This is a genomic window from Streptomyces sp. NA02950 (assembly GCF_013364155.1).
Taxonomy (GTDB): domain Bacteria; phylum Actinomycetota; class Actinomycetes; order Streptomycetales; family Streptomycetaceae; genus Streptomyces.
Genome location: NZ_CP054916.1, coordinates 7,732,401 through 7,787,825, shown reverse-complemented (window position 1 = coordinate 7,787,825; position 55,425 = coordinate 7,732,401). Strand labels below are relative to the sequence as shown.

The window sequence follows — 55,425 nt, the reverse complement described above, 5'->3', positions numbered from 1 at the left end:
TCCAGCCAGTCGAAAGAGGTCTCTGTCGAACGCGAAACGGGCCGGACGGTGTGCCCTCCGACGCGAAGCTTGCTGACCACGCGGCGCCCGGTTTTGCCAGTCCCCCCGAGGACGGTCACGGTTTGCGTCATGCCTCGGATCCAACCGGACACCGGGCCCGCGATGGCATGGCTGAGCGTCCACCGGGCATGTCCGTTCGTCCACGATACGCACGTGCGTTCGTCTACGGTGAGCCCGTGGATGTGCTCGCGGACTTACTTCGGCATTCCAGGGCGCGTGGTGCCGCCGTCGCACGGTCGATCGTTCAACCACCGTGGTCTGTCTGTTACTCGGACGCGGCGCCGGTGTCAATACAGGCCGTCGTACGAGGCAGCGCCTGGCTGCTCATGGACGGCAAGCCGCCGAGGCGGCTGCACGCCGGCGATGTCGCCATCGTCCGGGGTCCGCAGCCGCACACCCTCGCCGACCACCCCGCCACCCCGGCGCACATCGTCGTCCACGGTCCGAACCGGTGCGCGCCGGCCGGCGAACCCCTCGACAGGGCGGGCGACCGCCGGCGGACCCCGGCGGGATGCACCTCCAGCGAGCGGCCCCACGGGGAGCGCGGCCATGGGCACGGCGAGGCGGACGACCGGGCGGATCGCGACGGGGTCACGGCCCTCATCCGGGGCGCCTACCGATTCGCCGGCGATGTTTCCCCATGGCTGCTGGAGTCGCTGCCTCCGGTCCTGGTGCTGTCCGGCGCGACCGGTGTCGAAGGGATCCTCGAACTCGTCGGCACCGAGGTCGACCGCCCCGAACCGGTCCAGTCCGTGGTCCTGGACCGGCTGCTCGACCTCCTGTTCATGGTCTCGCTGCGCACGTGGTGGGAGCGGCAGGACAGCGAACCGCCGCGTTGGCGCCGGGCCATGGCGGACCCCGCCATAGGGCACGCGCTGCGACTGCTGCACCAGCACCCGGCCCGCCCGTGGACCGTCGGCAAACTGGCCGACACCGTCGGACTCTCCCGCTCCGGATTCGCCCGCCGCTTCCACACCCTGGTCGGCCGGCCCCCGATCAGCTATCTGTCCCAGTGGCGCATCACCCTCGCCGCCGGTCTGCTGACCGAGCCGGGTCAGACCCTGGACAGCATCGCCCGCACCGTCGGCTACGCGGACGCGTTCTCGCTCAGCAGCACCTTCAAGCGGGTGCGGGGGGTCAGCCCCAACGAGTACCGGGAGGGGTTGGGCGGCGGGCTGTTGTGAAGCCACGCATCCCGCATGTCCCTGGTCCACTCGCGAGAACCGGCCCTCTCACCGGAGTGCCAGGCGCTCCCCTCGCCTTCGCGGACGCCCGTCTCCCACGCCCCTGCGGCGATCTCGACGCGGTGGCGTGCGGCCGGATTCCGCTGGATGTTCGCCGCGTCCGCCGGGTCCCCGCCCATGGGCCCGCCCTGGCCCTGGCCGTGGCCGTCGTCGGTCACCGACACCTCCAGGCGGTCCGGCACCTCGGGGTGCGGCGCGACCCGCACCTCGATGTGCGTCGCCCCCTCCGCGTGCCAGCGCGCATCGGTCAACGACTCCTGCGCGGCGCTGTAGACGGTGGTGGCGAGCTCCGGCGGCACCGAGCGGCCGGTCGGGCGCCCACGGGTGACCGGCTTCGGGCCGTCGGCCGGATGACCCGGGCCCTGGTGCTGGAGGCGGGGCAGACCATAACTGCGGGTAAGTGATTAGTCTCACTCAGTATGGGACACCGCTCGCAGCCCATGCCGGTCTCCCGACTGCCATCATCCCTACCGATGCGGATTTCAGTTGACTCCAAGCGGACCGAAAGAGCAGCGAGGAAAGGGGCGTTGGCGTGAAATCAGCGTGGTCGCGGTGGGTTGCGCCAAGGCGGGCGGGCACCGGCGCGGGTTCCGTTCCCGGCGGGCCGGGAGTGGCCCGTCGCTCATTGGCGGCGAGGCGTTTCGCGGCGGTCGGCGCGGCCGTCGTACTCCTCGGCCAGTTGCTCAGCGGGCTCCCCGCAGCGGCGCAGACCAGCGCCTTGCCGGGATCGGCGTTCCCCCTGGTCCTTGATGTGGACTTGACGCCGAATCCGGTGTGCAGCGGAGCCGTGCGCGGCCGGGTGCAGGTCTACGACCCCGCCGCGGCGAAGGCCGGAGCCACCGTGGAGTGGCGTGTACGTGCCGGTGGGGAGCAGCTGGCCGGTGGGCGCCTCGTCATGGCCGCCAAGGTCGGCACGGCGGAGTTCACCATCCCCTTCGACCGGGTGCCCACAACCGAGACCGCCTTGCGGGTCGACGCCCGTATCGCCGCCACGGCCGGGGGCCATGCGCCCGGCCGCTATGGCAAGGTCTGGCGGGACACGGTACGCCGGGGGTGCGACCCGGTGCGGGTGGCGTCCGTCGGTGACTCCGTCGTCTGGGGGCAGGGCCTGGACCACGACCAAAAGTTTCCCTATCTGACAGGTCAGTTGCTCGGCCGCGAGACCGGCCGGGGCCATCAGAACATGGACTACTCGATCTCCGGAGCGGTGCTCGACGCACCCGAGCTGCCCCCGGGCAACGATGACGCGGCCTGTCTGGACACGACGGAGAAGCAGGATCCGGACGGCGACGGGGAGATGGAGTTCGGCGAGGTCACTCAGCAAATGCCGGATGTGTTCTGCCAACTGGAGAAGGCGGGCGCCCAGGCGCGGGCGGGCGGCTACGGTCTCGATCTGGTCGTGATCAACGGGTGCATCAACGACCTCGATCCCTTCTTGGGCATCGGCGTCGGCATCACCCCCGGCTCGGAGAACCTGCCCGAGGCAGTGAAGCGCGAGTGCTCCGGCATCGGCGCGGCGGCGGAGAACCCGGCCAAGGACGTGCCCTACTTCAGCGGCGCAAAGGTCGGATACGGCGGACGAGGGATGCGGGCGGCCATCGAGAAAGCCCACTCCCTGCCGGGACGGCCGAAGGTGATCGTGGCCGACTTCTACTACGCGCTGAGCCGCAGCACTTCGCCTATCCCGGTGAAGACCTGTTCGCGCCCTGGAGTGACCGGGGCACGGCTGACCGCCTGCAAGAGCGCCCTCGGCAACGTGGCCGAGCGCTACGAGCAGTACACACAACTGGCCAATGCCGCCTACCGTCAGGCGGCGGACGCCGCCAACGAGGCATCCGCGGACGGTCCGTACGCGACCGCGGCCGACGGACTGTTCACCGTGGACAATGCCGTTCTCACCCGTGACTCCAAGGTCTGGGGCACTCCGGTGACCGACCCGGCGTTCCCGCTGCGCACCCGGGCCTGCCCCGAGCTGAGCGCGACTCCGGCGCAGTGTCTGACCGCGGCGGTCGCTCACCCCGACATCGAGGGCGCCCGACAGTACGCCGATGCCTTTCTCCTCAACCCGAGTATTCGCGAGTGGTTCCGCCTCCCCCCGCGGGGACCTGGGGCACAGCTGAACGTCCCGGAGAACGCGCATGTCGGCAGCGAGGTGCGCATGTCGGTGACGGTGGACGGAAAGCCGCCCGCCGCCGGGTACCGCTACCACTGGTACTTCGGCGACGGTACGCAGCAGGAGACCAGCGAGGCCGCCGTCACCCATGCCTACGACCGTAAGGGGCCCTGGCTGCCACGTGTCGTGATGACCGGTCAGGATGGCGGGTCGGTCCTGGCCGAGGCCGCCCGAGCCGTCACCACGGACTGAAGGCTCCGTCCAAGGGGGCGGCTCGCAGACGCCGGGCCGCCCCTCGGGACGGCCGGCCGACCGTTTCTCGCGGCGGACCGGCGGCAGCCCGCGCACTCCGCGAGGGGCGGCCCCGGCTCTGGTTGAGTGCGACGCTTGCAGCAGTCCGGGCAACCGGCCCGGACGAGCCGTCGATATCGCCTCCACCACCAGGACGCCGGCGGAGTCGCTCACCCGCTCACTCCGCGTTCGCGCATGCCCGGGCTCACGTCATGGGCATGCATTCGGGCAGGGTGAGGGCCGAATGGGCCGGTCGTCCCTCCGCGGAGGGCATGGCGCTGAGATGGCGCAGCATGTCGTTGCGCTGCTCCAGGGCCCGAGCGGTGATCGGGAAGAGTGTGGCATCGCCCTCGCCGACCTGCTCCTGGTTCACGGTCACGAACTCACGGGTGTTGTGTTCGTAGGCAGCGAAGCCCGCGGCGTGGTCCCGGTCGGCCAGGGAACCGGCGAGCATGTACGCGCCGACGAGCGCGAGGCTGGAGCCCTGTCCGGTGAGGAACGAGGGCGCGTAGGCGGCGTCGCCCACCAGCGCGACCCTGCCCCTGGACCAGCGGGGCATGCGGATCTGGCCGACCCCGTCGAAGAACAGGTCATCCGCGTCGCGCATGGCGGCGAGCATGCCCGGGACCTGCCATCCCGCGTCGGCGAAGGCCGCGGCGACCAGGTCCCGTTGGGCTGTCGGGTTCCGGAACGCTTCGAACGGCGGTTCCGGGTGGGCGAAGTTCAGGAAGGCGTGCACGTCGTCGTTGTCCCCCACGGCGTAGAGTGCCGCGGCCCTGCCCGGGGCGTTCCACATCATGGTCTCGTGGGAGAGCCCGAAGGTGTTGCGCATGGTGAACCCGGCGAAGCAGTAGCCGAGGTACCGGTGGAACTGCTCTTCGGGGCCGAACAGGAACTCGCGGGTACGTGAGTGCAGACCGTCCGCACCGAACACCATGTCGAACGTACGCCTGCCGCCCCCGCGGAAGGTGACGTCGACCCCGTGACCGGACGACTGGTCGAGGGCATCGATGGAGTCGTTGAACAAGAACTCCACGTCGTCACGGACCGCCGTGTAGAGAGCGCCGGTCAGGTCCCCGCGCCGCACCTCCAGGTCCCGTCCCGCGACACCGCCGGTGAGGGTGTACGGGTTGACCGAGGCCACCTCGCCGCCGTCCCCGTCGAGGAAGGTCAGCCGACGCAGGTCGATGTGCGCGTCCCGCAGTCGCGGCAGGATTCCCATCCTCCGGACGACCTCGAGCGCGGTGCCGCGGACGTCGATGGGGTAGCCACCGTCACGAAGTGCGCCCGCCTTCTCGACCACCGTGACCGCGCATCCGTAGCGGTTCAGCCAGAACGCGAGGGCGGGCCCCGCGATGCCGGCCCCGGATATCAGGACCTTGCGTCTCAACAGACCGTCGCGGATCATTCCTTGACTCCTTTGCTCATGGTGCGGGCGACGAGCAGGGACAGCGCCGTGACGGCGCCGGCTATGACGAGGCCGGTGACGAAGGCCGATTCGGCCGGGACATCCGACCCGGAAGGGGTCGCGGCCGTGAGGAGCGCACCACCGATCTGCGCCCCCACGGCGTAGCCGAGCACGCGAGTCACCAGGACCAGGCTGGTGGCGATGCCGGTGTCACCTCGATCGACGGAAGTGGCGGTGCTGGTCACCATCGCCGTGACGCACAGGCCGTTGGCGAGCGAGATCATCACCTTGCCGATGACGAGGTGCCAGATCTCGGTGTGCACCGCCGCCACGGCGATCAGGGCGGTGGCCATGAGGAAGATTCCGGCGGTGACCACGGCGCGCGAGCCGTAACGCCGCGCCCCGATCCCGCTGATCGGTCCGGCCAGCGACGCGGCCACCGCGCCGGGCAGCAGGAAGAAGCCGATCTCGGTGGCGCTGGCCCCGAATCCGTACTCGTCGGCGGGCACCGCGAACAGCTGCGGGACGAGATAGACCGCCACCGAGGTACCGACGCAGATCACGAACGTCAGCACACACGGCTTCCACATCGCGGGCCGTGTCAGCATGCGCAGATCGACCATCGGCGAGGCCGCACGACGCTCAACGGCGATCCATCCGGTCACGAAGGCGGCCAGCACCACGATGAGGGCCCCGAGCACGAGTGGCTGCGAGCCGATGTCGGGCGCCAGCGCGAGCACGAGCACGAGCGTGACCAGCGTCCCGCTCAAGAGAACCAGGCCGGGCCAGTCGACCCCGGCGTCGTCCGGCCGACGTGGCGGATCATGCGGCATCAGCCTGTTCACAAGCATGGTGGACCCGCTGACCGCGAACGTCGGCAGTGCGAACATCCAGTGCCGGGACAGCCCTTCCGCCACGGGCCCGGCCGACAGCGTTCCCGCCATCCCGCCCCCGACGAACAACCCGCTGACCACCCCGATGGCCACCTTCGACTCTCCCGCGGAGAGGTGTTCGCGCACCAGGATGAACGACAGGGGCAGCGCACCCACCATCGCCCCCTGCAGTACCTGGCCGAGCAGCAGCACGGGCAGGTTCGGCGCCAGGGCGGACACCAGGCCACCGGCCGAGACCATCACCATCAGCCGGATCAGAATCCGTTTCCCGCCGTAGCGGTCGCCCAACTTTCCCGCGACCGGTGTGACGAGCGCGCCGGTGATGAGGAGCACGATGCTGAGTAACGCTCCTTCGGCGGGACTCATATCCAGCTCGCGTTGCAGGAGCGGGAGCGTCGGCGTCACCACCGACTCCAAGGCACCGGTGGCGACTGCCAGTATGCCGAGGGCCCCGACAGCGGCCTTACCGATGCGGAGCGGGGGCACCAGGGTTGCGGTCATGGAGGTCCCTAAGAATGTTGGCGGTCCGGGAGGACCGGGTGTGGCTGATGGTGGGTTGCCGTTCGTGGCTCGAAAGGAATGGCCGCCCGGTCCTCCGGGACGCTCCGACCACTGATTGAGAACTGCGGTCATCGCTGGTTAGGGACCTGTTGGCGGAGTGTTCCTCGGACCACGAAAGGTGCTGGTCACGGTGGAACGGAGCAACGAGTTTGAGCACGTCTCACACGCGGATATGGGTCGGCATCGACGCCGGCAAGGGGCATCACTGGGCGGTGGCGGTCGACGCCGACGGCGAGACACTTTTCTCGACGAAGGTGATCAACGACGAGTCGCAGATTCTCGCCCTCATCGACACCGCCCGTGAGCGGGCCGATGAAGTGCGGTGGGCGGTGGATATCTCCGGCAGGGCCTCCACCCTGCTGCTGGCCCTGCTGATTGCCCACGGCCAGCAGGTGGTCTACGTGCCCGGCCGGACGGTCAACCGTATGTCCGGCGCCTACCGTGGGGAGGGCAAGACCGACGCCAAGGACGCCCGTGTCATCGCCGACCAGGCCCGCATGCGCCCGAAGGACTTCGCCCCGCTGAACACACCCCCGGAGCTGGTCACCACCCTCCAGGTGCTCACCAACTACCGGGCCGACCTGATCGCCGACCGGGTGAGACTGATCAACCGGCTCCGCGACCTGCTGGTCGGGATCTGTCCCGCGCTGGAACGGGCCTTCGACTACTCCGCGGCCAAGGGGCCCATCGTCATGCTGACCGAGTACCAGACCCCGGCAGCCCTCCGCCGGATCGGCGTCAAGCGGCTGACGACCTGGCTGGAACGCCGCAAGGTCCGAAGCGCCGACACCGTGGCCACCAAGGCGGTGGAGGCCGCCCAGTCCCAGATGACCGTGCTGCCCGGCGAGAAACGGGCTGCCAAGCTGGTCTGCGACCTCGCCCACCAGCTGCTGACGCTGGACGAGCGGATCAAGGACAACGACCGGGAGATCCGCGAAACCTTCCGCGACGACGACCGCGCCGAGGTCATCGAGTCCATGCCCGGCATGGGGCCCATCCTCGGCGCCGAGTTCGTCGCCATCGTCGGGGACCTGTCGGGCTACCGCGATGCCGGCCGACTTGCCTCCCACGCCGGCCTGGCCCCGGTCGCGCGGGACTCCGGCCGCCGCAGCGGCAACTATCACCGGCCCAAGCGCTACAACCGGCGCCTGCGACACATCTTCTACCTGGCCGCGCAGACCGCGATGATGCGGCCCGGTCCGTCCAGGGACTACTACCTCAAGAAACGATCCGAGGGCCTGCTGCATACCCAGGCCCTGCTCGCACTCGCCCGCCGCCGGGTCGACGTGCTGTGGGCGATGCTGCGTGACAAAAGGCCGTTCACCCCCGCCCCACCGGTCACGCAGGCGGCTTGACACGATCATTGAGATTCCTTTCCGTCATTGCCGGGCACGTAAGAGGTCGGCCGTACGCGTAGCGCTGCCGCTGTGCCGGGCCCGGCGCAAGCACGGCGGCCCGTCACGCGGGGCGCGGTGTGCGTGGTGCTTCGTGGACAGGTCCGAGGTCCTCCGGCGGGGTGAACTCGGGGGAAGCGGTACCCGAGGTGGCGCATGCACGGCTCCCCGGGCGGAGCGGGTGTACGAGTGCGGCACCCGCCGAGCCCCATTATTACACTACACCGTGCAGTGTAGAACAGTTAGGATGTGCCCATGCCGACCACGAAGACACTGCGCGAGGGATCCACGCGGAAGCGGGCCGCCATCCTCTCGGCGGCCCGGGAACTGTTCCTCGCAGACGGCTTCGACCGGTCCAGCGTCGACGCGGTCGCCGCCCGGGCCGAGGTATCCAAGCGGACGGTCTACGACTACTTCGGCGACAAGCAGACGCTGCTGCAAGCAGTCGTCGACGCCATCGGCCAGTCACTGATCACCACGATCCGGCACACCCTCGACGACACCCTCACCGACCTCACCGAGGTCGCCGAGCTCGAGGACGCCCTGGTCACCTTCTCGATGCGCATCGCGACCGACATGCTCGGCTCGGCGGAGTACGCCACGCTGCAACGACTGGTCCGGGCGGAATCCGGCCACCTGCCGCACCGGGGCTACAACTCCATGGCCGACACCCCCGACGAGGCACTTGCCGAGCGGTTCGCCGCCCTCGCCGCGGCCGGGCTGCTCGACGTCCCCGACCCCCGACTCGCGGCCGACCAGTTCATCGCGCTGACCTTCGGCGTCGCGCTGGACAGGCTCGGTTCCGCGAATGCCGCGGAGGACACCCGCGTCCGGCCACTCGTCGTCGAGGGAGTGCGGACCTTTCTCCGGGCATACCGGACCATGTAGGGCTGGGCAGCACGAAAGAACAGGGCGCCGACCGGCACCTCGGCACCTCTGCGTGTTCGTTCGTCGGCAGATGGCGCCACCCCCGTCTGGTGCGCCCGGCAGAGCGGTCCTTCGCCTTCCACATGATCCACATCCTGGTCATGCGCATCGACACCGCCGCTGCCCTCGCAGCGACGACCGCCGCCTTCCTCGTCTCCCTCGGCCTGGCATGGACGCTCTACGTGATCGTGGAACAGCGGTGCAGGCACTGGATCCTCCGGGACATCCAACGCCCGAGACGACTGCGCCTCCCCCTTCCCGCGGAGCACTGACAGTGCTCTCTTCCTCCGTGTTCGCGAGGAGGTTGAGGGAGACCCAACCGTGGTCGGCCGGGACCCCGAGCGCGACCAGGACGACGGTTGCAAGGCACGGGGGCAGGCGCGCAACACCGTGCGCTGCGATCCTGCCTGGCCCGGGAGAACCCGTCCGGGGGTACCGCAATCCGTACCCGGACGGGCGCGCGGCTCTATGTCTTCACCGCCATCGAGCAGCCACCCGGCGAGTCCGGACCCTCGGCGCCGCGGCACATCCCACCGCACCCTGGGTCGTGCGGCTCGGGCGCAACCTCGTCGTACACGGTCGCACGGGAGATCCCGAGCAGCCGTCGCGCCGCGCGGCCGCCGTGCACCTCGGCGGTCGTGAGATGCACGTGGTCGCCGTCGAGGACCTCCGCGACGACACGCCGCTGGAACGTCATACGCCAACCGCGCCCTCGCGGTCGCTCCAGCACAGCCCCCGTACGCCTTTGGGCTTTTGAGTTCTTGTTGCCAGGGGTGCTCTGCGTGTTCTCGTAGCGGTGCGGTCTGCGGTGCGCGACCATACGGACGCCGACACAGGCACAATCTTCGGCGGCATGCGCGAGAAAGGATTCGGCGGCCACCACCCCCACGTGGCCTGCCGCGGGACTGGCAATTGCGCCGGCGGGCGCCATGACGGCCTGCGAGCGCGGGCTTGCAGTGCTCGACACCAGAAAAGAAAACAACGTCAAGAGTAGGCAAACAGCACAAGGAAACACCGAGACAGGAAGAAGGACGGACGTGTCCGCCAGCGAAAGCGAGAACCCGGCAATCCCCTCCCCGGTACCCACGCCGACTCGCCCAAAAACGAACCGGGACTGGTGGCCGAATCAACTGGACCTTCAGGTTCTCCACCAGCACTCGCCCCTGTCCAATCCGATGGGCGAGGACTTCAACTACGCGGAAGAGTTCACGACCCTCGACCTCGAGGCGCTGAAGCAGGACGTCTTCGAGTTGATGACGACGTCGCAGGACTGGTGGCCTGCTGACTACGGCCACTACGGGCCGCTCTTCATCCGGATGAGTTGGCATGCCGCGGGAACGTACCGTGTCGCTGATGGCCGCGGCGGTGGCGGTTCCGGCGCTCAGCGCTTTGCCCCCCTCAACAGCTGGCCGGACAACGCAAGCCTCGACAAGGCGCGCCGCTTGCTCTGGCCGGTCAAGCAGAAGTACGGCCGGAAAATCTCATGGGCCGACCTTCTGGTCTTCGCCGGCAACTGTGCCATGGAGTCGATGGGATTCAAGACGTTCGGGTTCGGCTTCGGGCGAGAGGACATCTGGGAACCCGAGGAAATCTTCTGGGGGCCCGAGGACACATGGCTCGGAGACGAGCGCTACAGCGGCGACAGACAACTCGCCGGTCCCTTCGGTGCCGTGCAGATGGGACTGATCTACGTCAATCCGGAGGGGCCCAACGGCAACCCGGATCCGATGGCTGCCGCCAGAGACATTCGCGAGACGTTCGGGCGTATGGCGATGAATGACGAGGAGACGGTTGCGCTCATCGTCGGCGGCCACACGTTCGGCAAGTGTCACGGTGCGGTCGATCCCCAATACATCGGCCCGGAACCCGAGGCCAGCCCCATCGAGCAGCAGGGCCTCGGCTGGAGGAACACCCACGGCAGCGGAAAAGGCTCGGACGCGCTCACCAGTGGGCTTGAGGGCGCATGGACCTCCGAGCCAACGAAGTGGGACAACGGGTACCTGGACAACCTGTTCAGGTACGACTGGGAGCTGACGACGAGCCCCGCCGGAGCGAAGCAGTGGACTCCCACGGATCCCTCGGCCAAGGACACCGTGCCTGATGCTCACGATCCGTCGAAGAGGCATGCTCCCATGATGCTGACGACGGACCTGTCGCTGAAGATGGATCCCATCTACGGGCCGATCACGAAGAGCTTCCACGAGAACCCGGACAAGCTCGCGGTAGCGTTCGCCAAGGCGTGGTACAAGCTGCTGCACCGCGACATGGGACCCCTCTCGCGTTACCTCGGCCCGTGGATTCCCGAGCCTCAGCTGTGGCAGGACCCCGTCCCCGAGGTCGATCACGAACTCGTCACGGACGAGGACATCGCCGCCCTGAAGGGCAGGATCCTCGCCTCGGCCCTGTCCGTCTCCCAGCTGGTCACCACGGCTTGGGCGTCGGCGGCGAGCTTCCGCGGCACCGACAAGCGTGGCGGGGCCAACGGGGCACGGATTCGCCTCGCGCCGCTAAGGAACTGGGAGGTCAACGATCTGCCCGAGGTAGCTGAGGTACTGCAGACCCTCGAGCAGATCCAGCAGGACTTCAACCGCTCACAGGTCGACGGAACGAAGGTTTCCCTCGCTGACCTGATCGTCCTGGGCGGGTGCGCGGCCGTCGAGCAAGCCGCGAAGAACGCCGGGCACGACATCACAGTCCCGTTCGCACCGGGGCGCACGGACGCCTCGCAGGAGCAAACAGACGTGGAGTCGTTCGCCGTGCTCGAACCCAGGGCCGATGCGTTCCGCAACTACCTCCGGGCGGGCGAGAAGCTGTCGCCGGAGACTCTCCTCCTGGACCGCGCCAACCTGTTGACGGTCACCGCTCCCGAGATGACGGTTCTGATCGGCGGCATGCGGGCCCTGAACACCGGCTTCGGGGGATCCCCACACGGTGTCCTCACTCATCGGCCGGAGACATTGACCAACGACTTCTTCGTCAACCTGCTCGACATGGGCACGGAGTGGCAGGCGTCGACTTCGGACGAGAACGTGTTCGAAGGTCGGGATGGCGCCACGGGCGAGGTCAAGTGGACCGCCACCGCCGTAGACCTCATCTTCGGCTCGCACTCCCAGCTCCGAGCCATCTCGGAGGTCTACGCGTCCGAGGACGCGGGAGAGAAGTTCGCACGTGACTTCGTGGCAGCGTGGGACAAGGTGATGAACCTCGATCGGTTCGACCTCCGCTGAGCCCGAGACCCCGGTCGGCCGCTCATCGGCCGACCGGGACATCCTCCGGATCGGCAGCGCAGCGATGAGGGTTCGTGGTCTCGCTGAGTCCGCCACGTTACCTGTCGGCGCCTCCGCGGCCCAGATCCGGATCCGGGTGTGCGGGCCGGATCCGGGTGTGCGGCTCGCCCAGGATCCGTACCGCTCGGGCACATCCCGCCAGGCCACCCCGGCCCGGGACTTCCACACGGTCCGGTTCAACACCGTCAGGTCGTCCAGCCGAGTCCGCCCCATCGACGTCCGGGGGCAGCAGCGGCCGCACGAAGTCCCCTCGGCGTCAGTCAGTTCCCGGCGGCGTATCACCCGACCATGATCCACCAACCGAGATCACATTGACGACAGACCCCAGGGCGGTTGAGACAAGGCCGCACGGGCTGCGTATCGCCTCACAACGACACAGCGAAGCCGGGTCCGCGACACGACATTCCACGGACGTGGGTTGAGGAGGACTGCAGGTGGGATTCAACGACACCGAACCTCAGCGAGCTCACAGTCCGGGTTCCGGTCTCGCGCAAGAGATATGGGACTCATTCCAAGCCGTGCTGGACGCCTTGGACGCCGCACGCGCCGACCTCTACGCAGTCGACGAGCAGCAGCACCGGCCTGGGTCCCCACCGCCGTCCTGGCAACACCCCGGCCAACCGGCCACGGACGCAGGCCTGGCCGGAGCGAGCCCACTTGAGTCCTCGCCTCCGGCTCCGCCCCCTCCCCGCCTGGAGCAGCCGGCAGGGCCTGGGCCCGAGTGCCTTGATCCGGATCCTCCGCACGACGTCGAGCCGCACAGCGTGGAGCCGCTGTGGATGCGCGACAGGCATCTGGAGCCGGTTCCGCCCCCGTCAGTGGGAACCGCACCGCTCGTGGGAAGGCCGCCCACGGTGAGCGATGCAGGCCTGACGTACGGCGCGCCGCCGCGGACCTCGCTTCCTGCACGGGAGGCCGGGCGCGGCACCACCGGCCCACACCCGCACCCGCACCCGCACCCGCACCCGCACCCGCACCTCAAATGGTCGGCCGCACCCGGGCGGCCGGCCCCGCCGTCGGAGCAAATCCTCACTCCGTCCCCGGACGAGGCATCGCCCCCAGCACCAGCCCGCACGCACGCGAGGAAGAGAGACCGAGGATGGCGGCGCTTCACGGGCCGCCGGACCACTCGTGTCGCGGGAGTCTTCGGACTGGGCGCTGTGAGCGGACTGATCCTCGCCTCTTCTCCGCTGGTCAGAGACAACCCGGCACCGGCGGCCCCGTCCGTTCCCTCCGAGCGGCCGGACCGGCCACCGCCGCCCGACAGCCCCGCTCCCCCGCTCCCCGAGGTCCCGGGCACGGGCGTGCTGCGCCAGGGCGACACGGGCCATGGGGTGTACGAACTGCAGGTCCGTCTGCTCCAAATCCCGGACATGTACGTCGGCGGCGCGATCGATGGCCGCTACGACGACGAGGTCCGAGCGGCCGTGGCCAGATTCCAGCAGTGGTACGGCGTCCGCGGTGACGAAACGGGCGTCTACGGCGACAACACACGCCACGCACTCATGCTGCGCACCAAGTAACTGACCCACTGTCACGCCCTCGGCCGGTCCGGAGGACTCGAGGGTCCGTCGTCAACCGGCCGCCCATGAGCCCTGTGTCGTATCCCCCAGTTTTGGCAGGCGGAAGACGGTGCGCGATCGTCGTCGCAGGTGGTCGACGGACGGCACGTGGGAGAGCATCCCGCGGGCCGTCCAGTCCGGCGCCGACGCGGAAGGCCGATCGACTGGAGCATGGTCGGCGTCGACTCCACGACCTGCCGCGCTCATCAGCACGCGGCCGGCGCCTCTACTCGTACCCACCGAGGAACACCGCCCGGCCGGCGGCGAGCTCACGGACAGACAGCTCGTTGTCCGGGTCGCGCATCTCCCGGTGCGGTACGTTCTCGCGCACGGCCGGCGACGGCGTCCGCGAGGCCCGCGGCCAGGTCTCCGTGGTCTGTAGAGTGCGGAAATGACAAGAAGCGAGCGGCTCGCGGAGCAGTTGGACCGGCACTGGCGCAAGAACCTGCGGCCGCGGCTGGACGGTCTTGGCGATGACGAGTACTTCTGGGAGCCGGTGCGCGGCTGCTGGAGCATCCGCCCACGTGGCAGGTCGGCCGCACCGATGTCGGCAGGTTCGGGGGAGTGGACGATGGACTTCGCGTCCCCTGACCCGGTGCCGGCGCCGGTGACCACGATTGCCTGGCGGCTGGCGCACATCATCGTCTCGTGCCTGGGCTATCGGGTCGGATGGCACTTCGGCGGCCAGGACGTCGACTCCCAGACGTTCGCCTACGCGGGGACCGCTGACGAGGCGCTCCATCAGCTCGATGAGATGTACGGGAGATGGAACGCGGGGGTCCGCGAACTCTCGGACGCCGAGCTGGAGAATCCGCCCGCGGTGGGTCCCGAGCGGATTCCCATGGAGGTCATCGTCCAGCACGTCAACAAGGAGCTGATCCATCACGGCGCCGAGATTTCCCTGCTGCGCGACCTCTACCGCTGGCAGGACGGAGCCGTACCGCGCCGAATATGACTTTTCGGTAATCGGCGATCGAGCTACGGACCTGCAGGTAGAAGGCCCTGGCGGTGGAGCGGTCGATGCCCCTGGTCAACGGGGAGCCGTCGTACTCCACCGCTCACACCGCAGGCAACGAGACGGTGTTCGTCATACGTCAACAGGTCGCGTCACCCCCGTCCATCATCCCGTCCTTCGCGTTCGACCGCTGCGGACTGATCCTTCCAGACCAGCCGCACGCCCCATCGGCCACCCCCTAGCGCGGTGATGGATCAGCGTTGCAGCCACTCGTCGAGAAGCGTGGCTTCAGCCTTGCTGAGACTGGGCAGTTCGGGCAGGAGGGTGCGGAAGGCCGCAACGACGGCCGCCGGGTCCTGGGTGGGGACAGCGGGCTGATCTACGAGGATGGCGCGAGCGACCGCGTCGAAGGCGGCGTCGGCCAGGTGCGGGTCGCTTTGCTCCGGTGGCAGGGTCAGCAGGGTGTGGACGGTTCCGGTCCCCGCCGAGCGGATGAGGTTGACGGCGCGTTCCTCACTCACCCGAAGCCGCCCGGCGGCGGCGATTCTGTGCACACGCTCGGCAAGGATCAGCACACCCTTGACCTGTGCCGGAGTGTCGCGTGCGCGGGCCGGGTCGAGCAGCAGGCCGTAGACGTACGGGTTGGCCAGGCCGAAGCTGATCTGCGTGTTCCATCCGGCGCGGAGGTCTTCTACCGGGTCGTCCGAGGGCGCGGTGGTCTGCTTGCTCGCCACATGTTGGGCGAAGACGTGCTCCGCGGCAGCATCCAGCAGGTCGTCCTTGTCCTGGAAGAAGCGGTAAAGAGCAGGGGGCTGCAACCCGGCCTCGTCGGCCACACGGCGCGTGGTCACCGCGGCCGGCCCTTGGTCGCGCAGCAGGCCGGCCGCAGCCTTCACGATGCGGTCCCGGGTGATGTCTCGCCGCTGCGTGTTCGATGCCATGGAGACGATGGTATCGCCTCTGCCTGACAGGCGATGTTATCGCCGTTATTTCCGATCCACTGCTGAGCGATCTGCCCGAAGCTGCCGGCAAACGAGGCCGATCACCCGCATGAGCACCTACGGCGCATCCCTTGAGTACCAACGGTTCATCCAATGGCATTATCAATGATACCGTCATTTCTGTTCCATTGGAAAGACCGCCAGATGGGAGTCACCAATGCTGATCGTCACGGGAGCCACCGGCCGCCTCGGAGCGCTGATCGTCGACCGCCTGCTGGAGCGGGTACCGGCCGACAGGATCGGCGTCAGCGTGCGCGACGTGAGCAAGGCTGCCGACCTCGCCGAGCGCGGCGTCCGAGTCCGGGCGGGAGACTTCACCGAACCCGACAGCCTGAAGCACGCCTTCGAAGGCGCCGAGCGCGTCCTGGTCGTCTCCGCGGCCATTCGGGGTGGCGGTGCGTTGACCGCCAACAGCACCGCCATCGACGCGGCGCGGGAAGCGGGTGCCCAACGCATCCTGTACACCAGCCACCAAGCCGCCTCCCCCACATCGTGCTTCCCCCCACAGAAGGTCCACGCGGCCACCGAGGAACACCTCAAGCAGCAAGGAGTCCCCTACACCGCCCTTCGCAACGGCTTCTATGCCTCCACCTTGGGTTCCTACATCGGCGCGGCGCTGGAGACCGGCACGCTCGCCGTGCCGCAGGACGGCCCGATGTCCTGGACGGCCCACGAGGACCTGGCAGAAGCCGCCGCCATCGCTCTGACCGAAGAGGGAGCACTCGAAGGGATCACACCGCCGCTGACAGCCCCCCACACGCTGGACTTCGCCGACGTTGCCGACATCCTCAGCCGCATCACCGGCCGGACCATCACCCGAGTCGTCATGGACGACAACGAGTGGACTTCCGCCGCAGTCGCCGGCGGGATGCCGCGGCCGGCTGCGGAGTTCTCTTTGACGATGTTCACCGCATCGCGCAAGGGCGAGTTCAACGTCACCGATCCCACGCTGGAAGCCACCATCGGCCACCCCGCGAACACCGTCCACGAGGTCCTGGAGGCCGTCGTACGCTCCCGGTAACCCGACCCGCCCTTGGCCCCCTGGCGGGTCGACACCTTCGCGGCAGGACCCGCCAGGGGGCGCAGGCCGATCAGTCGACGCGCAGGAAGTCGCAGGCGTTGATCCCTCGGGCGGTCAGGAACTCGCGCCACGCCGGGCCTCTCCGGCGTGGGGCTGGGTCGATGCCCGCCACCGTGAGGATCTCCCAGACCGTTGTCGAGCCGGCCAAGTGTCCGAGTCGGACTTCCGGGCGATCGGCCCGCGGCGCCATGCGAGCAGCGTCACGCGCGTCACCGGGAACACGCTCGCCCACCGGCACCGGGGGATCAGCGACGACAGCGCAGCGAACCACAGCCGATCCGCCGGCTCGTACCGCACAGGCCTCGTGCGCTGCCCGCGCAGCACCGCGTTCTCGTGTCGCGGCACAAGCAGTTCCGCGTCTTTGGCCGCATCCCATCATTCCAGCGGCCTGACCACACCACTCCCACCCGCGGCGCATCCATCTGGGCCGGCCCCGGTGCGCGCGCCGAGCTGCGGCTGCACGCTAAGCGTATGGCCGGGTACTGCGCGTCGTCGTCCAGCCGCCCTCACCTACCCCGTCAACGATGTCGAGCACCAACGCGTCGCCGGCAGGCACCGTGGCCGAGACGACGGGCGTCATCATGGCTGGGGCGGGCGGCGATGGGGTCGTCACTCGCGACGGGGTGTGCGACCGCTCGGCTTGCCCGGCTCCAGGACCGCCATGACCACATCGCGGTGGATGCCGCGGATGTGTGCCTCCACGAGATCGCCGGTCCGCTGGGGTTGGTGGTCGACGATGGCGTCGTAGATGGCGTGGTGCTCCGCGCGCAGCCGTGCGGCCACCGCTTCCCAATCGGAGAGTTTGTGGAACGCCGTGAGCAGGGTGTGCCGCACGGCGCTGCGGACGGCGATGGTCATGTCGGCCATCAGCCGGTTGCCCCCCGCCTCGGCGATGGCCACGTGGAATGCGGTGTCGTGATCGTTGAACTCCTCGCGGGGCAGGCCGGCCTCGTCCATGCGGGCGAGTGGAGCACGTATCCGGGCGAGATCGTCTTCCGTGGCGCGCTCCGCGGCGAGCCGGGCGCTCGACCGCTCCAGCGTGGCGCGAGCCTCGACGACGTCCATGAGCGGGAAGTTCGCCAGTGCCATGTGAAACCGGAGCAGCTGGCTGAGACCGTCGCTCGGCATGGCGGAGATCACGCTGCCGGAGGCGGGTCCCGTGCCGACCCGGGACCTGACGACGCCTTGTGCTTCCAGGACGCGCAGGGCCTCGCGGACGGCGGCCCGGCTCACTCCCAGGAGTTCGACGAGCTCGCGCTCCGGTGGCAGCCGGTCGCCGACGCGCAGGTTGCCCGCCAGAATCTGCTCCTCGATCCGGGCGAGGACGAGTTCGAAGGTCCTGGAGCGCGGCACCGGCTCCCAGGCCGCGGTCATATCAGCCATCGGGCCCGCTCCCCCTGCGTCGATTGCGTTACCCGGCGTTATCCCATCCTTCGGCTCATATCTGATCCTACTCGTCGGGAGACCTAGCTTTGGTCTGACCATAGAAAATCATGGCCGTAACCCCTGGACAGCCAGTCGTCACCGTGCCTAGCGTGGAGAAAACCAAAGCATGGTCTGACCAAACGCATTCTGAGGGTCCCATGTACCTCCCCGATCTCTCTCCCGTCGCCGACAGCCTCGCGCTCTCGTCGCTGGTCGCCGCCCTGCCGCTGCTCACTCTCTTTCTCCTCCTCGGCGGGGTCCGGCTGAAGGCCCACTGGGCCGGTCTCGCATCTCTGACCGTGGCGATCGTCATCGCCGTGGCCGCGTACGGGATGCCCACGCGTCTCACACTGCTGTCCGCGAGCCAGGGAGCGGCCTTCGGGCTCTTCCCGATCATGTGGATCGTCGTGACCGCCATCTGGCTCTATCAGCTGACGGTGGTCAGCGGCCGTTTTGAGGATCTGCGCCGGGCTTTCGGCCTGATCAGCGACGATCCGCGGATCCAGGCAATGATCATCGCCTTCTGCTTCGGCGGCTTGCTCGAAGCTCTGGCGGGGTTCGGCGCCCCGGTGGCGATCACCGGCGTCATGCTCATGGCGCTGGGCTTCGCCCCCGTACGCGCGGCGATCACCGTGTTGGTGGCCAACACCGCCCCTGTGGCGTTCGGTGCGATCGCGATCCCGATCATCACGGCCGGGGACCTCACCAAGATCCCGTACACCGAGATCGGTGCCCATGTCGGCCGCCAGACCCCCCTGCTCGCGCTCTTCGTGCCGCTTCTGCTGACCGCGCTCGTCGACGGCCGCCGCGGCATGCGCCAGACCTGGCCGGCCGCGCTGGTCTGTGGCGTGGTCTTCGCCCTGGCCCAGTTCATCAGCTCCAACTACATCTCCGTGGAGCTCACCGACATCATCGCCTCCCTCGCGGGCCTGGCCGCGCTGGTGCTCCTCCTCCGCGTGTGGCAGCCGCAGGGCGGTGAGCGGTCCCGAGCCGATCTGAGGGCAGAGGCCCAGGCCGAACACCTGCCGGGAGAGAGCGGCCCTGGACGGACCGGCACGCGCGGCAGGCCCGGCGCACCCGGGGCCCCCGGAGCGGGAACGGGCAGCAGGCCCTCGGACACCTCCGGCCCCACCGGCCCGGCCATGCCCGCCCGCCCCGCCCCGCGGCGCCCAGTGCCGGAGCAGGAGGAGAGGGAGGGCAGCGGCAGCCGCGTGCTCATGGCCTTCCTGCCCTACCTCATCGTGATCGCGGTGTTCTCGATGGCGAAGCTGTGGACGCCCGTCAAGGAGTTCCTCGCGGGGACGGACCTCAAGGCCGGCTGGCCAGGGCTCGACGGACAGGTGCTCACCGCGGCGGGCAAGGCGTCGGCCACCACCGTCTACACCTTCCCGTGGCTCTCCTCCCCCGGCACCCTGCTCCTGCTGTCCGGATTGCTGGTGGCCGCCGTCTACCGGATCAGCCCGGCGGTCACGGCCCGCGAGTTCGCGGCGACGGTGGTCAAGCTGCGCTGGGCACTGGTCACGGTCGCCTCCGTCCTCGCCCTCGCCTATGTGATGAACCTGTCGGGACAGACCATCACCATCGGCACTTGGATCGCCGGTACGGGGGCCGCATTCGCCTTCCTGTCACCGACCCTGGGCTGGCTGGGAACAGCGGTCACCGGCTCCGACACCTCGGCCAACGCCCTGTTCGCCACCCTCCAGCAGACCGCCGCGAACAAGGCGGGGCTCGACCCGACACTGCTCGTCGCGGCCAACACCTCCGGTGGCGTCGTCGGCAAGATGATCAGCCCGCAGAACCTCACGATCGCCGCCACCGCGGTCGGCCTCGTCGGCCGGGAGTCCAAGCTCTTCCGGGGAGCGATCAAGTGGAGTCTGCTGCTCCTGCTGGCCATGGGCGTGCTGGTCTTCCTCCAGTCCAACGTCCTCGCCTGGATGCTCCCGTGAACGCCACCGCGCCGCCGCCGCGCTCCCGAGAAGCCATGGCTATCGCCCTGTTCTTCACCTGCTTCAACGACGGCCTCTTCCCCGAGACCGCCGAGACCGGCCGTGCCACGGTGCGGCGGCCGGAGCGGCTGGGCTGCCGGGTGGAGGCCGACACCGGCACGCTGGTCCTCGACGGGGGGACGGGGCAGGGGCGGCGGGCCCTCACCCTGGTGCCCGACCACCACCTGTGCGTGGTGCGTGCCGAGCAGGTCGTCGCCTCCGTGCCGGAGGCGCCGGCCCGGCTGGATCCGGCCCAGCCGCTGACCTTCATCTCAGGCCCGTCGGCGACCAGTGACATCGAACTCGACCGGGTCGAAGGGGTACACGGGCCGCGCACGCCGAAGGCCCTCGTCGTCTGTGATCCACTCACCCATCCCCCGTCCCTCCTTTCTGCCACGCATTCCTCAATGGAGTCATGATGTTCACCCTGCACCGAGACACGCGCCGCCGGGCCGCGCCGCCTCAATGCCCGGTGCGACCCGCGGACAAGCCCTTCGCCCTCGCGTGCCTCACGCTGCCCGCCGAGGAGCGGGCGGTCTCCCAGGCGCGGAAATTCACCACGGTGGAACTGACGGCCTGGCGGATCACCGAGGAGGTGGCCGACGCGGCCCGGCTCGTCGTCACGGAGTTCGTCACCAACACGGTCCGGCACAGTGGCTCCACGGAGGTCCGCCTACGGCTGACCCGCTCCCGTTCCACGGTGTGGATCGAGGTCTACGACAGCGGACTGTGGCAGCCCCCGGCCGCCTCTTCGGGCCCGGACGACGACCTCGCGGAGAGCGGCCGGGGGTTCCACCTGGTGGACGCCGTGTCCCGGCGCTGCGGAGTGCACCGCTCACCGTCCGGGACCTGCGCCTGGGCGATGCTGCCGGAATCACCGTCGCACGGTGGGCGAGAGATGCCCGCCGCCTCCTTATCCGCCCGTGCGGACCGGGCGGTACGCCAAGTGCCTTCCCTGAGGTTCACGGCCCGGACCGCCATGAGGCGGCCGGCACCACGGAGGGATGGCACAACCCATGCCGACTGACCACGCCTGCCGGACCGCCGCCGAACTCGCCGCCCGGAGCCTCGCCCCCCTCGCGGCCTCGCCGGGAACCACCCACCACGGCCGACGCGCGGACGGTGCGGAGGGCTTGTCCGCGGGCATCGCGGCCCTGCTGGCGGTCCTGGACGGGCTGTGGGCCGGCCTGACGGGCGAGCTGAGCGAGTGGCACGCGGGGCTCGGCGACAGGATCCACGGCGCCCTCGGGTTTCCCGCAGCCGGAACCGAGGGGCTTCGGCCGGCGCGGCAACCCAGCGGTTGGCAGGGACTGACCCTGATACAGGTCAGGGCGCAGGAGGTGCTCACCGCCCTGGTCAGCCGACCGCACGGGGGCAGGGCCCTGCCGAGCGAACTGGCCCGGCATCTCGATCTGGTGGAGGACGTCCTGGCCGGAGCGCTGCGCCGCACGGCCGTCTCGGAGGGCACGGCGGTGCGGTGTGCCACAGGGCTCGCGGCAGCCGCCGGTTCGCTGTTCGGCCTGAGCCCCTCCCCACCTCCGCGGACCGCTCCACACCACTCCGAGCCGCCGCATCCCGCTCGCCCGGCCCCACCCGTCCAGGAGCGGCGGCCCCCGGTCTGGTGGGACGGCCTGCCGTGAGGTTCTCGGTTTTTGACGACGCCGACGGTACGAGCGGCAGCCGACCACAGCCGGGAGCTCATGGAGCAACGGGTCGTAGAGGCCACCGTCAGAGAAAGCCTTTGGTGGGGGGCCGGCTGCGGCGAGGACCCTACGGGGTTCCATCACTCGGCCGTGTCTCTTGACCAGCACGGATCGAAAAGCTGCGCAACCACAGGCTGGTCACCCCCCGGCACGCTCCTGCGGTGGCACCGCCGCCAGCGAGAACGAGCCGGTCCAGTTCTGGCTGTTCTGGCTGTCCGACCCGCCCTCCGACACCCCGCTGACCACCCTGGTCCGGCTCGCCAAGCTCCGCTGGCGCATCGAGCACGACTACCGGGAGATGAAGCAGGCTTTGGGTCTGGCCCACTTCGAGGGCCGCACCTGGGGCGGATGGCACCAGCACATCACCCTCGTCTCCGTCGCGCACGCCTTCTGCACCCTGCAGCGACTGGCCCGGGCCCCAAAAGACACGGCGTCGGCCCGAGCCTCTACCAGGTCCGCAGCCACGGCGGCAGCGTTCGTCGTGTTGTAGCCACTCCCCGCACGACCAGAGCCCGGCCGGTACCGGGGAGCCGGGCTCTGTGCAGAAGCTCAATGCGGCAGGCACACGGTCAGCGAGTACAGGCTGGTGACCTGCGCGGGCTTCTGGTTGTCGTCGCTGAGCAGCAGCAGCCGCAACCGGCCCCCAGGGGCGGAGGAGGATGAGAGATCCGGCTTACTCAGGAGCCTTGTGCCCGCCGCTCGATGCGCTCCACCAGGTCAGCCGCCATCTCCTTGATGATCTCCAGCCCTTGTTCACCCCAGGGATGCGGGTCCTGGTTCACCACACAGATCGTGCCCAGCGCCATGCCCGTGCTGTCGATCAGCGGAGCGCCCAGGTAGGAGTGGATCCCGATGGCATCGACCACGTGATTCCCGGCGAAGCGTGGATAGTCGCGGACGTCCTCCAGCGCCAGAGCCTTACGCCGCCTGACCACATGGGGGCAGAAACCGATGTCGAAGTCACGAGGCATCACCCGGCCGGGCACGGGGTCCTCGAGAAGGGGGGACTCAAGGTTCACTGTGGTGTCGGAGGCCGCGCTGTACAGGCCCGCGAAGTACTGACGGTTCACGTCGACGAAGAAGTTGACCCCCGCGTAGCACCCCCCGACGCGCTGCGCGAGTTCACGCGCGAACTCGTCGTACTCCGGAACAACCCTGTCCTCGATCCCCAGTTCCCGCAGCCGGCGTGTCCGGGCCTCTGCCTCGGGGTCCTCCGGAGGGAGAAGCAGATGACGCACGGCGATCGCTATCTCCCCTCCGAAGGGAGTCTTGTACACCGTCTCAGCCATGGGAACTCCTTGAAGTGATCAGATCCTCGACGAGGGAAAGCAAAACCCGAATACCGGAGCTGGACAGGCGAGCGTCACACGCGACCACCGGCACCTCGGGTTTGAGATCCAGTGCCGCCCGCACCTGTTCCGGCTGATAGCGGTGCGCCCCGTCGAACTCGTTGACCGCGACGACGAAGTTGATGCCACGCGCTTCGAAGAAGTCAACCGCCGCGAAACTGTGCTCCAGCCGACGGGTGTCGGCGAGCACGACCGCACCGAGCGCACCGGCCGACATCTCGTCCCACATGAACCAGAAACGCTCCTGACCGGGCGTGCCGAACAGATAGAGCACGTGGTGGGGGCTGATGGTGATCCGGCCGAAGTCCATCGCGACCGTGGTGGTGGCCTTGTTCTCCACCCCCTCCAGCCTGTCCGTGGCAGCACTGACCTCGGTCAGCAGCTCTTCCGTGCTGAGCGGGTCGATCTCGCTCACCGCTCCGACGAAGGTGGTCTTGCCCACCCCGAAACCCCCGGCGACCAGAACCTTGATCCCCATCGGAAGGGAGCCGGCGCCGGGTGCCTCAGAGTCGCTTGAGGAGCCCATCCCGCAACGCCTCCAATAGATCTAGATCGGGGGGAGAGTACGACCCCCGTGTTTCCGTGTTGAAGCGTCGTGTCACGACCGCCCCACGCTCCACCAAGTCGGAGAGCAGCACCTTGATCACCGTTGCGGGCATGCGCGTGTGCCCTGAGATCTCGGCCACCGTGACCGGCGTCCGGCACAGGTCGAGCACCTGTGCGTGGTCCAGTCCGAGATGGGTCCGCAGCGCGGTGTCCGTGGCCACTACCATGGTCATCAAGTCGAACGCGCACGTGGGTTCGGTGCGTCCGTCACTGACGGTGTACGGCCGAACCAGCCGCCCCAGGGCATCATCGAGCAATGGCCTATGCGGATCGTCCGGGCCATCCGGCATCTCTCACTGCCCCACCGACTGGCGGGGAGCGGCCCCCAGGTGGCGGCGGACGCTCTTCACCATCCTGGTCATCTCGTAGCCCAACACCGGCACATCCGCCTCGCGCCCGGTGAGCACTGCCAACAGCGCGCCCTGCCCGGCCGCGGAGACAAAAAGCAGCGTGCTGCTGAGCTCGGTCACGATCTGCCGTACTTCATCGCCGTCGTCGAATCGCTTGCCGGCACTGCGCGCCAGGGAGTAGAGCCCGCTGGCGAGGGCCGCCAGATGATCCGCCGCGTCTGTGTCCAGACCGTCCGAGGCCATCACCAGACCGTCCGAGGACAACAGCAGTGCGCTCCGCGTATGCGGTACGCGCTGCACAAGGCCGCTCAACAGCCACGAGAGATCTTCACTCACCACGATCGCCCACTTCTCTCCTCCATCATGTGGAACTGCTAGGGGGCCAGGTCCGGTCGGTTCTCCCCGCCATGGGACGGGGAGGTGTCGGGTTCCCTGGAGTCCTCGGCCAGACGGACACCGCTCTGGAACGCGGCCATCAGGCCGGGATCGTGATCGACTTCCTTGGGCGCCGCGGCAGTGTGGGGGGACTGCCGCAATTCCGGGGAGAGGTGTTCCTGGCGGCGCCGCCTGGGCAGCACGGGGGGCTCGTCTCCGGACGCGGGGGCCGCCGCCACCGGGGCGAGCGGTGATTCGGCCGCCGGGGCGGGCACCGGGCGCCGCTCGACGGGCGTATCCGGCGCAGGTGCTTGCTGCACCGGGTCGTCGGCGCGTCCGTGATCGGCGGCGGGAGTGACGTCCGACAGTGGTTTCTGGGATTCCGCCACATCGGGGCCCTGGCCCAGCAGTTCGTGCGGCAGCACGACCACCGCCTGAGTACCGCCATAGACATTGCTCTGGAGCCGTACGACGATGCCGTGCCGCCGGGCCAGCGCGGAGACCACGTACAGGCCGATCCGGCCGTCCTGGAGCAGCTCGCCCAGTGCGATCCCCTCAGGGGCAGCGAGCAGGGCATTCATCTGGTCCCGCTCAGTGGAGGTCATGCCCAGACCGCGGTCCTCGACCTCGATCGCCAGCCCGGCGGTGACGTGCTCGGCACGCAGCAGCACCTGGGTCTGGGGGCGGGAGAACACCGTGGCGTTCTCCACCAGCTCCGCCAGCAGGTGGACCACGTCAACGACCGCGCGCCCGCTCACCGTCCCCTCCACCGGGGGCACCATCTTGACCCGCGAGTACTGCTCGATCTCGGCAGTCGCGGAACGCATCACATCGGCCATGCTGACCGGCCGGGTCCACTGGCGGTAGGAGACAGCGCCGCCGAGCACGGCGAGATTCTCGGCGTATCGACGGATACGGGTGGCCACGTGGTCCACATGGAACAGGCCCTTGAGCAGATCCGGGTTCTCGACCTCGTTCTCCAGGTCGTCCAGCAGCCCGATCTCGCGGTGCACGAGAGACTCCAGCCTCCGGGCCAGATTGGCGAAGACCTCGAAGTGCTCCCCGCCAGGCTCCCGTGGCCCGAGCTCCGCCACGGTCTCCTCGGCAACGCGCTGGGCGGATGCGCTCTCGTGCCCCAGTCGGTCCGGCGCCTCACCGGTCCGCTCGGGCAGCGGGCCGGGCTGCTGCTTGCGCTGATCCTCCATCAGCTGTCGGCCACGCTCCATCTGCTGTCGCAGCCGCGCCAACTCGGCCTGGCCGCGTGCCGCGGACGAGCTGAGCTCGCTATGGCGGCGTACCACGGCCCGCGCCTTCCCGGTGGCGATGAACGCCGCACCCGAGAGGATTCCGCAGATGATGAGCAGCGTGCCATTGAACAGACCCCAGAACGCGGCCTTGTCGACGTAGCCCACGCTTGTGGTGAACAGGAGAGCAGCGGCCGCGGCTCCGGTGATCGTGACCAGTACGGCAGGCAATACCGCCAACAGCACCATCTGGCGCCCGACTGCCATGCCACGCCCGCCCGTAGTGTCCGGGACATGCCACACTTGGGAGCCGGCGGACGCCCTCTCCTGGTGGGCATGAGCGGGCAACATCAAAGGTTCCTGCATCAGAGTCCCTGGTTGCATATCGGCCAGCTGGCCGAAAAGTGTAGGGCGCACGTTACCCCGAACGGCACCTCACGTCACGGGCGGGTCCACGGGATGGCTCGACCGACCGCACGAACCTGAACGGCGAGGTGGATAGCGTCCAGAACGTGGACGTTCGTGCTCTCGGGGACGCACCCCTCGGGGTCCGCGAGCGCGGCGAGCAGCACCAGGCGATGTGCGAGGGTCGGCGTCTTTCGGGTCTTGCCGGCCATGGTGGGCACGACTACCGACATGCCGCATGACCCGCTCCGGTGGGGTGTCCGGCACACGCGGCCTCCTGACACCGCCGACCCCTCATCAAGGCCCAAGGCCCCCCGGCGCGCCCCCGTGACCCCCATCAGCCCTTCCAGGCAGGGAGGTTCATGCCGTGCAGATTGTGGTAGGCGGCGCGCTCCGGGGGCGTCCAGTCTTCGAGGAGTTCGTCGTCGACCTCGTAGACCTCGATGCCGATGGGGTGGCAGACCTCGACGGGATCGTGGGCGTCCGGACCCCACATCGGTACGGACAGATCGCCGCCGGGGCAGGTGGACAGCGCGCACAGCAAGTCGATTTCGGCGAAGAACTCGAAGTGGTCACCAGGCCGGGCCGGGCAGTCCTTCATGAAGTATTGGTCGTTCTCATTGAGCCCGGTGCACTGAAAGATATTGAGGACGTCGTGCACGTCGAACTCCGTCAGCCCGTAGGGCAACACCGCGCGTACCAGGTTCGAGTGGCAATGGAAGTCGAAGTCCTCACCGGTGAGCATGCGATTGACGTAGGGGTCGCAGCGGGTGCCGAGCAGGTCGTGCACCCTGCCGCCCTCGGCGTCGGTGCCGTAGTCGGCGAGCGTGTCGTCGGTGATGGTCAGCATCGGGCGCAGGAAGGGGAGGTTGGACCACAGGCGGTCGTAGGTGCTGACGTGGGCGCGCTGCAGCTGACGGGTGCGTGCCGCCCAGAGGCGTTCGCGCGGGTCGTGGCGGTTCCATACGTTGAAGTCACCGACCTGCGGCCCGTCCACGGTGACGATGCGGCACAGGTGGCCGGCGGGTACTTCCCAGGCGCGGCCCGACCGTATCGGGATGGTGAAGCCGTCGACCAGCCGTCGGCCTCCGGAACTGCCGGAAACCCGGTCGTAGAAGGCCTTGTCGACGTCGAGGGGGCCGCCGCCCTCGTTGGCCTGGTACGCGGCTTCGGTGCTGACCATCGGTGCGCTCTCTTTCCTGATGCGTCCGCCGTTTTACGGAGGGTCGAAGGGACCGGCCGGGCGACCGGCCGGCCGGGGGTGTCGGTTTCGCGACCACCGGCCTGCCTCGGCCGCCCGTTCGGCGGCAGAGACATGCCGGTCAAGGCCGTCGAGCGCCTGCTGCGGGGCGGTGAAGCTCTGCTCGGCCGCCCTGAGCTCAAGGGCGCGACGGGCGGCGTAGATGTCATGGACGTCCGCGACGTCGAGGCTTTTGACGGCAGCGCCTTTGTAGAGCTGGTGGACCGCCAGGCCTTCGTGCACCAGCAGGCGTACGGCTTCGCGCACGGCATTGCGCGATACGCCGAACTCCTCGGCGAGGGCCGCGTCACGCAACGGGCTTCCGGGAGCGAGCGCACCGGAGGTGATCGGGTCACGCAACCGGTCGGCGATCGTCCCGGCAGCGAGGTAGGGAGGCGGCGCGGCGACCTCGTTGTCTTCATCGGGCCGCCAACCGTACGGCAGACGAGGCCAGGGGCGGCGTCCCGCCCCCGCCTCGTTTGCGGTCATTACCCCAGCGGTCATTACCCCAGGGGAGAACCGCTGTTCATCCTCTGCGGCGGACAGGCGGGGTATGGAGAGTGTGGAGCGGGAGACCGGAGGTCCCATCGCCGCCTCCATGGTGGCTCAGGGCTGGGTACCCATGGACGAGCTGATGGCCGCAGCCCCCACGCCACGGTGGACGGCGGTGAAGTCGGACACCAGCAAGCGTATCCGGGTGAGTTCCATACCCACCTTTCTAGCCCAGTTCCGGCTCCGGTGCTGAGTCATCGCCCGCGATCTCGAGATAGCCCCGTTCAGGCCGCTCGCTGGTACTCGTGGAGGGTTCCGCCGAGTCGGTCTCGTCCGGGCCCGACGGCAACGCGCTCCCGGTCGCCGACCCGATCCTCGCACTCGCGGCCATCCCTCAGTCCGCGTACGACGCCCGCTTCCACGCCGTCATCACGGATCTCATCAGTACTTCCACCGAACTGGTCACGCCCGACGGCACCCTGGCCCGGCAGGCTCGCACCACGCTCTGGGGCACGCCCCTCCCCACTCCCCCGGGTCAGGTGGACTACCCGCTCCGCTTCCCCGGCCAGTACGCCGATCGCCGAGCCAGGCGTCGTCCAGCCGAGTCGTGGGGTGGAACCGCGCAGAGCGCAACGTGCACCCTGCACTACCGCCGGATCACCGCAACCGCCCTTCAGATCCGTGATTCATGCGGGGCACTGCCTCAGACTTCGTCCATCGGCGTGCGGTCTTGCCCGGAGGACTGACTTGCCGCCAGCCAGGACCGCGCCGGCTCCGCCACGCCGATGCGGGGCGGTCGCTGGAGGGATCACCGGGAGGTGATCGACGCGATCGCCTTCAAGTTCCGGACGGGAACGCAGTGCGTGCACCTGCCGGAGAAGGACGGAAACTGGCGCGGCCTCTACAACCGGCTGCGGATGTGGGCCGTCAACGGCACCTGGGAACCGGTGTTCACCGCGCTGACGGCCCAGGCCGACACCGGCCTTGGCCGACCACGCTGCCGCCCCGGCCAGATCATCGCGGACAAGGCGTACAGCTCCCGCGGCCTCCGCCCTCACCTGCGCAAACGCGGCATCGCACGCACTATCCCCGAGAAGACCGAGCAGCAAAGGCACCGTCACAATCGCGGCTGCCGCGGCGGGCGGCCGCCAGTCTTCGACCGCGAGACCTACCGCCGACGCAACACCATCGAACGCTGCTTCAACCGGCTCGAGGGCTTCCGCGGCATCGCCACGAGATAAGAGAAGACCGCCACCTCCTACGAAGCAGCGGTCGCACTTGCGTCTCTCCTACTCTGGGCAAGATCCGTTTGAGGACGGACCTCGTGCAGTTCGGTTACAGAACGGCCGTTCCCCGCACCACCGATCTGTACAAGGATTCCAGGCATCGACACACTGACCTGGATCAGTCGTCATACTCACCTGGTTCATCGGGAATGTACGGGGGGATTCCATGCGCCGTTCCATCGCGGCTGCCGCCGCAGTCGTCACGCTCACCGCCACCCTTGTGGCATGCGGGGGTTCGGACGGGGGCAGCGACAAGGCCGGGCCCACGGGGCCCACGAAGGGCGCCGGCTCCAGCAGCACCGCCCAGCCGGCCAGCGAGCAGTCGCCCGGCGCCACCACCGGCAGCACGCAGGCGCCGGTCGGCAAGCTCGGCGACACCCTGAAGCTGGTGGGGATGGAAGGCAGTCTCAACGGCACGGGTACGATCGAGGCCGACTTCACGTTGGAGACGTTCGAGAACCACGCCAAGTCGGCGATCGGCGCACTCGAGCCTGCCGCCGGGAACCGCCTCGTGGCCGCCAAGTTCACCATCGTCGAGACCGGCACCGGCACCTACCAAGACTCCGGGTATGCGGAGGCGAACGTCTTCGACGCGAACGGGCAGGGATATCAGGGCAAGCCCGGAACCCCCACCGTCGGCGACTCCCTGGGACCCAACATGATCATCAAGCCGCGCGAGCGGGTCACCGGCTGGATCGTCTTCGAGGTGCCGGAGGACGCGAAGATCACGTCCGTGACGTACCTGATGGAAAAGGTCGGGCCGGACCCCGAGCGCACCGGCAAGTGGACCCTCGACTAGGCGGTTTCGTTTGGATCATCGGGCGGACCAGAGGAAGATGCCGGCGATGTGGAGTCCGGCCAGGTAGATGGTGGCTGTCTTCTCGTTGCGGGTGGCGATGCCTCGCCACTGCTTGAGGCGGTTGATGCACCGCTCGACGGTATTGCGCTGCTGGTAGGTCTCGCGATCGAAGGCCGGTGGTCTGCCGCATCGGCTACCGCGTCGCAGTCGGTGGCCGCGTTGGTCCGCCGGAACGGGGACCACGGCCCGGATGCCGCCGTTCGCCACCTGCGTGAGATGGGCCTGCCTCACCGGCATGGGGACGGTGATATCAGGCGCGTCGCGGCGACCGGGCCCATGGACTCGGTTTCGGTGTGGCTGTCGTGTCCTGCTAAGCAGTGCCTGTCATCTGCCGTTTCCGCTCTCCGTTCGTGTGCGCCTTGCCCATCAGCGAGCCCTCTTCCTGCTCGTAGTGCGACAGGGCGAGGCCGAGGCCGAAGAATGTGGGTGCCCACTCGCCGACGTAGATGCCCCAGCGGTCAGCCCGGTCGAGTCCGACGCCGGGCTCGGCGCGCAGGGACGTTGCCCAGGTCAGCACGGAAAGTCCGATGGAGGCGACAGCGGCGGTGTAGGCGTGCTCGCTGCGCAGGCCCATGTCGTGAAGCTTCTTGATCATGACGGTGGTTCCTTAAGGGAGTCCCCCCTGGGGCTCACCTCCGGGTTCCCCCTGTGTGGCGAGTGACGCGGTCGGGTTTCGTTGTCGGTCTGGTCGCGGAGTGATTCCTTTCGGGCCATGGTGGGAACGTCGGCTGTTTCGCTGTGGCACACGGATGTCGACTCCTCTCGCCGACGGCCGGCTGACAGGCATCGGTGCTTCCGCAGCCGCGAGGCACCGGCGTCTCCTCGGTCAGTCACGAGGAGGTCGCGACCGTCGGCGTGTTGCGACCACTCGCCATGCCGCGGTGCCGGAGCCGGATGGGTCTTCCGTCCTGAACTCCCGCCGCGAGGCGCGCTGCTGACGCTCCGGGAGGCGGTCGGCGGGCACCGGCCGACTCGTGCGGCCTCTGGCGCTTACGGCCAGAGTGTGGCGGCCGTACCCGGCAGGGTCGTGGCGCAGTCATGGCCCGAGGAATCGCCCACGGTTCCCGAAGCCCTCCGAACTCGGCCGACTCGGCCAGGACCTCCGAAGTAAGTTGATGAAGGTGGGGCGCTCGGCGGCCATGACGACGATAAGCAACCGAATGAATTCACTGAGTGACGCTCTGGGGGGGCGAGCGCGGGAAGAGCAGACCGGGGCCGGAGGGCCCGGACGGAGCCGAGGGTGAGGGGACATGGCTGAGAAACCGGAGACAAGGACAAGGGCGGGCTTGCCGAGCAGTTGCCCACCGACCGCCTGATCGCCCAGTGCGGTGACGGCGCGTCCATGGGTAGCCGCGGTCGGCCGGCACATCAGGATCCCGTAGGAGGAGCGTAAGGATCGTGTAAGGTTCCTTGCGGTGTGCCGGGAAGCCTGGTCGGCGAAAAGGGTTGATCTCTTTGCCGATCGGGGGCGGTACTCATGGTGCTCATCGCGGTGTTCGGCGTGGCACTGCTCATCGCGGTCCTGGTGTCGGGCCTGGCGGCCCGTTCCGTACTCTCCACATCGCTCCTCTTCCTCGTGGCGGGCGCGATCGTCGGGGACGGGGCGCTCGGGCTGATCCACATCAGGGCCGACAGTCCGATCGTGGTGGTGACGGCCGATCTGGCGTTGTTCACGGTGCTGTTCACCGATGGGATGCATGTGTCGTTCCCCGCGTTGCGCGGTGCTTGGCGGAATCCGGCGCGTGCGCTGGCGTTGGGCATGCCGCTGGCGTTCGTCGGGACCGCGCTGGTCACCCACTTTCTGGTGGGGCTGGACTGGACGACGTCGTTCCTGGTCGGAGCGGTGCTGGCGCCCACTGACCCGGTCTTCGCGTCAGCGATCGTGGGCCGGAAGGAGGTTCCGGCACGGCTGCGGCAGCTGCTGAACGTGGAGAGCGGGATCAATGACGGCCTGGCACTGCCGGTCGTGCTGCTGCTGATCGCCGCGGCCGGTCCCATCGCGGGTGAGGCGCGGACATCGCCGGCGACGATCGCCCTGGAACTGGTCGGCGGTCTCGCGCTGGGCGTGGTGCTGCCGCTCCTGGTGAACGGCCTGGTACGGGTCCGGGTACTGGGTGCCGAGCCGAGGCTCCAGCCGTTGCTGCCGCTGGCGACGGGCGTCGTCCTGTACGCCACCTGCCACCTCACGCACGCCAACCCCTACCTGGCCGCCTTCTCCGCGGGCGCGGTGTGCGCCACCGTCGCACCGGAGTCCACCCGCGCGTTCGGGGCGCTGGGTGAGGCTCTGGCAGAGCTGAGCAAGTTCGCGGCGCTGCTGGTGTTCGGCGCGCTGCTGACACCGGAGTTGTTCGGGGACCTGTCGGTCGGCGGCTACGCGGCCGTGGTGCTCGCCATCGTGGTGGTCCGTCCGGCGTCGTTGCTGGTCTCGCTCCTCGGCACCCGTTTCGAGCGGCGGGAGAAGCTGGCCGCGGCCTGGTTCGGTCCCAAGGGCTTCGCGTCCGTCGTCTACGGCCTGTTGGTGCTCCAGTCCGGCATCCCGCAGGGGGACCGCGCGTACACCGTGATCGCGGTGTGCATCGCGTTCTCGATCGCCGCTCACAGCAGCACGGACGTGCCCATCGCCCGCCTCTTCGACGTGGAGGACCTCGCCGGGATCCCGGACGACGACGCCGTCCCCGGTGAGGATGAGGGCAGGGCGCAAGGGACGGCGGGAACGGCCCGGCCGGCACCCCGAGCGAAGGAGAACGAGAATGCGCGCACGTGATCTGGCGGTGGGGTACGAGTCGGTCCGCGTCGATGATGACGCGACGGAGGCGGCCCGGATCATGGCCGAGCACCGGTTGCCGGGGCTGCTGGTCCTGGACCGCGAAGGGGAGCCGAAGGCGATCCTGCCCGCCTCCCGGGTGGTCAAAGCGCTGGTCCCGCCCTATGTGATCGAGGACCCGACCCTGGCCGCGGTCGTCGACGAGCGCCACGCCGACCGGCTGTGCGAGGCGCTCGGCGGCCGCCGCGTGGGGGACCTGCTCTCCGACGAGGCGGCCCCGCCGCCCATCGCAGCGCCCGACGACACCGCCTTGGAGGTGGCCGCGTTGATGGCGCGGCGGCGCAGCCCGCTGGTGGCGGTCGCCGGGCGGGACAAGGCGGGCCTGCATCTGCTCGGGGTGATCACCGCCTCGCAGCTCCTTCATCGACTCCTCGGACATGCGGAGCCCCATGAGTGACTGGCACAGCTGGGCGACCATCGCGGTCTTCGCGATCGCTTACGTGGCGATCATCAGCGAGCGTGTGCACCGTACGGCCGCCGCCCTGGCCGGGGCGGCGGCCATGCTCGCCCTCGGCGCCACCGACGACACGGCTGCTTTTTTCGACGAGCGCACCGGGGTCGACTGGAACGTCATCTTCCTGCTGCTGGGCATGATGGCGATCGTGGGAGTGCTCCGGCAGACGGGGCTGTTCGAGTACCTGGCGATCTGGGCGGCCAAACGCGCCCGCGGACGGCCCTTCCGCGTGATGACCATGCTGATAGTGATCACCGCGTTCGCTTCCGCACTGCTGGACAACGTCACCACGGTCCTGCTGGTCGCCCCGGTCACCCTGTTGGTGTGCGAGCGTCTCGCCCTGCCGGCCGCACCGTTCCTGATCGCGGAGGTGATGGCCTCCAACATCGGCGGGACCGCCACCCTCGTCGGGGACCCGCCGAATATCATCATCGCCAGCCGGGCCGGGCTGACCTTCAACGACTTCCTCGTCCACCTCGCCCCGATCGCCGTCCTCCTGACGGCTGTACTCGTGGTCATGTGCCGGGTGATGTTCCGCACGGTGTTGGTCTATGACGAAGACCGCGCGGCGGAGGTGATGGCGCTGGAGGAGCGCGAGGCCATCCGCGACCACCGGCTGCTGTACCAGGGCCTGGCCGTCCTGGTGCTGGTCGTCTTCGGGTTCGTGGCGCATCCGGTGCTGCACTACGCGCCGAGTGTCGTGGCCCTGCTCGGCGCCGGGCTGCTCATCGCCATCTCCAAGGTGGAGACCGGCGAGACGCTGAGCGAGGTCGAATGGCCGACGCTGGCGTTCTTCGCCGGACTGTTCATCATGGTCGGCTCGCTCATCGAGACTGGCGTCATCGGGGAGATCTCCCGCGCCCTGGCGGACGCCACCGGCGGCAGCGAACTCGGGGCCGTGATGCTGCTGCTGTTCGGCTCGGCGGTGCTGTCGGGGGTCGTCGACAACATCCCCTACGTCGCCACCATGGCCCCCATCACCGCCGACCTGGCCCACGGCTTCGGCGGCGACGGTGTCCACGTGCTGTGGTGGGCACTGGCCCTCGGCGCCGACCTGGGCGGCAACGCCACGGCCGTCGGCGCCTCCGCCAACGTCGTCGTCCTCGGCATCGCCGAACGCAACCGCCAGCCCATCTCCTTCTGGCAGTTCACCCGGTACGGACTGGTCGTCACCGCCGTCACGGTAGTGCTGAGCGCCGGATACCTGTGGCTGCGGTACTTCGCCCTGAGCTGACCACCGGGATCATCGACCAACGGGGGCTTCGACGTCGTGTTCTCCTCATCCGCCGCACAGCCCGGGCCGAGCACACCACACATGGTCGTCTGCGGCGACGACGCGCTCGCACACCGCCTGGCCGCCGAGCTCCACGACGTCTACCGGGCAGGGGTGACAGTCGTCATCCCTGGCGGTGTTCCCCTGGCGGAGCGCACGGGGCAGCGGTTGGCGGGAGGCCGCGCCGCCACGCTCGTCGGTCGGCTCACCGCGGCTGTCGGACGGGTTCCGCTGCCCCGGCAGTCCGTGGCCGACGGCGACCCGGACGCGGCCGTGCGCGTCATGGAAGCCCCCGCCCTGGACGACGATGTCCTGACCGAAGCCGGCGCGGAGGGTGCCACGGCGCTCGCCCTGGTGCATGACGACGACGAGACCAACATCCACGCCGCCCTGCGCGCCCGCCGCCTCAACCCCCGCCTGCGGCTGGTCATCCGGCTCTACAACCGCAAACTCGGCCAGCACCTGGAGGAACTCCTGGACCAGGCCGCCCGGGTCGCCGACCCCGGCATCGATCCGGCGGAACTCGACGCCGCCACCACGGTCCTGTCCGACGCCGACACCGTGGCCCCCGCACTGGCGGCCACCGCAATCGCGGGCACCAGCAAAGTGGTGCAGGCCGACGGGCTGCTGCTGCGCGCTGCCGAGCGCACCCCGCCGGGCCGCGACGAGGTCGCCGATCCGGGTCTGTGCACCCTCGCCCTGCTCTCGTCCACCACCAGCGACCCCGGCGGCAGCGAGGGCTCGGACAGCAGCGGGGACGACGGGCCCAGGCTGCTGCCCGGCGACGAGGAGGTCGACGCCGCCACCGGGCGCGGGACGGTGGTGCTGGAAGCCGTCTCCTCCACCGGACCACCACTGCCGCCACGACGGCTCGGCAGCCGCAGGGTGCCGCTGGCTTCACTGCTCTCCCGCCGACTGCGCTGGTCCGTCACCGGATTGGCGATCGCCGTGCTCGCACTCGCCATCGCCTCCTGGTACTTCACCGAAGCCGACCCCCTCCACGCGGCCTACCTCACGGTGCTGGACGTACTGGCCATCGACGACCCGGCACTCGACGAGACGGCCGGACGCAAGATCCTCCAGCTCCTGTCCGGACTGGCCGGGCTGCTCCTGCTGCCCGTCCTGGTGGCCGCCGCGCTCGAAGGCCTGGGCACCTTCCGCAGCGCCTCGGCGCTGCGCCGCCCTCCGCGCGGGCTCTCCGGCCACGTCGTGCTGCTCGGCCTCGGCAAGGTCGGCACCCGTGTCCTGGCCAGACTCCGGGAGCTGGACATCCCCGTGGTGTGCGTGGAAGAGGACCCCCAGGCGCGCGGCGTCCCACTGGCCCGCAGGCTGGGCGTGCCGACCGTCACCGGCGATGTCACACAGGAAGGCGTCCTGGAGGCCGCCAAGATCCGGCGGGCACAAGCCCTGCTCGCCCTGACCAGCTCCGACACCACCAACCTGGAAGCGACGCTGTACGCCCGCTCCGTCAAACCCCGGCTGCGGGTGGGCCTGCGCCTGTACGACGACCGCTTCGCCACCGCTGTCTACCGCACCCTGCGCGCGGCCCACCCCCAGGCGGTGACCCGTAGCCGCAGCGTCTCCACCCTGGCGGCCCCCGCTTTCGCCGGCGCGATGATGGGACGCCGGATACTCGGCGCCATACCGGTCGAGCGCAGGATACTGATCTTCGCCGCACTGCACGTCGCCGGACACCCGCAGCTGGAAGGCCGCACCGTCGCCGAGGCGTTCGAACCAGGCGCCTGGCGGGTGATCGCACTGGATACGGCCGAACCCGCGGACCGGCAACGCGATCTCGCCGCGGCGCCTCCCTACGACGGAGCCGTCCGGGAGCCCGCCCTGGTGTGGGAACCGCACCCCGGGTACGTCCTGCGGGCACAGGACCGCGTGGTGCTGGCCATCACCCGCCAGGGCCTGGGCGAACTCCTCGCCGGACATGTGCCCACCGGAGCCCAGGGACCACAAGGAGCGGACCGATGAGACAGCGTCGGATACCAGCCGACTTCCTCGGGGGGTACGAGCGGATGTTCACCGACATCGCCGAGACCGGCCGACTGCTGCGCCGCCCCGAACTGGACGAGCTGCGTGATCTGGGGGAAAGCGCGGCCGAGTCCGGATACGGCCTCCGGCAACTGATCGCGCTGTACCTGGGTGAGACCCGCAGGCTGTGGGGTTCGCTGCCCGGCACCGTCCGGGCACCCGACGCGTCGGCGTCGGCCCGCACCGCTGACGCACTGCTCGGCGCCGTGGACACCGCCGTCGCCGCCCTTGGCGAGGGGCATGAGCGGGCGCAGCGCCTGGCGGTGCGTCAGGAGGAGGGTGCGCGACGGGAGTTCGTGGACGATCTGCTGTACGGGCGCAGTGACGTGGGGCGGCTTGCCGAGCGGGCGGAGCGGTTCGGGCTGCGGCTGGCGCAGAGCCACGCGGTGGCGGTCGCCGAGGGGGAAGAGCGGTATGACGACGTGCATCCGGTCGTGCGGCGCGTCGAACGGGAGTTGATCGCCCGGTTCGGTGAGCACGATGCGCTGCTGGCCACGAAGGACGGGCGGCTGGTGTGCATCGCGGCCGGCGGGGAACGTGAGCGCGCGATCCTGGACGCCTTCGTGAGCCGGGTGCACGATCCCGGCACCGGGTACGTGGGAGCACAGCGGGTTGCGGTCGGCCGTGAGCACCCCGGGGCCGGCGGCGTGGTGCGCAGTTATGAGGAGGCCTTGGGCGCCCTGGAGCTCGCCGACCGTCTGGAGCTGCCCGGTCCTGTTCTGCGCGCCGCCGAGCTGCTGGTCTTTCCGGTGCTCCTGCGCGACCGGGCGGCCATGGCGGACCTGGTGCGCACGGTGCTCGGCCCGCTCACGCAGACCCGGGGCGGGGCCGGGCCGCTCCTGGAGACGCTTACCGCATGCTCGGCGGCGGGGTACGTCAACGCCGAGGCGGCCAGGCGGCTGAACATCGGCGTCCGCACGCTCTCCTACCGGCTGGAGCGCATCAAAGCTCTGACGGGCTACGACCCGGGCGACGCGTTGCAGCGCTTCACCTTGGAGACGGCCGCCATGGGGGCACGGCTGCTCGGCTGGCCGGGGGCCCCGTTGTAGGCGCCGCCGGGCCCGTTGGTTTCCGGCGCCACCAGGCCATCAGGAACGCGTAAAGATTGCCGGGATCCGGCAATGCGCGGCTCGGGGCCGCGATGCCACGATGAGCCGGCACCGAGACGGGGGAACAGGGGGAGGCGTCGTGGCTGAGATCCTGGGGGCCGCGCTGGGATTTCCGGCGGTCCCGATCGGCCTCGCGCTCCTCGTCGTGGCCGGGTGCCGGCTGGCGGTGCGGATCGGCGGGGCCGGTACTGGAGCTCACGGGGGAGACGGAGTCCGTGCCGGCACCGCCGGACCACCGCTCAGCTCCGCGGTGGTGACGGGTATCGCGCTGGCCTGGTTCGTCGCTCTCGCCGGGGACGCGCTGTCCGAGCGGCACTGGCTGCGCGTCGCCGTCCTGCCGGCCGTGGCGGGGGCGGGCTGGGCCGGCGTCATACTGCAGCGGCAGCTGAACGACCGCTTCCCGCCCGCCCGGCACGTCCGAAATCGGGTCGTGGGCCGTCCTTGTGTCATCCGGACCCCGCGGGCGAGTGCGGACTTCGGGCGGGCCGAGGTGGCCCTGGAGGGCCGTTCGACCGTCACCATCGAGGTTCGGACATACGACACCGGCCTGGTCCGGGGCAGCCGCGCCCTCGTCGTCGGCCACGACGCCGAGGGCGCGTTCTTTCGGGTCGTCGCCTCCGGGCCGTCTGCCCGCGGTAGGGGGCTACCGCTGGCAAACCAGCGGACCGGTGTTGATCACGTCGTATCCGGGATGTGACCCGCGTGTCCGCTCCGATTGCCTAGGGTCGAGGGGCCTGTCCTGGTCTGTGCCGCGCTCCGGTGACGGCACATGCCCCGTGCGACGCCCTGGGAGTGTTCATTGGCGCAGAAGAAGAACGACCCGAAGGACTCCCTGCTCCTGTCCCTCCTCCCGTTCGGAGTCATGGCGGTCGTGGCCGCGGTGGACCTCGTCACGGGGCCCGGGGTGGGGCTTCTGCCTCTGGTGTCGCTGGGACCGGCCTTCGCGGGGCTCACCGGAGGGTGGCGGCGTACAGCCGCCATCGGCGCGGTCAGCGTCGTCCTGTGCCTGGGACTGAGCGCGTTCGACGGGTTGTTCGGCACGCGTCGTGGTTTCACCGCGTTGCTTTCGGTGGCGGGCGTCACGGCCGCAGGTCTCGCGGCGGCGGTGCGGCGGCAGCGGCGGGAGGCGGAGCTGGCCAGCGTCCGGTCGATAGCGGAGGTGGCGCAGCGGGTTCTGCTGCGCCCGGTGCCGCGGGGTGCGGGTCGGCTGCGGGTGGCGGTGTCGTACACATCGGCCGTGGCCGAGGCCCGCATCGGCGGGGATTTGTACGAGGTGGTGACTTCGCCGCAGGGCGTGCGGGTAATCGTCGGGGATGTGCAGGGCAAGGGTCTGGAGGCGGTGGAAACCGCGGCGGTGGTCGTGGGCGCCTTCCGGGAGGCGGCGTACGACGAGCCGGACCTCAAGGCCGTCGGTGAACGGCTGGAGCGGGCCCTGGAGCGGCATCTGACCCGGGAGAAGTTCGTCACGGCCGTGCTGGCCCAAGTGGCGGACGGCACCGATGTCGACCTGCTCAACTACGGCCATCCGGCACCGCTGATCGTGCGAGCGCATGGGGAGGTGCGGTATCTGGAGCCACCGGGGCGGGCTCTGCCACTCGGACTGGGCGCGCACGGAACACCGGGACCGAAACGGTACGCGGTGCCCTTCGCGCCCGGTGACCAGATGCTCTTCTACACCGACGGGGTGACCGAAGCCCGTGACCCCTCGGGGAGCTTCTATCCGCTGGAGCGGCGGGTGGGCGGACTCGCGGACCGTGACCCGGACGCGGCGCTGGCCGCCGTGCGGCAGGATCTGATGGAGCATGTGGGGGGCCCGTTGCAGGACGATGCCGCCATGCTGCTGCTCCGCTATCGCGACGGCTGACCGTGGACGGGGGCGGGGGCAGATGAGACCCTTGTCCTCCGCCCCCGCCGCGCATTTGCCGTCCGCCACGCCATATGTGCGGGTGTCAGAAAGTGGATGCGATGTCGTCGTAGGTGGCATCGCTGACCAGGCCCGAGTCGTCGAGCACGTTCTGGTGGTCCAGGACGGTGAGGTTCACCTCGGAGGCGAAACGGCGCATGAGGGAGTTCTTGGTGCTGGCGCGGACTTTGGCGATGGTGACGAAGATCTTGCCGTGGGTGCCCCGGAGGATGTTGGCGAACTTCTTGTCGAAGTCGGCTCCCTGGGCGTCCTCCAGGGTGCGGACGAAGCCCTGTTGCTCGGGGCTGGCCTCGTCCGGGAGGGAGACATTCAGCGCCTCGGCGGTGTTGCGGACGAACTCGTCCAGCTTGGAGTGCCCGTCCATGACGTGTGTCCCGGCCCGTTTGACGGCCTCGCTGGTGGCATGGGTCTGGGCGAGCCGGCCGGCCGGGGCCTCCCACAGGTTGGCCTGCCGCACCTTCTGCAGGAACTCGATGTCCAGCTTGCTCACCGGGCCTGCCGTGGTGACCACGTCACCGGGTGCGGCGGGCTTGGCGCTGGGGAAGTTGGATGAGGAGTTCTCGGTGGCGTTCGCGTTGCCCCGGGCGGCCCAGACGATGGCTCCGGCGATGACGGCCAGGGCGACGAGCAGGACGCCCGCGATGGTGAGGTGGTGTGAACGGCTGTGTGCCGACCGGGCGTGCGTGGTCATGGTGCCTCCTGGATCGGGAGTGCGTCCGCCTGCGGGAGACGGGCGCATGCGTCGTGGGCACGCAGAACGCTAGGCCTTTAGACAGTGCAAAATTTGCACTTTGACTAAGCGTGCGGAATCGATGGCGGGGGTCCCCCCGATCCGTTACAGTCCCCGGTTTCCCGGTGGCGTGGCCGCGTCACCGTACGTGGATCCAGACGGCCTTGGACGGTGTGCCGTGGCGGTCGGTGACGAAGAGCATGTACCAGCCGGAGGGCACCAGGGTGGGGTCCTTGGGGACGGTGACGGTGACCGACCTCCGTCCGCGCCGGATGTCCAGGGCGATGGAGCGCTGGTCGACATCGGTGACATGGGTGGCGGAGCCGGGGTGGATCAGCCGGGCGGTCCTGATACGGGCGGCGTCAGCGGTGGCATAGGTGGCCGTCTCGCCGCGGTGGACCTGCCGGATGCCGTCTTGGAGGCGCGGTCGTGATCTTCGGTACAGCGAGGGTGGGGTGTAGACCTCGACGCGCTGCTCGAAGGTCCCCGGCTGGGTGTTGTCCTTGTCGCCGAACAGGGGGTCGGAGCCGAAGACGGCGACCCGCCCGTCGGGCAGGAGCAGCGCTTCGGTGTGGTAGTCACGGCCCACGGTGGGGGCGGCGGCGGGGGCGAAGGAGTGCGAGCGCGGGTGGTAGATCTGCGCTCTGAGGATGTCGCTGGCGCCGCGGCCCCGGTAGTCCCGGGAGCCACCGGTGGTGAAGACGGTGTCGTCCGGCATGATCACGCTGTTGAGGTAACGGGTCTTCTCCGGCAGGTCGGGCCCGCGTCGGTAGACCGGGTGCCGGGAGGTCAGGTCGACGATGGCGGTACGGGCGGTGGACCTCGTCGATTCGCCGACCCCGCCTCCGCCGAGGACCATCACCTTCTGGTCCTGCGCGGGCGGCAGCAGAACGGAGGACGACGTCTCCAGGACGTCGGGGTCGGGCAGGCCCGGGACCGGGCGGAATGTGTTGTGCCTCAGGTCCCAGACACCGGGGGCGCGGCCCTGGTCGGCCGGGCCGTACCCGGCGTTGGAACCGGAGTAGAACAGTTTGCCGCCCTGGAGCGGGAACAGTGACGGGTAGGTCGGGAAGTAGCGGTGCGGCCCCGTGGACCAGGTCCGCTTCACCGGGTCGTAGATCTCGTTCTTCCCCGGCACGACCTGCCCGATGTCGTCCAGCCCGGAGACGGCGAGGACGCGCCCGTCGGCCAGGCCGACCAGGGTGGGATACCAGCGGGCCTCCCGCATCGAGTCGGTGCGGAGGTACTTCTCGGTGAACGGGTCGAACACATAGGCTTCCCTGATGCCCTGGAAGTCCTTCTTGTCCAGGCCGAGTTTGTTGGCCATGCCGTAGAAGTTGTGTCTGTCCTCGCCGGTCAGGCCCTTGATCTGGTACTGCTCGGAGGTGTGGGTGATCCCTTTCCGGCCTGGTGCGGTCGCTTCGACGTAGACGCGTGCCTCGCTCGCCGCGACGATCGCCTTCGCCTTCTTGTGGCTCTTTCCCCCCGTCCCGTGCCGCTTCTTCTTCGTCTTCTTTGCCCTGGGCACACGGACGGTCAGTTGCGAGACGTACTCCTTGCCGTCGGGGGAACGGAAAAGGGTGCCCTTGGGAAAGACACGCGCCTTGTCCGGGTCCTCGTTCTTGATGAGCATGGCACCCCCGGCCCGCTTCACATCTCCTCGCAGGACCTCGTAACGCGCGGTGCCACCGGCGATCAGCAGCCGCCCGTCGGGCAGTTGAGTGTGTCCGGAGCAGAACAGGTCCTTCGGGGTGGCGATCTTCTTGAAGGTGTTCCGGACGGGGTCCCAGAGGGTGCTCTTGAAGGCACCGCCCTTGAACAGTCTGATGTTGTTGCCGGACCCCGCGATCAGCAGGACCTTGCCGGTGGGCAGGAGCGTGGCGTGGATGGAGTTGAGCTGGAACCTCTCCGGCATGTCGGCCACGTCCCAGTGGCCGTAGCGAGCCAGGTATTCCGGCTGGTTGATCTTGAACTCGTGGTACCTGGAGCGCGAGAAGTCGATCAGTGCAGGTGCGTTGAGCCCGGCGACCATCGCGACGGCCGTGGCCCCGAGCAGGGTCTTGCGTCGTGCGGGGTTCGGCCTGAGTGCCCTCATGCGATGTCCTTCCCTGAGGTGGTGGGCAGTGAGTATCTTGAGGCAGTGCAACATTTGCATAATCGAAGTAGTTGGCCGTCGCGAACCGCCGTTCGTGCCTCTCATCGGGTGACCGTGAGGACGAGAAGTGAATGGGGTGAAGGCCGCTCACTTCCGGAACGGGGAGGAAACGGCCCATGAGGATCCGACGCATGCGGGTGGGCTCGACCCCCGGGCTGCGCAGGGCGGTGTTCCGGGCGCCGATCCTGCTCTACCGGTGGCGTCTGGGATGGTTGCTGGGCAGTCGGATGCTGCTGCTCACGCACACCGGCCGCACGAGTGGGCTGCCGCGGCAGGTTGTCCTGGAGGTGACCGGCCGGGACCCGCGGACCGGCGCGTACCACCTCGCCTCCGGTTTCGGTCCGGGTGCGCAGTGGTACCGCAACATCCAGCACACTCCGCAGGTCACCATCCAGGTCGGGCGGCGCAGGATGGCGGCGGTGGCCCAGCCGCTGGGCCCGGAGGAGTCCGGACGCCTGATGGCCGCCTACGCCCTGCGGCATCCGCATCTGGCCCGTGGGCTGATGCGGATGTGCGCTCTGAAGACCGACGGCAGCAGGGAGGACTACCACCGCGTCGGGCGGGATCACATCCCCTTCGTCCGCGTCCTCCCCGAGGAGCGGTCCGGGGGTCGGTGAGGAGCGATCACGCTACCGGGGTGGGCCGCGGGCTGTCGCGGGGACTGGTGCCGCGTCAGCCAAGGTGTGCCCGGTAGCGAGGCGTCCTGGTGCGTGCGATCGCAAGGCGGCGGGGAAGCCCTCGTAGGGGGCCTGCTCGGGCCTTTGGCCAACGCGGCGGGAGGGGGCACCTCCCAGCGGTAGCCGGGGGAGCGTGCCAGGGCGGCGAGCGGGACGAACCTTGGCTGACCCGGCACTAGCGCCGCTGGGCCGCCTCGGGACCGCTCCTGGCCGGTGGTGTGGTCGTGTGGAGGGCGCGCAGAACGGTCTGATGGGTGAGCCAGCCGACCGGTTCACCGGTCTCCGCCTCCAGGACGGGCAGTCCGGTGCCCTCGGCGGTGGCCAGGGGGTGGAGTGCCCCGCCCAGCGGGGTGCCGCTGGTCACCGCTGGGGGCCGTTCGGCGAGGTCGGCGACGGTGCGGGGGGTGGTGTGCGCGTCGAGGGCGGGGTCGGGTTCGGTGAGCGCTTCGGCGACGGCGCGCGCGGTGACCACACCCGCGTACCGCCCGTTCCGGCCGGTGACGGGCAGGATCCCACGGCCGGAGCGGGCGATCACGTCGGCGGCATCCTCCAGCGACAGGGTGCCGGGCAGCAGGGTGGGCAGTTCCTCCATCACCTCACGGACGGTCGCGTCGGCCAGCGGCGAGACCAGGCGCGCACCGTCCAGATCGATGCCGCGGCGGCGCAGTTTGAGGGTGTAGATGGTGTCGCGTGACAGCAGTCGGCCGGTGAGGGTGGCCAGGACGATCGCCAGCATCATCGGCAGGATGATGGAGTACTCCCCGGTCAGCTCGAACAGCACGATCACCGCGGTGATGGGGGCGCGGGCCGAGCCCGCGAAGGCCGCGCCCATGCCGACCAGCCCGTAGGCGCCCACCGCACCGGCGCCGCCGGGCATAAGGTGGTCGGCGGTGACACCGAAGGCGGTACCGGTCATCGCGCCGAGGAAGAGGCTGGGTGCGAACACCCCTCCCGAACCGCCGATACCGATGGTCAGACTCGTCGCGACGATCTTGCCCACCAGCAGGACCAGCAGCAGACCGACGGCGTAACGGCCCTCGATGGCGTTCTCCAGTACGGGGTAGCCCACCCCGTACATCTGGGGCAGCGCCAGCAACAGACCGCCCAGCAGCAGTCCGCCGACCGCCGGGCGCAGCCACTCCGGACCGCGCCAGGCCCAGTCGCAGGCGTCCTCGATCAGATACAACACCCGGGTGAACACCACGCCGACCGCGCCCGCGGCGACTCCGAGCAGTGCGAACAGCAGGTACTGCGCGGGATCGGCGACATGGAAGGCGGGCAGGGTCAGGAACGCCTCGTCCCCCAGCACCCCCCGGCCGATGACGCTTGCGGCGACGCTGGAGAGGACGACGGCGCCGAAGGACTCCACGGCGAAGTCCCGCAGGATCAGCTCCATGGCGAAGAACACCCCGGCCAGCGGGGCGTTGAAGGTGGCCGCGATCCCACCTGCCGCGCCACAGGCGACCAGCAGCCGCCTGCGGTCCTCCGGCACCCGCAGCACACCCCCGACGGTCGAGCCCAGCGCCGAGCCGATCTGCACGATCGGCCCCTCCCGGCCCACCGAGCCGCCCGACCCCATGCACAGCGCCGACGCCAGCGCCTTGACCACCGCGACCTGCGGGGCGATCCGGCCCCCTCGATGGGCGACCGCGTACATCACCTCCGGGACTCCGTGTCCGCGGGCTTCCCTGGCGAAGCGCTGCACCAGCGGCCCGTACAGCAACCCACCGACAACGGGGGCCAGCACCACGAACCACGGGCCGAGCCAGGGCACCCGGGGATGCGCGGCATGCCCGGCGTCGGAGTAGTCACCGTGTCCCGACAGCAGGTGGGTGAAGGTCTGGATCAGCCATCGGAAGGCAATCGCTCCCAGCCCCGCCCCACACCCCACCACCAGGGCGAGGGCGATCACGGCGGCTTGTCTCTCTCCCCGCGCGCCATTCAGCAGCCGGGCACCGGCTCTCGCCGGAGGGGACGACGACACGTTCCGAAGGTCTATCGCTTCACCATACACCTTTGCATTATGCAAATATTCGCGACAACGACAAGAGACCCCTCATCCCGGGCCGCGGCCGGCGCGCCGGTCCGCCCACGCGACCGCGGGCCGAGATCACCAGGCAGCTTGTGTCGGTGGGACTCCCGGCACGGAGGGCTCGCCGCCCGCTTCGGTGAACGCCTGCAGCGCCTCGATCAGATGAAATCGCTGACCAGAGGGCATGGCCTCGACGATGCACGCGATCTCCCGCCGCCGGTGGTCGGTGACCTGGGTGACGATCCGGCGGCCGCCCTTGGTGAGCGAGAGCACACTGCTGCGGCGGTCCTCAGCGGAGACACCACGCGCGACCATCCCTGCCGCGACCAAGCGATCGATCATGCGCATCGCGGTCGACGGCTGCACCCCCAACTCGCCCGCCAAACGCGACAGGCTCAGCGGTCCCCCGCTGTCGAGCACCACCAGCATGCGGAACTGCGGAAGGGTCAAGGATTCCTCGACCGCGGCCAGCGACCGGGCGGAAACGGCGACCAGCAGCCGGGAAGCCGTCAGCAGGGCGGTGACCATGGCGTCGGCCTCGGACTCGGACGGTGACGAAGAGCGGGGCATGGGCACCTTTTTATCCCCTCGGACCGACAGCACGCACGTCTTGGGGCGACCCGGCCCCGGCCCCGGCACGGCACGGCCCCGGACAGCAAACGAGCCGAGCAGCAGCCTTGAACCGAATCCGCCGTCGTTCGACGGCCCGGACACCTTGTCACACGAACCGCACGGCGACGACGTCCCGCCGACGGTACCCGCGCTCACGATCGACTTCAGCGCCGCAATGCTCCATTGGCGCCGCTTCGTACAACGCACTCACGAAGCAGCCCTATGGACCGGATGGGGTTCTCGCGGAAGACGCCATGACCGACACCAGGGAGCACATGCCGACCCGCCTGGGCACCGGGCCCCGTCCCCGACCGGGCCAGGGCCACCATCGCCGACAGCGGGATGAGCGGAACCACACCACCTGGCCCAACATCGCCTTCGATCCGCCGACTGTCACTGTGCTGATCCAGATCCTCCGCACCGGCGGCCGGTGACGGCCTGAGGCCGAACCGTGTGCCCGCCTTTCACCGACCCGGCCGGGTCTCCACCGCATCGTTGTACGGGTCCTTGGGCGCGGGAACACGCTGGACGGTCGTGGCGTCCAGGGCCGGGCTCGCGTCGTCCGTCCCGACCTTGCCGGTGGGGTGCCAGGTGCCGGTGACGCTGACCCAGGCATCGGCGGGCGGCGCCGTGGCCCCGTGCACCCGCACCTTGCGCACCGTCGCGTCGGCGGCGCAGCAGCTGATGGCCAGGCGGCTGACGTACCAGGTGCCGTGGCGGCCGGGGGTGACGAAGCCGGTGAGGCGCACGGTGTGCCCCCTGAGGGTGCCGCCGGTGTCCCAGACCGCCCGGGTGCTGAAGTCGTTCAGCGACAACTCGACGATCCCGTTCCGCGGCAAAGCGGGGAAGAGGCTGTCTCCGGCGGCGGGGGCCTTGGCCTTCGCCTCGTCACGGGCGGCGGTGTACGAGCCGAGAGCGGGTGGCGCCAGGAACAGGATGGTCAGCGCCGGTACGTACAGCAGCCAGGCGATCCGCGGCCCCTGAGAGTGATCGTGTCCATGGCCTTGGTGGCCACCGTGGTCGTGATCCGCGCGCGGGCGGTTGAAGGGAAAGCCGTCACGGGCGGCACTGACCGCGCCGAGCACGATCAGCAGCACCCCCGACGCGATGAGCGCGGGCCGCAGGCCAGCGCGCACATAGCGCAGATACAGATCGGTCAGCAGCGCGATGTGCAGCAAACCGACGCCGGTGAACAGGAGCAGCAGCACCTGGATGTTGCGCTTCACAGCAGCCACCACCCCACCAGAGCACTGCACAGCACCGCCACGACCCAGGTGGCCGACGAGAAGCGCAGGGCGAAGGTCCGTCCGAAGGTGCCGGACTGCAGCGCGATCAGCTTCAGGTCGACCATCGGGCCGACCACCATGAAGGCGAGCCGGGCGCTGGGCGAGAACCCGGTGAGCGAAGCGGCGACGAACGCATCGGCCTCGGAGCACACCGCGAGGACCACCGCGAGCAGCCCCAGCAGGGGCAGCGAGAGCCACGGCGAGTCGGAGAAGAGCCGCAGCACGGAGTGCGGCACCGCGACGTTGAACGTGGCCGCGGCCGCCGCACCGACCACGAGGAACCCCCCGGCGTGCAGGAAGTCGTGCTGGAGCGAGACCCGGAACTCCTCCGCCCGGCTCGCGCCGGGCATGTGTCCGGTGGGCCCCTTCGGGGTGCGCAGCCACTCCTCGCGGCCCAGACGGATCCACAGCCAGCCCATGACCACGGAGGTCAGCAGCGAGGCGACGAGACGGGCCGTGACCATCCAGGGGTTGCCGGGAAAGGCCACGTACGTCGCCATCAGCACGATCGGGTTGATGGCAGGGGCCGACAGCAGGAAGGCCAGCGCCGCCGCGGGGGTCACCCCGCGCCGCATCAGACTGCCCGCCACCGGGACCGACGCACACTCACATCCCGGCAGCACCGCCCCGGCGACTCCCGCGACCGGCACGGCGAGCGCCGGGTTGCGCGGAAGCACCCGGGTGAACACCCACGTCGGTACGAAGGCGCTGATCGCGGCCGACACCACAGTGCCGAGCAGCAGAAACGGCACACCCTGGATGACGATCGCGGTGAACACCGTCCGCCACGCCGCCACCGCCCGGTTGTCGAGCCCGGCGGAGATCTCGGGCCCCAGCACGATCGCGACGACGCCGAGTACCGCCACGGGGAGCCCCGCGATCAGCGCATGAGAGGTGACACGTACGGTTGCGCGCAGGCCGCCGCCACCGTCGGGATGTGCGGCCGACGGCGTCCGGTCATGGGCATGACTCTCCGCCTGCGGTGACGCGACGCCGACATCCCTGTCCACCGCACCTCCCCTCACACCACTCTTCGTCATGGCGACATCCGCAGCCACACCTTAGCGGCGGATCGGCCGATAGCCGTTCGGGGACCGCCGGTTCGGCCCTCGCAACCGGAGACCTGGCAGCGGACCACCGTCCTGCTCGTCCTCACCGGCTGCCCGGACTACGTCTCGGCCCCGGACTGCACACTCCGCTGACCGCCCGATCGGTCCCGATCGGGCCGGCCACCGTTTGCCGCGCCCTGCGACATCTGGAGGCCGCTGGCGGTGTCGATGTCGTACGCGATGACGCCGGGGGACGGCTCTACCTCTGGCGGCCGCCGAGGGGCACCGCCACTATCTGATCCGCCGCCGCTGCGTCCGGAGCCGGCCGCTGGACTCCGAGGCGGTGGACGGGTGGGCCGAGCGGACCAGCTCGTGCGGGCGCCGACGGCACCGTATGGCTGCTCCACTGCCGCCACCGGCACGAGCGCCGACACCTTCGAACGGCCCGGCGGGGCACTGCGTACGGCCCTGTCCCGCGACGCCCGGCACTCGGCCGCCACCGGGCCCACCGGCTACGCCGTCTGGCGCCGGGAAGACGGTCGTCCACCACATCGAACACCTGCGCCTCGGCGGCCGCGACACCTGACGAAGGCCGCTGGGGGTGGTCATCGGCGATGACCACCCCCAGCGGGCCGGAGCGCCTATCGGGAGCTGTAGGGGATCAGGGCCATCTCGCGGGCGTTCTTGATGGCGCGGGCGATCTGGCGCTGCTGCTGTCGGGTCACATGGGTGACCCGGCGGCTGCGGATCTTGCCGCGGTCGGAGATGAACTTCCGGAGCAGGTCGGTGTCCTTGTAATCCACGTAGGTTATGCCTGCCGCGTCGAGCGGGTTGACACGGCGACGCTTGGGGTCCGGGCGCTTGGTGCCGATGCGTCGGGACATGATCAGTTCCTTTCCGTATGGTGCCCATCCACGTTCAGGACACCGGGTCGAGCAACTCGTCGAAGGCGTGCGACAGCTTCTTCCAGCCGTCCGGCCCTGCCGCGTACTCGGCGTCGGTCAGCAGACACGAGTCCAGCAGGGCGACCAGACCGTCGCGGTCGAGGCCGGGCGAGGTGAAGGTGAGGTGCTGACAGCGGTCGCCGTGTTCGGGATGCCAGTCCATCGAAGCGGCCACCCGACGCTCGGCCGGCACCATGTCCCAGGCGGCGTCCGGCAGCGCCGCCAACCAGGGTCCGGCGGATTCCACGCACAGGGCCCCGCCTGCCGCGTCCCACGACAGCAGGGTGTCGGGCCGGTCGGCCAGCCAGAAGCGGCCCCGGCTGCGGGCCGCCGCACAGCTCAGATCCTCCAGCGCCTCGTACAGCCGATCCGGATGGAACGGGCGGTCGCGGTGCCAGACCAGGGTGCTCACCCCGTGTTCTTCACCCTCCTGCGGCAGCAGCGCACACGCCGGATGCTGCCGGGCCGCCGCCGCCTCGACATCGAACCCGGCCAGCAGAGCCACCCCCAGAGTCCCCTCGCCGACACGCACCTGCCGTGCGCCCGGGGTGAGCTGGGTGAGCAGGGCCAGATCGCCGTCGTCCGCGGACTCCTCGGACGTCTCGTCCTCGGCGACGGCGATCACGGTGGGGTACTCCAGCTGCCGGGCGAACGTGTCGCCGATGGTGCGCTGGTCGGTCGGGGCGGCGGCGAGACCGGCCTCGGCGAGGTCGTCGCCGTTGGCGAGGTACGGCACCATCAGGGCCGGGTCGACCACGGTGGCCACCCCGGTCAGCTCCAGCGGCGCGCCCTCGGCCGCGATGACGGCGGCCATGGCCTGGGGTTCCACCGAGTCCCACAGCTCGACGACGGCGAGCCGGTGCCCGCCGCCCGTGGCCAGGCGCAGCAGTTCGGGGACCAGGTCCTCGCGCAGCGCACAGCACGCGCAGTCGTTCACCAGCGGCGCCTCGCCCTCGCCGAGCGGCCCGGAGGCGTCGCGCACGGCGCGGTCGGTGGCGGCGGACAGATCGTGGTGCAGCGCCACGGAACCGGGCACCGTGCGCAGGATCTCCTCGACGGCCGCCCGGCGCGCGTCGGCGTGCAGCCCGCCGACGATGGCGACGGGCAGCCGCCCCTCCGCCACACTCACCGGTCCCCCCGTCCGCGTCCGTAGCGCCGCTCGAACCGCTCGACGCGGCCCGCGGTGTCCACGACGCGCTGGTTGCCGGTGTAGAAGGGGTGGCTCGCCGAGGAGATCTCGACGTCGATGACCGGGTAGGTGGTGCCGTCCTCCCATTCCACGGTCTTGTCACTGGTGGCGGTGGAGCGGGTGAGGAAGGCGAAGTCGGCGGCCCGGTCGCGGAAGACGACCGACCGGTAGGTGGGGTGAATGCCTGGCTTCATGGCGGTCAGCGCTCCTCACGGAAGTCGACGTGGCGCCCGGCGACCGGGTCGTACTTGCGCAGGGTCAGCCGGTCGGGGTCGTTCCGCCGGTTCTTCCGGGTCACGTACGTGTAGCCGGTGCCTGCGGTGGACCTCAGCTTGATGATCGGGCGTAGCTCATTGCGTGCCATGGACGACAGCATACATAGGATCGATTTTCATTTTCATTAACTGATACGGTGCTGCCGTCCCAACCCCGTACGAGAAGGAGAACCCATGTCCGCCCACTGCCAGCTCACCGGCCGACAGCCCGGCTTCGGCCACCACGTCTCCCATTCCCACCGCCGCACCAAGCGCCGGTTCGACCCCAACATCCAGCGCAAGCGCTACTGGCTGCCGAGCGAAGGCCGCCACATCCGGCTCACCCTCAGCACCAAGGCCATCAAGACCGTGGACACGATCGGCATCGAAGCGGCCGTGGTCCGTATCCGTGCCCGGGGAGGGAAGGTCTGATGGCCAAGAAGAGCAAGATCGCCAAGAACGAGAAGCGCCGGGTGATCGTGGCCCGCTACGCCAAGCGCCGCGCCGAGCTGAAGGCCGTCATCGCCGACCCCCGGGCCTCGGCGGAGGAACGGCTCGACGCCCAGCGGGAGCTGCGCCGCCAGCCCCGCGACGCCAGCGCCACCCGCGTACGCAACCGTGACTCCATCGACGGCCGCCCCCGCGGCCATCTGCGCGCCTTCGGCCTGTCCCGCATCCGCCTGCGCGAGATGGCCCACGCCGGCGAACTCCCCGGAGTGACCAAGAGCAGCTGGTAACCATCGCCGGGCCGCCTGCGGTCGACCCGGCCACCTATCCCCCGGCACGGGATCCGGCGATACGGCCCCACACTGCCCTACGCGGCGGCGAGGCCGTCATCGCCGTGGCCGGACAGGCCCTCCCGACGCTGTGTCAGCCCTCTGGGCCGGGCGCTGGGTAGCCGAGCAGCGGATCGGGCAGGCGGGTCCAGCTCTCGATGCCGAGGGCCAGTTCACCGTCCGCGAGCACGGCGGCGTCCAGCGCGGCCCGCAACCGGTCCGCGTCCAGGTCGGCGCCGGTGAAGACGATCTCGTTTCGTCGTTCGCCGTAGTAGTCGTCCCAGTACCACGAGGCGAGCGTCCGGCGCTGGGGCGAGGCGGCGCGCCATGCCGCGGTGTCACCGTCCTCCAACCAGCCTCCCGCCTCGTGCAGTTCGAGGTGGCGCCCGGCCGAGCGCCAGGAGATGATCGTCCGGGGGCGGGTGGCCATCCACAGGTGTCCGCGGCTGCGCACCACCGACGGCATGACCCGCGGCAGGCTCTCCGCCAGCCGTTCCGGATGCAGCGGGCGCCGGGACCGCCAGAGCACCGAGGCCACGCCGTGGTCGACGCCGCGGCGGCGCACGACGGGCGCGACGACATCGAGACGGTCGACCGGTTCGGCCGTGCCCCAGCGGGAGTCGGACCGCGTCAGGGCCGTCAGCGCGGGGCCATCGCCGTCCTCCGTGTCGATATGCACGACAGCCGACGGGTTGAGATGGCCGAGCAGGGCGCGACACCCCTCGCGGCGGCCGTCGCCCTGGCCCGGTCCGCCCCGCAGGACCATCACCTGGGCGGCCTCCAACTGGCGAGCGGCGGCTTCGGCGACCGTGAGGGACGCGGCGTGCGGATGATGCCCGAAGACGTGGGCGGCGCGGTGCACACAGCGCAGATCGTTCAGCAGACGGCCGGGGTCCACGCCGACGGCGGTCGGGGCCAGGTCGTAGTGGTGCGAGAGCGGAGTCCTGCCCAGTGGGGTCCGCCACAACGCGGCCAGAAACGGCGCGGCATCCACGTTCTCAGGGAGGGCGAGAACGACATGCGGACGCGTGGCAGCCCGTGCGATGGTGTCCAGGTCCTGCCGGATGATCACCGCCGGGTCTCCGGTCGCCCCCTGACACAACGCTTCGCCGAACGAGGCTCGCCGCCGTCCCTCACCGCCCATGGCGAGGCGCTGCACGAAGGGGTACCGCCCCGCCTCATCGGCGTGTACCGAGACCGAGAGCACCAGCGCGGCGGGCGAGGCACACCGCAGGAGGTCCAGTACGCGCCCCCTGGCTTCCGGGGTGTTGCCGCACACCAGACCCAGCAGGCCCCGGCCCGTGTTCGCGTCGGTGCTCACTCCGCCGCCTGCGCGATGGCGGTCACGAGGGCGTGGGCGGATCTGCGTGCCCGCAGCAGTACCAGCGGCACATCTCCTCCTGGGTGACGACGTCACGGTGTCACCCCGAGCCTACATGGAAACGGTACTCATTTTCATATACAGTGAAGGTGACCACTTACCGAACAGGAAAGGACCCGCACGTCATGGCCGTGCCCAAGCGGAAGATGTCCCGGAGCAACACCCGCCACCGCCGCGCGCAGTGGAAGGCGAGCACGCCGGAGCTGGTGACGGTCACCATCGACGGCCGCGAACACCGGGTGCCACGCAATCTCGTCCCCGCCTACCGGCGCGGCCTGCTGCGCCCCGAGGGCTGACCATCCGATGGCAGACCAGCTTCCGGTGACGGTCCTGTCGGGGTTCCTGGGATCCGGCAAGACCACGCTCCTCAACCATCTCCTCACCAACCGCGACGGGCTGCGCGTCGCGGTCATCGTCAACGACATGAGTGAGGTGAACATCGACGCCGCCCTCGTCCGCGACGGCGACGCCGCCCTCTCCCGCACCGAAGAGCGCCTGGTCGAGATGGTCAACGGCTGCATCTGCTGCACCCTGCGGGACGACCTGCTGGAGGAGGTGGGCCGGCTCGCCGGGGAGGGACGGTTCGACTACCTCCTCATCGAGTCCAGCGGCATCTCGGAACCGATGCCTGTCGCCGCGACGTTCGCGCTTCCGCGCGACGACGGCGCCACGCTGGGCGAGGTCGCACGCCTCGACACCATGGTCACCGTCGTCGACGCCGCGAACTTCCTGCCGGAGCTGGCAGGCGGCGAGGAGCTCGTCGAACGGGGCCTCGACCAGTACGAGGACGACGAGCGCACGGTCAGCGATCTCCTGATGGACCAGGTCGAGTTCGCCGACGTCATCGTCCTCAACAAGCTCGACCTGGTCACCCCCGAGACCGCCGAACGTCTGGCGGCGGCACTGTCCCGGCTCAACCCGGCCGCCCGTCTCGTGCCCGCCACCCACGGCCGGGTGGAACCGGCGGACGTGCTCGGGACCGGCCGCTTCGACCTCGACCGCGCCCAGCAAGCACCCGGCTGGGTCATGGAGCTCAACGGCGACCATGTACCGGAGACCGAGGAATACGGCATCTCCAGCACCGTCTTCCGCGCTACCCGGCCGTTCCACCCCGCGCGGCTGTGGGACTTCGTCGCCACAGAGCTGGACAGCGGGACCTACGGCAGCGTCCTGCGCTCCAAGGGCTTCTTCTGGTTGGCCACCCGCCCGCGCGTGACCGGGCTGTGGTCACAGGCAGGTGCCGTCGCCCGGTTCGAGCCGTCCGGAGCGCACGACAGCCGAAGCGAATCCGGGGAGAACACCGACCGCGGCCAGGAACTCGTCTTCATCGGCACCGGACTGCGCCCCGCCGCCCTGCACACGTCCCTGTCCGCGTGCCTGCTCACCGACGACGAGTATGCGCGGGGCACACCCCACTGGGCGACCTGGGAAGACCCCTTCCCCACCTGGGAGACCTACGGCCTCGACGAGACCTGCGACCACGAGCACAGCCCGCACGAGGCTGTGCCGGTAGCCCAGCTCTGACCAACGGCGCGGCACCCGGCGGACTCCGAGCGGTATGGCGTGCGGGGCGGCGAGTTCGCCCCCTCCCGCAACGATCCACCTCATTGTGGGCGCGGGTCGCCCCGTGACCGCCGCCTGGGCAAGTGATCCTCAATCTCGCCCCGCCGAGGGCGCCAACCCGCGTTTCGCGGGCTGCCCCTCCGCCCAGCCGGCCACCCCCGATCCCGGCCTGTACATCACTTCCCGGGCCGCGGACGGCACCCTCCGGGTCTCGCACCCCGTCCGCTTACGATTCTGGTCATGGATGTCATGTTCAACTAGCATGCGCAACAGATCAATACCTGTGCAGCGGGAGGCGAGCGTCATGCACGGTTCGGCGGCCGGGGAGTTGACGCCGCCATGGCGGTCGACCTGGCAGCGGAGCGCCGTACTGCGAGCGCTGGACGACCACCCCGACTTCGTCTCCGCGAGGGCGTTGCACGCGGCACTCGCGGCAGACGGCACCACCGTGGGACTCACCACGGTGTACCGCACGCTCCGCAAGCTGGAACATGCCGGGAAAGTCGACGTCGTACGGGACAGGACCGGTGAGCGGCTCTACCGCCCCCGCCCCGACGACGGCCACCGCCACTACGTCGTCTGCCGCGGTTGCGGCCTCAGCCTCGCCGTCGAAGCGGACCCCGTCGAGCGCTGGGCGGACGACGTGGCCGTGGCGACAGGATTCGCCGAGGTCGAGCACACCGTCGAGCTCACCGGGATCTGCGACCGGTGTCGGCCGGCACCGGACCGGGACGCGTCGCAGCCATAGCGGCACGTCAAAACTTGGCAACGATTTTCATACCAATCAAAGCCAGGCCATGGTATTGACATTCATTTCCACTAACGTGGTGCTCGCCCAGGCCCGAGCGAGTGAATCCTCTCTCGCGGCGACTCCCGTCCCCACCCTTCCTGGAGGACCCATGCCCTCGTCCCCGTCCCGCCATCTCGCACTGATCACCGGCGCCTCCCTGGCCCTTCTGGCCGGCTGCGGCAGCTCGGACTCCGGGAGCGACGAGAAAGGCTCGTCGGGCTCGGCCTCGTCTTCCAAGATCACGGTGGTCGCCTCGACGAATGTGTA

Annotated in this window: 55 protein-coding genes and 8 pseudogenes (2 of these 63 running past the window's edge); 34 read left to right on the top strand and 29 right to left on the bottom strand. The window is 69.7% G+C overall.

The genetic code is table 11. From position 1 onward, the window contains the following. A pseudogene (locus HUT19_RS44415) lies at positions 1–131 on the bottom strand (SDR family oxidoreductase); its annotated part reaches 331 nt to the left of the window's first position; the annotation flags it as partial. Between the two features lie 57 nt (positions 132–188). On the opposite strand from HUT19_RS44415, the gene HUT19_RS34010 reads away from it, so the two are divergent. Continuing rightward, positions 189–1,244, top strand: a complete 1,056-nt coding sequence (locus tag HUT19_RS34010) for an AraC family transcriptional regulator (RefSeq protein ID WP_254885926.1) — start codon at positions 189–191, stop codon at positions 1,242–1,244. On the opposite strand, the gene HUT19_RS34005 is transcribed toward HUT19_RS34010, so the two are convergent. Next, complete coding sequence (locus HUT19_RS34005) at positions 1,148–1,603, bottom strand: hypothetical protein (RefSeq protein ID WP_176184104.1); 456 nt, start codon at positions 1,601–1,603, stop codon at positions 1,148–1,150. The two genes, HUT19_RS34010 and HUT19_RS34005, sit on opposite strands and share 97 nt — an antisense overlap. Positions 1,604–1,929: 326 nt before the next feature. On the opposite strand from HUT19_RS34005, the gene HUT19_RS34000 reads away from it, so the two are divergent. Next, positions 1,930–3,669: a PKD domain-containing protein gene (locus tag HUT19_RS34000; protein WP_254885925.1), complete on the top strand. Its 1,740-nt coding sequence runs from the start codon at positions 1,930–1,932 to the stop codon at positions 3,667–3,669. A gap of 244 nt (positions 3,670–3,913) precedes the next feature. Here the strand turns inward: HUT19_RS34000 and HUT19_RS33995 are convergent, their stop codons facing one another. Both HUT19_RS33995 and HUT19_RS33990 read right to left on the bottom strand, forming a co-directional pair. Beyond that, positions 3,914–5,116: an FAD-dependent monooxygenase gene (locus HUT19_RS33995; RefSeq protein WP_176184102.1), complete on the bottom strand. Its 1,203-nt coding sequence runs from the start codon at positions 5,114–5,116 to the stop codon at positions 3,914–3,916. Continuing rightward, positions 5,113–6,510 carry an MFS transporter gene (locus tag HUT19_RS33990; RefSeq protein ID WP_176184101.1) on the bottom strand — a complete coding sequence of 466 codons (1,398 nt, stop codon included), beginning with the start codon at positions 6,508–6,510 and terminating at the stop codon, positions 5,113–5,115. Before HUT19_RS33990 ends, HUT19_RS33995 begins: the two co-directional genes overlap by 4 nt. Before the next feature lie 209 nt (positions 6,511–6,719). Between HUT19_RS33990 and HUT19_RS33985 the strand changes: the two genes are divergently transcribed. From HUT19_RS33985 to HUT19_RS33975, 3 genes are all read left to right on the top strand, one after another. Continuing rightward, positions 6,720–7,925, top strand: a complete 1,206-nt coding sequence (locus HUT19_RS33985) for an IS110 family transposase (protein WP_176179363.1) — start codon at positions 6,720–6,722, stop codon at positions 7,923–7,925. 294 nt (positions 7,926–8,219) lie between these two features. Then, positions 8,220–8,852: a TetR/AcrR family transcriptional regulator gene (locus HUT19_RS33980; protein ID WP_176184100.1), complete on the top strand. Its 633-nt coding sequence runs from the start codon at positions 8,220–8,222 to the stop codon at positions 8,850–8,852. Positions 8,853–8,941: 89 nt separating this feature from the next. Continuing rightward, entirely contained in the window at positions 8,942–9,163 is a 222-nt protein-coding gene (locus HUT19_RS33975; protein ID WP_176184099.1) for a hypothetical protein, read from the top strand. Between the two features lie 296 nt (positions 9,164–9,459). Here the strand turns inward: HUT19_RS33975 and HUT19_RS33970 are convergent. Further along, a pseudogene (locus tag HUT19_RS33970) lies at positions 9,460–9,588 on the bottom strand (transcriptional repressor); the annotation flags it as partial. 340 nt (positions 9,589–9,928) lie between these two features. On the opposite strand from HUT19_RS33970, the gene katG reads away from it, so the two are divergent. The 5 genes and pseudogenes from katG (at position 9,929) to HUT19_RS33945 (ending at position 14,937) form a co-directional block, all read left to right on the top strand. Further along, complete coding sequence (katG, locus tag HUT19_RS33965) at positions 9,929–12,118, top strand: catalase/peroxidase HPI (RefSeq protein ID WP_176184098.1); 2,190 nt, start codon at positions 9,929–9,931, stop codon at positions 12,116–12,118. A gap of 1,220 nt (positions 12,119–13,338) precedes the next feature. Then, positions 13,339–13,701, top strand: coding sequence for a peptidoglycan-binding protein (locus HUT19_RS43470; RefSeq protein ID WP_368661722.1), 363 nt, complete (start codon positions 13,339–13,341; stop codon positions 13,699–13,701). A gap of 79 nt (positions 13,702–13,780) precedes the next feature. Further along, positions 13,781–13,965: pseudogene (locus HUT19_RS33955) on the top strand (IS5/IS1182 family transposase); the annotation flags it as partial. Between the two features lie 166 nt (positions 13,966–14,131). After that, on the top strand, positions 14,132–14,695 hold the full coding sequence (locus HUT19_RS33950) for a DinB family protein (protein ID WP_176184096.1): 564 nt from the start codon (positions 14,132–14,134) through the stop codon (positions 14,693–14,695). A 65-nt stretch (positions 14,696–14,760) separates the two neighbouring features. Further along, the gene (locus tag HUT19_RS33945) at positions 14,761–14,937 is read left to right on the top strand and encodes a hypothetical protein (protein ID WP_176184095.1); all 177 of its coding nucleotides are present in this window, start codon (positions 14,761–14,763) and stop codon (positions 14,935–14,937) included. 12 nt (positions 14,938–14,949) lie between these two features. Here HUT19_RS33945 and HUT19_RS33940 read toward each other — a convergent pair whose 3' ends face one another. After that, positions 14,950–15,636, bottom strand: coding sequence for a TetR/AcrR family transcriptional regulator (locus HUT19_RS33940; RefSeq protein ID WP_176184094.1), 687 nt, complete (start codon positions 15,634–15,636; stop codon positions 14,950–14,952). 217 nt (positions 15,637–15,853) lie between these two features. On the opposite strand from HUT19_RS33940, the gene HUT19_RS33935 reads away from it, so the two are divergent. Then, on the top strand, positions 15,854–16,717 hold the full coding sequence (locus HUT19_RS33935; RefSeq protein WP_176184093.1) for an SDR family oxidoreductase: 864 nt from the start codon (positions 15,854–15,856) through the stop codon (positions 16,715–16,717). Positions 16,718–16,790: 73 nt separating this feature from the next. Here HUT19_RS33935 and HUT19_RS33930 read toward each other — a convergent pair. After that, positions 16,791–17,128 (bottom strand): annotated as a pseudogene (locus HUT19_RS33930) (integrase); the annotation flags it as partial. Positions 17,129–17,386: 258 nt separating this feature from the next. Then, a complete protein-coding gene (locus HUT19_RS33925) occupies positions 17,387–18,160 on the bottom strand; it encodes a FadR/GntR family transcriptional regulator (protein WP_176184092.1) in 774 nt (257 codons plus the stop codon). A gap of 200 nt (positions 18,161–18,360) precedes the next feature. On the opposite strand from HUT19_RS33925, the gene HUT19_RS33920 reads away from it, so the two are divergent. From HUT19_RS33920 to HUT19_RS33900, 5 genes and pseudogenes are all read left to right on the top strand, one after another. After that, positions 18,361–20,148 carry an L-lactate permease gene (locus HUT19_RS33920; protein ID WP_176184091.1) on the top strand — a complete coding sequence of 596 codons (1,788 nt, stop codon included), beginning with the start codon at positions 18,361–18,363 and terminating at the stop codon, positions 20,146–20,148. A 131-nt stretch (positions 20,149–20,279) separates the two neighbouring features. Then, positions 20,280–20,606, top strand: a pseudogene (locus HUT19_RS33915) (lactate utilization protein C); the annotation flags it as partial. A 53-nt stretch (positions 20,607–20,659) separates the two neighbouring features. Continuing rightward, positions 20,660–21,214 carry an ATP-binding protein gene (locus tag HUT19_RS33910; protein WP_176184090.1) on the top strand — a complete coding sequence of 185 codons (555 nt, stop codon included), beginning with the start codon at positions 20,660–20,662 and terminating at the stop codon, positions 21,212–21,214. Continuing rightward, positions 21,204–21,827, top strand: a complete 624-nt coding sequence (locus HUT19_RS33905) for a hypothetical protein (protein ID WP_176184089.1) — start codon at positions 21,204–21,206, stop codon at positions 21,825–21,827. The genes HUT19_RS33910 and HUT19_RS33905 overlap by 11 nt, the downstream gene beginning before the upstream one ends. Before the next feature lie 268 nt (positions 21,828–22,095). Next, positions 22,096–22,380: pseudogene (locus HUT19_RS33900) on the top strand (transposase); the annotation flags it as partial. Between the two features lie 187 nt (positions 22,381–22,567). Here the strand turns inward: HUT19_RS33900 and HUT19_RS33895 are convergent. The 8 genes from HUT19_RS33895 to HUT19_RS33860 all read right to left on the bottom strand — a co-directional run bounded on the left by HUT19_RS33895 (position 22,568) and on the right by HUT19_RS33860 (position 27,948). Further along, complete coding sequence (locus tag HUT19_RS33895) at positions 22,568–23,179, bottom strand: GAF domain-containing protein (protein WP_176184088.1); 612 nt, start codon at positions 23,177–23,179, stop codon at positions 22,568–22,570. Continuing rightward, a complete protein-coding gene (locus HUT19_RS33890) occupies positions 23,172–23,765 on the bottom strand; it encodes an ATP/GTP-binding protein (RefSeq protein WP_176184087.1) in 594 nt (197 codons plus the stop codon). Before HUT19_RS33890 ends, HUT19_RS33895 begins: the two co-directional genes overlap by 8 nt. After that, complete coding sequence (locus tag HUT19_RS33885) at positions 23,743–24,135, bottom strand: DUF742 domain-containing protein (protein ID WP_176184086.1); 393 nt, start codon at positions 24,133–24,135, stop codon at positions 23,743–23,745. Before HUT19_RS33885 ends, HUT19_RS33890 begins: the two co-directional genes overlap by 23 nt. Positions 24,136–24,138: 3 nt before the next feature. Then, a complete protein-coding gene (locus HUT19_RS33880) occupies positions 24,139–24,534 on the bottom strand; it encodes a roadblock/LC7 domain-containing protein (RefSeq protein ID WP_176184085.1) in 396 nt (131 codons plus the stop codon). A gap of 35 nt (positions 24,535–24,569) precedes the next feature. After that, positions 24,570–26,081 (bottom strand): sensor histidine kinase KdpD, encoded by a 1,512-nt coding sequence (locus tag HUT19_RS33875; protein ID WP_254885924.1) that lies wholly within the window; start codon positions 26,079–26,081, stop codon positions 24,570–24,572. A 173-nt stretch (positions 26,082–26,254) separates the two neighbouring features. Beyond that, positions 26,255–26,431, bottom strand: a complete 177-nt coding sequence (locus HUT19_RS33870; protein ID WP_176184084.1) for a hypothetical protein — start codon at positions 26,429–26,431, stop codon at positions 26,255–26,257. A 125-nt stretch (positions 26,432–26,556) separates the two neighbouring features. Next, a complete protein-coding gene (locus HUT19_RS33865; protein ID WP_176184083.1) occupies positions 26,557–27,402 on the bottom strand; it encodes an urea carboxylase-associated family protein in 846 nt (281 codons plus the stop codon). A 33-nt stretch (positions 27,403–27,435) separates the two neighbouring features. Then, positions 27,436–27,948: a GntR family transcriptional regulator gene (locus HUT19_RS33860; protein ID WP_254885923.1), complete on the bottom strand. Its 513-nt coding sequence runs from the start codon at positions 27,946–27,948 to the stop codon at positions 27,436–27,438. 308 nt (positions 27,949–28,256) lie between these two features. On the opposite strand from HUT19_RS33860, the gene HUT19_RS33855 reads away from it, so the two are divergent. The 3 genes and pseudogenes from HUT19_RS33855 (at position 28,257) to HUT19_RS33845 (ending at position 30,036) form a co-directional block, all read left to right on the top strand. After that, a complete protein-coding gene (locus HUT19_RS33855; protein WP_176184082.1) occupies positions 28,257–28,697 on the top strand; it encodes a hypothetical protein in 441 nt (146 codons plus the stop codon). A 39-nt stretch (positions 28,698–28,736) separates the two neighbouring features. Next, a pseudogene (locus HUT19_RS33850) lies at positions 28,737–29,189 on the top strand (transposase); the annotation flags it as partial. Between the two features lie 214 nt (positions 29,190–29,403). Further along, positions 29,404–30,036, top strand: coding sequence for a hypothetical protein (locus HUT19_RS33845; protein WP_176184081.1), 633 nt, complete (start codon positions 29,404–29,406; stop codon positions 30,034–30,036). Positions 30,037–30,051: 15 nt separating this feature from the next. On the opposite strand, the pseudogene HUT19_RS33840 reads toward HUT19_RS33845, so the two are convergent. Together HUT19_RS33840 and HUT19_RS33835 are read right to left on the bottom strand one after the other, a co-directional pair. Next, positions 30,052–30,237, bottom strand: a pseudogene (locus tag HUT19_RS33840) (IS5/IS1182 family transposase); the annotation flags it as partial. A 169-nt stretch (positions 30,238–30,406) separates the two neighbouring features. Further along, complete coding sequence (locus HUT19_RS33835) at positions 30,407–30,691, bottom strand: hypothetical protein (RefSeq protein ID WP_176184079.1); 285 nt, start codon at positions 30,689–30,691, stop codon at positions 30,407–30,409. Positions 30,692–31,573: 882 nt separating this feature from the next. On the opposite strand from HUT19_RS33835, the gene HUT19_RS33830 reads away from it, so the two are divergent. From HUT19_RS33830 to HUT19_RS33800, 7 genes are all read left to right on the top strand, one after another. After that, positions 31,574–32,860 carry a sodium:proton antiporter gene (locus tag HUT19_RS33830; RefSeq protein ID WP_176184078.1) on the top strand — a complete coding sequence of 429 codons (1,287 nt, stop codon included), beginning with the start codon at positions 31,574–31,576 and terminating at the stop codon, positions 32,858–32,860. Further along, positions 32,847–33,317 (top strand): CBS domain-containing protein, encoded by a 471-nt coding sequence (locus HUT19_RS33825; RefSeq protein ID WP_176184077.1) that lies wholly within the window; start codon positions 32,847–32,849, stop codon positions 33,315–33,317. The genes HUT19_RS33830 and HUT19_RS33825 overlap by 14 nt, the downstream gene beginning before the upstream one ends. Further along, positions 33,310–34,608 carry an ArsB/NhaD family transporter gene (locus tag HUT19_RS33820; protein ID WP_176184076.1) on the top strand — a complete coding sequence of 433 codons (1,299 nt, stop codon included), beginning with the start codon at positions 33,310–33,312 and terminating at the stop codon, positions 34,606–34,608. Before HUT19_RS33825 ends, HUT19_RS33820 begins: the two co-directional genes overlap by 8 nt. 81 nt (positions 34,609–34,689) lie before the next feature. Beyond that, positions 34,690–36,627 (top strand): NAD(P)-binding protein, encoded by a 1,938-nt coding sequence (locus HUT19_RS33815; RefSeq protein WP_176184075.1) that lies wholly within the window; start codon positions 34,690–34,692, stop codon positions 36,625–36,627. Further along, the gene (locus HUT19_RS33810; protein ID WP_176184074.1) at positions 36,624–37,736 is read left to right on the top strand and encodes a CdaR family transcriptional regulator; all 1,113 of its coding nucleotides are present in this window, start codon (positions 36,624–36,626) and stop codon (positions 37,734–37,736) included. The genes HUT19_RS33815 and HUT19_RS33810 overlap by 4 nt, the downstream gene beginning before the upstream one ends. Before the next feature lie 139 nt (positions 37,737–37,875). After that, complete coding sequence (locus tag HUT19_RS33805) at positions 37,876–38,493, top strand: hypothetical protein (protein ID WP_176184073.1); 618 nt, start codon at positions 37,876–37,878, stop codon at positions 38,491–38,493. A 165-nt stretch (positions 38,494–38,658) separates the two neighbouring features. Beyond that, positions 38,659–39,660, top strand: coding sequence for a PP2C family protein-serine/threonine phosphatase (locus HUT19_RS33800; protein ID WP_254886265.1), 1,002 nt, complete (start codon positions 38,659–38,661; stop codon positions 39,658–39,660). Positions 39,661–39,745: 85 nt separating this feature from the next. Here HUT19_RS33800 and HUT19_RS33795 read toward each other — a convergent pair whose 3' ends face one another. Then, entirely contained in the window at positions 39,746–40,411 is a 666-nt protein-coding gene (locus HUT19_RS33795; RefSeq protein WP_176184071.1) for a DUF4142 domain-containing protein, read from the bottom strand. A gap of 178 nt (positions 40,412–40,589) precedes the next feature. Beyond that, a complete protein-coding gene (locus HUT19_RS33790; protein ID WP_176184070.1) occupies positions 40,590–42,545 on the bottom strand; it encodes a kelch motif-containing protein in 1,956 nt (651 codons plus the stop codon). A 176-nt stretch (positions 42,546–42,721) separates the two neighbouring features. Here HUT19_RS33790 and HUT19_RS33785 point away from each other — a divergent pair, with 176 nt between their 5' ends. Then, a complete protein-coding gene (locus tag HUT19_RS33785) occupies positions 42,722–43,222 on the top strand; it encodes a nitroreductase family deazaflavin-dependent oxidoreductase (RefSeq protein WP_176184069.1) in 501 nt (166 codons plus the stop codon). 235 nt (positions 43,223–43,457) lie between these two features. Here HUT19_RS33785 and HUT19_RS33780 read toward each other — a convergent pair whose 3' ends face one another. Both HUT19_RS33780 and HUT19_RS33775 read right to left on the bottom strand, forming a co-directional pair. Next, positions 43,458–45,191 (bottom strand): chloride channel protein, encoded by a 1,734-nt coding sequence (locus HUT19_RS33780; RefSeq protein WP_176187617.1) that lies wholly within the window; start codon positions 45,189–45,191, stop codon positions 43,458–43,460. A 201-nt stretch (positions 45,192–45,392) separates the two neighbouring features. After that, entirely contained in the window at positions 45,393–45,842 is a 450-nt protein-coding gene (locus HUT19_RS33775; RefSeq protein ID WP_254885922.1) for a MarR family winged helix-turn-helix transcriptional regulator, read from the bottom strand. A gap of 338 nt (positions 45,843–46,180) precedes the next feature. Here HUT19_RS33775 and HUT19_RS33770 point away from each other — a divergent pair, with 338 nt between their 5' ends. Beyond that, positions 46,181–46,360: a hypothetical protein gene (locus tag HUT19_RS33770; RefSeq protein ID WP_176184067.1), complete on the top strand. Its 180-nt coding sequence runs from the start codon at positions 46,181–46,183 to the stop codon at positions 46,358–46,360. 30 nt (positions 46,361–46,390) lie between these two features. Here the strand turns inward: HUT19_RS33770 and HUT19_RS33765 are convergent, their stop codons facing one another. From HUT19_RS33765 to rpmG, 6 genes are all read right to left on the bottom strand, one after another. Further along, entirely contained in the window at positions 46,391–47,152 is a 762-nt protein-coding gene (locus HUT19_RS33765; RefSeq protein WP_176187616.1) for a TIGR03943 family protein, read from the bottom strand. Then, positions 47,149–48,222 (bottom strand): permease, encoded by a 1,074-nt coding sequence (locus HUT19_RS33760; RefSeq protein ID WP_176184066.1) that lies wholly within the window; start codon positions 48,220–48,222, stop codon positions 47,149–47,151. Before HUT19_RS33760 ends, HUT19_RS33765 begins: the two co-directional genes overlap by 4 nt. Before the next feature lie 680 nt (positions 48,223–48,902). Then, positions 48,903–49,145 carry a 30S ribosomal protein S18 gene (gene rpsR, locus HUT19_RS33755; protein WP_176184065.1) on the bottom strand — a complete coding sequence of 81 codons (243 nt, stop codon included), beginning with the start codon at positions 49,143–49,145 and terminating at the stop codon, positions 48,903–48,905. A gap of 34 nt (positions 49,146–49,179) precedes the next feature. Then, positions 49,180–50,334 carry a GTP-binding protein gene (locus HUT19_RS33750; RefSeq protein ID WP_176184064.1) on the bottom strand — a complete coding sequence of 385 codons (1,155 nt, stop codon included), beginning with the start codon at positions 50,332–50,334 and terminating at the stop codon, positions 49,180–49,182. Further along, a complete protein-coding gene (locus HUT19_RS33745) occupies positions 50,331–50,588 on the bottom strand; it encodes a type B 50S ribosomal protein L31 (protein ID WP_176184063.1) in 258 nt (85 codons plus the stop codon). Before HUT19_RS33745 ends, HUT19_RS33750 begins: the two co-directional genes overlap by 4 nt. 5 nt (positions 50,589–50,593) lie before the next feature. Further along, a complete protein-coding gene (rpmG, locus tag HUT19_RS33740) occupies positions 50,594–50,758 on the bottom strand; it encodes a 50S ribosomal protein L33 (RefSeq protein WP_017949758.1) in 165 nt (54 codons plus the stop codon). An 85-nt stretch (positions 50,759–50,843) separates the two neighbouring features. Here rpmG and rpmB point away from each other — a divergent pair, with 85 nt between their 5' ends. Then, positions 50,844–51,080 carry a 50S ribosomal protein L28 gene (rpmB, locus tag HUT19_RS33735; RefSeq protein ID WP_176184062.1) on the top strand — a complete coding sequence of 79 codons (237 nt, stop codon included), beginning with the start codon at positions 50,844–50,846 and terminating at the stop codon, positions 51,078–51,080. Next, positions 51,080–51,385, top strand: coding sequence for a 30S ribosomal protein S14 (rpsN, locus tag HUT19_RS33730; RefSeq protein WP_176184061.1), 306 nt, complete (start codon positions 51,080–51,082; stop codon positions 51,383–51,385). Before rpmB ends, rpsN begins: the two co-directional genes overlap by 1 nt. 133 nt (positions 51,386–51,518) lie before the next feature. Here the strand turns inward: rpsN and HUT19_RS33725 are convergent, their stop codons facing one another. Continuing rightward, positions 51,519–52,745, bottom strand: coding sequence for a GTP-binding protein (locus tag HUT19_RS33725; protein WP_176184060.1), 1,227 nt, complete (start codon positions 52,743–52,745; stop codon positions 51,519–51,521). A 185-nt stretch (positions 52,746–52,930) separates the two neighbouring features. Between HUT19_RS33725 and rpmF the strand changes: the two genes are divergently transcribed. From rpmF to HUT19_RS33705, 4 genes are all read left to right on the top strand, one after another. After that, entirely contained in the window at positions 52,931–53,101 is a 171-nt protein-coding gene (gene rpmF / locus HUT19_RS33720; RefSeq protein WP_176184059.1) for a 50S ribosomal protein L32, read from the top strand. A gap of 7 nt (positions 53,102–53,108) precedes the next feature. After that, positions 53,109–54,329, top strand: coding sequence for a GTP-binding protein (locus tag HUT19_RS33715; protein ID WP_176184058.1), 1,221 nt, complete (start codon positions 53,109–53,111; stop codon positions 54,327–54,329). Between the two features lie 301 nt (positions 54,330–54,630). After that, positions 54,631–55,116 carry a Fur family transcriptional regulator gene (locus HUT19_RS33710; RefSeq protein ID WP_254885921.1) on the top strand — a complete coding sequence of 162 codons (486 nt, stop codon included), beginning with the start codon at positions 54,631–54,633 and terminating at the stop codon, positions 55,114–55,116. Between the two features lie 151 nt (positions 55,117–55,267). Next, a protein-coding gene (locus HUT19_RS33705) for a metal ABC transporter solute-binding protein, Zn/Mn family (RefSeq protein WP_176184057.1) crosses the window boundary here: on the top strand, positions 55,268–55,425 show its start. 778 nt of this gene lie beyond the right edge of the window; the window shows 158 of its 936 coding nt (coding positions 1–158); it begins with the start codon at positions 55,268–55,270; its stop codon lies off the right edge, out of view.

What these genes read in the sequence shown, in the direction of transcription:
- HUT19_RS34010 (WP_254885926.1), top strand. Translation starts at nt 189, where the DNA reads ATGTCCGTTCGTCCACGATACGCACGTGCGTTCGTCTACGGTGAGCCC.
- HUT19_RS33995 (WP_176184102.1), bottom strand. Translation starts at nt 5,116, where the DNA reads ATGATCCGCGACGGTCTGTTGAGACGCAAGGTCCTGATATCCGGGGCC.
- HUT19_RS33990 (WP_176184101.1), bottom strand. Translation starts at nt 6,510, where the DNA reads ATGACCGCAACCCTGGTGCCCCCGCTCCGCATCGGTAAGGCCGCTGTC.
- HUT19_RS33980 (WP_176184100.1), top strand. Translation starts at nt 8,220, where the DNA reads ATGCCGACCACGAAGACACTGCGCGAGGGATCCACGCGGAAGCGGGCC.
- HUT19_RS33950 (WP_176184096.1), top strand. Translation starts at nt 14,132, where the DNA reads ATGACAAGAAGCGAGCGGCTCGCGGAGCAGTTGGACCGGCACTGGCGC.
- HUT19_RS33945 (WP_176184095.1), top strand. Translation starts at nt 14,761, where the DNA reads ATGCCCCTGGTCAACGGGGAGCCGTCGTACTCCACCGCTCACACCGCA.
- HUT19_RS33940 (WP_176184094.1), bottom strand. Translation starts at nt 15,636, where the DNA reads ATGGCATCGAACACGCAGCGGCGAGACATCACCCGGGACCGCATCGTG.
- HUT19_RS33935 (WP_176184093.1), top strand. Translation starts at nt 15,854, where the DNA reads ATGCTGATCGTCACGGGAGCCACCGGCCGCCTCGGAGCGCTGATCGTC.
- HUT19_RS33925 (WP_176184092.1), bottom strand. Translation starts at nt 18,160, where the DNA reads ATGGCTGATATGACCGCGGCCTGGGAGCCGGTGCCGCGCTCCAGGACC.
- HUT19_RS33920 (WP_176184091.1), top strand. Translation starts at nt 18,361, where the DNA reads ATGTACCTCCCCGATCTCTCTCCCGTCGCCGACAGCCTCGCGCTCTCG.
- HUT19_RS33905 (WP_176184089.1), top strand. Translation starts at nt 21,204, where the DNA reads ATGCCGACTGACCACGCCTGCCGGACCGCCGCCGAACTCGCCGCCCGG.
- HUT19_RS33895 (WP_176184088.1), bottom strand. Translation starts at nt 23,179, where the DNA reads ATGGCTGAGACGGTGTACAAGACTCCCTTCGGAGGGGAGATAGCGATC.
- HUT19_RS33890 (WP_176184087.1), bottom strand. Translation starts at nt 23,765, where the DNA reads ATGGGCTCCTCAAGCGACTCTGAGGCACCCGGCGCCGGCTCCCTTCCG.
- HUT19_RS33885 (WP_176184086.1), bottom strand. Translation starts at nt 24,135, where the DNA reads ATGCCGGATGGCCCGGACGATCCGCATAGGCCATTGCTCGATGATGCC.
- HUT19_RS33875 (WP_254885924.1), bottom strand. Translation starts at nt 26,081, where the DNA reads ATGGCAGTCGGGCGCCAGATGGTGCTGTTGGCGGTATTGCCTGCCGTA.
- HUT19_RS33870 (WP_176184084.1), bottom strand. Translation starts at nt 26,431, where the DNA reads ATGGCCGGCAAGACCCGAAAGACGCCGACCCTCGCACATCGCCTGGTG.
- HUT19_RS33865 (WP_176184083.1), bottom strand. Translation starts at nt 27,402, where the DNA reads ATGGTCAGCACCGAAGCCGCGTACCAGGCCAACGAGGGCGGCGGCCCC.
- HUT19_RS33860 (WP_254885923.1), bottom strand. Translation starts at nt 27,948, where the DNA reads ATGACCGCAAACGAGGCGGGGGCGGGACGCCGCCCCTGGCCTCGTCTG.
- HUT19_RS33845 (WP_176184081.1), top strand. Translation starts at nt 29,404, where the DNA reads ATGCGCCGTTCCATCGCGGCTGCCGCCGCAGTCGTCACGCTCACCGCC.
- HUT19_RS33835 (WP_176184079.1), bottom strand. Translation starts at nt 30,691, where the DNA reads ATGATCAAGAAGCTTCACGACATGGGCCTGCGCAGCGAGCACGCCTAC.
- HUT19_RS33830 (WP_176184078.1), top strand. Translation starts at nt 31,574, where the DNA reads ATGGTGCTCATCGCGGTGTTCGGCGTGGCACTGCTCATCGCGGTCCTG.
- HUT19_RS33825 (WP_176184077.1), top strand. Translation starts at nt 32,847, where the DNA reads ATGCGCGCACGTGATCTGGCGGTGGGGTACGAGTCGGTCCGCGTCGAT.
- HUT19_RS33820 (WP_176184076.1), top strand. Translation starts at nt 33,310, where the DNA reads ATGAGTGACTGGCACAGCTGGGCGACCATCGCGGTCTTCGCGATCGCT.
- HUT19_RS33815 (WP_176184075.1), top strand. Translation starts at nt 34,690, where the DNA reads ATGGTCGTCTGCGGCGACGACGCGCTCGCACACCGCCTGGCCGCCGAG.
- HUT19_RS33810 (WP_176184074.1), top strand. Translation starts at nt 36,624, where the DNA reads ATGAGACAGCGTCGGATACCAGCCGACTTCCTCGGGGGGTACGAGCGG.
- HUT19_RS33800 (WP_254886265.1), top strand. Translation starts at nt 38,659, where the DNA reads ATGGCGGTCGTGGCCGCGGTGGACCTCGTCACGGGGCCCGGGGTGGGG.
- HUT19_RS33795 (WP_176184071.1), bottom strand. Translation starts at nt 40,411, where the DNA reads ATGACCACGCACGCCCGGTCGGCACACAGCCGTTCACACCACCTCACC.
- HUT19_RS33790 (WP_176184070.1), bottom strand. Translation starts at nt 42,545, where the DNA reads ATGAGGGCACTCAGGCCGAACCCCGCACGACGCAAGACCCTGCTCGGG.
- HUT19_RS33785 (WP_176184069.1), top strand. Translation starts at nt 42,722, where the DNA reads ATGAGGATCCGACGCATGCGGGTGGGCTCGACCCCCGGGCTGCGCAGG.
- HUT19_RS33775 (WP_254885922.1), bottom strand. Translation starts at nt 45,842, where the DNA reads ATGGTCACCGCCCTGCTGACGGCTTCCCGGCTGCTGGTCGCCGTTTCC.
- HUT19_RS33770 (WP_176184067.1), top strand. Translation starts at nt 46,181, where the DNA reads ATGACCGACACCAGGGAGCACATGCCGACCCGCCTGGGCACCGGGCCC.
- rpsR (WP_176184065.1), bottom strand. Translation starts at nt 49,145, where the DNA reads ATGTCCCGACGCATCGGCACCAAGCGCCCGGACCCCAAGCGTCGCCGT.
- HUT19_RS33745 (WP_176184063.1), bottom strand. Translation starts at nt 50,588, where the DNA reads ATGAAGCCAGGCATTCACCCCACCTACCGGTCGGTCGTCTTCCGCGAC.
- rpmG (WP_017949758.1), bottom strand. Translation starts at nt 50,758, where the DNA reads ATGGCACGCAATGAGCTACGCCCGATCATCAAGCTGAGGTCCACCGCA.
- rpmB (WP_176184062.1), top strand. Translation starts at nt 50,844, where the DNA reads ATGTCCGCCCACTGCCAGCTCACCGGCCGACAGCCCGGCTTCGGCCAC.
- rpsN (WP_176184061.1), top strand. Translation starts at nt 51,080, where the DNA reads ATGGCCAAGAAGAGCAAGATCGCCAAGAACGAGAAGCGCCGGGTGATC.
- rpmF (WP_176184059.1), top strand. Translation starts at nt 52,931, where the DNA reads ATGGCCGTGCCCAAGCGGAAGATGTCCCGGAGCAACACCCGCCACCGC.
- HUT19_RS33715 (WP_176184058.1), top strand. Translation starts at nt 53,109, where the DNA reads ATGGCAGACCAGCTTCCGGTGACGGTCCTGTCGGGGTTCCTGGGATCC.
- HUT19_RS33710 (WP_254885921.1), top strand. Translation starts at nt 54,631, where the DNA reads ATGCGCAACAGATCAATACCTGTGCAGCGGGAGGCGAGCGTCATGCAC.